The 57,671-nt window shown below is 42.8% G+C and carries 49 protein-coding genes; 12 read left to right on the forward strand and 37 right to left on the reverse strand.

Annotated elements, in window-relative coordinates; all coding sequences use genetic code 11:
- Positions 1–15: 15 nt before the first annotated feature.
- The 3 genes from IH597_13175 to IH597_13185 form a co-directional block, all read right to left on the reverse strand.
- Positions 16–351: a nucleotide pyrophosphohydrolase gene (locus IH597_13175; protein MBE0663405.1), complete on the reverse strand. Its 336-nt coding sequence runs from the start codon at positions 349–351 to the stop codon at positions 16–18.
- Positions 352–479: 128 nt separating this feature from the next.
- The gene (locus IH597_13180; protein MBE0663406.1) at positions 480–1,172 is read right to left on the reverse strand and encodes a response regulator transcription factor; all 693 of its coding nucleotides are present in this window, start codon (positions 1,170–1,172) and stop codon (positions 480–482) included.
- 385 nt (positions 1,173–1,557) lie between these two features.
- Positions 1,558–3,381 carry a long-chain fatty acid--CoA ligase gene (locus IH597_13185; protein ID MBE0663407.1) on the reverse strand — a complete coding sequence of 608 codons (1,824 nt, stop codon included), beginning with the start codon at positions 3,379–3,381 and terminating at the stop codon, positions 1,558–1,560.
- A 221-nt stretch (positions 3,382–3,602) separates the two neighbouring features.
- Between IH597_13185 and IH597_13190 the strand changes: the two genes are divergently transcribed.
- Positions 3,603–3,929: a multidrug efflux SMR transporter gene (locus tag IH597_13190; protein MBE0663408.1), complete on the forward strand. Its 327-nt coding sequence runs from the start codon at positions 3,603–3,605 to the stop codon at positions 3,927–3,929.
- A gap of 213 nt (positions 3,930–4,142) precedes the next feature.
- Here the strand turns inward: IH597_13190 and IH597_13195 are convergent, their stop codons facing one another.
- The 10 genes from IH597_13195 to IH597_13240 form a co-directional block, all read right to left on the reverse strand.
- Positions 4,143–6,176, reverse strand: coding sequence for a thioredoxin domain-containing protein (locus IH597_13195; protein MBE0663409.1), 2,034 nt, complete (start codon positions 6,174–6,176; stop codon positions 4,143–4,145).
- A 147-nt stretch (positions 6,177–6,323) separates the two neighbouring features.
- Complete coding sequence (locus IH597_13200; GenBank protein ID MBE0663410.1) at positions 6,324–7,601, reverse strand: T9SS type A sorting domain-containing protein; 1,278 nt, start codon at positions 7,599–7,601, stop codon at positions 6,324–6,326.
- 17 nt (positions 7,602–7,618) lie between these two features.
- On the reverse strand, positions 7,619–8,986 hold the full coding sequence (gene radA, locus IH597_13205; protein ID MBE0663411.1) for a DNA repair protein RadA: 1,368 nt from the start codon (positions 8,984–8,986) through the stop codon (positions 7,619–7,621).
- Between the two features lie 7 nt (positions 8,987–8,993).
- Positions 8,994–9,485, reverse strand: a complete 492-nt coding sequence (gene rfaE2, locus IH597_13210) for a D-glycero-beta-D-manno-heptose 1-phosphate adenylyltransferase (protein ID MBE0663412.1) — start codon at positions 9,483–9,485, stop codon at positions 8,994–8,996.
- Positions 9,457–10,491 (reverse strand): flippase-like domain-containing protein, encoded by a 1,035-nt coding sequence (locus IH597_13215; protein MBE0663413.1) that lies wholly within the window; start codon positions 10,489–10,491, stop codon positions 9,457–9,459. Before IH597_13215 ends, rfaE2 begins: the two co-directional genes overlap by 29 nt.
- Before the next feature lie 3 nt (positions 10,492–10,494).
- Complete coding sequence (locus IH597_13220; protein ID MBE0663414.1) at positions 10,495–10,842, reverse strand: aspartate 1-decarboxylase; 348 nt, start codon at positions 10,840–10,842, stop codon at positions 10,495–10,497.
- 15 nt (positions 10,843–10,857) lie between these two features.
- Entirely contained in the window at positions 10,858–11,700 is an 843-nt protein-coding gene (locus IH597_13225) for a pantoate--beta-alanine ligase (GenBank protein ID MBE0663415.1), read from the reverse strand.
- Positions 11,701–11,867: 167 nt separating this feature from the next.
- A complete protein-coding gene (locus IH597_13230; protein MBE0663416.1) occupies positions 11,868–12,221 on the reverse strand; it encodes a four helix bundle protein in 354 nt (117 codons plus the stop codon).
- A gap of 207 nt (positions 12,222–12,428) precedes the next feature.
- On the reverse strand, positions 12,429–13,088 hold the full coding sequence (locus IH597_13235) for a response regulator transcription factor (protein ID MBE0663417.1): 660 nt from the start codon (positions 13,086–13,088) through the stop codon (positions 12,429–12,431).
- 5 nt (positions 13,089–13,093) lie between these two features.
- Complete coding sequence (locus tag IH597_13240; protein MBE0663418.1) at positions 13,094–14,890, reverse strand: HAMP domain-containing protein; 1,797 nt, start codon at positions 14,888–14,890, stop codon at positions 13,094–13,096.
- Between the two features lie 93 nt (positions 14,891–14,983).
- Here IH597_13240 and IH597_13245 point away from each other — a divergent pair, with 93 nt between their 5' ends.
- Positions 14,984–15,757, forward strand: coding sequence for a hypothetical protein (locus IH597_13245; GenBank protein ID MBE0663419.1), 774 nt, complete (start codon positions 14,984–14,986; stop codon positions 15,755–15,757).
- A 220-nt stretch (positions 15,758–15,977) separates the two neighbouring features.
- Here IH597_13245 and IH597_13250 read toward each other — a convergent pair whose 3' ends face one another.
- Together IH597_13250 and IH597_13255 are read right to left on the reverse strand one after the other, a co-directional pair.
- A complete protein-coding gene (locus IH597_13250; protein MBE0663420.1) occupies positions 15,978–16,700 on the reverse strand; it encodes a hypothetical protein in 723 nt (240 codons plus the stop codon).
- A gap of 136 nt (positions 16,701–16,836) precedes the next feature.
- Positions 16,837–17,463, reverse strand: a complete 627-nt coding sequence (locus IH597_13255) for a hypothetical protein (GenBank protein MBE0663421.1) — start codon at positions 17,461–17,463, stop codon at positions 16,837–16,839.
- A 341-nt stretch (positions 17,464–17,804) separates the two neighbouring features.
- Between IH597_13255 and IH597_13260 the strand changes: the two genes are divergently transcribed.
- Positions 17,805–18,317 carry a flavodoxin gene (locus IH597_13260; protein MBE0663422.1) on the forward strand — a complete coding sequence of 171 codons (513 nt, stop codon included), beginning with the start codon at positions 17,805–17,807 and terminating at the stop codon, positions 18,315–18,317.
- Positions 18,318–18,323: 6 nt separating this feature from the next.
- Positions 18,324–20,087: a M20/M25/M40 family metallo-hydrolase gene (locus IH597_13265; GenBank protein MBE0663423.1), complete on the forward strand. Its 1,764-nt coding sequence runs from the start codon at positions 18,324–18,326 to the stop codon at positions 20,085–20,087.
- A gap of 30 nt (positions 20,088–20,117) precedes the next feature.
- Here IH597_13265 and IH597_13270 read toward each other — a convergent pair whose 3' ends face one another.
- The 5 genes from IH597_13270 to IH597_13290 form a co-directional block, all read right to left on the reverse strand.
- A complete protein-coding gene (locus IH597_13270; protein ID MBE0663424.1) occupies positions 20,118–20,681 on the reverse strand; it encodes a YdeI/OmpD-associated family protein in 564 nt (187 codons plus the stop codon).
- A 3-nt stretch (positions 20,682–20,684) separates the two neighbouring features.
- A complete protein-coding gene (locus tag IH597_13275) occupies positions 20,685–21,554 on the reverse strand; it encodes an SRPBCC domain-containing protein (protein ID MBE0663425.1) in 870 nt (289 codons plus the stop codon).
- A 57-nt stretch (positions 21,555–21,611) separates the two neighbouring features.
- Positions 21,612–22,469, reverse strand: coding sequence for a DUF2271 domain-containing protein (locus IH597_13280; GenBank protein ID MBE0663426.1), 858 nt, complete (start codon positions 22,467–22,469; stop codon positions 21,612–21,614).
- 270 nt (positions 22,470–22,739) lie between these two features.
- Positions 22,740–24,182 carry a TrkH family potassium uptake protein gene (locus IH597_13285; GenBank protein ID MBE0663427.1) on the reverse strand — a complete coding sequence of 481 codons (1,443 nt, stop codon included), beginning with the start codon at positions 24,180–24,182 and terminating at the stop codon, positions 22,740–22,742.
- Positions 24,183–24,204: 22 nt separating this feature from the next.
- Complete coding sequence (locus IH597_13290; GenBank protein MBE0663428.1) at positions 24,205–24,960, reverse strand: hypothetical protein; 756 nt, start codon at positions 24,958–24,960, stop codon at positions 24,205–24,207.
- Between the two features lie 615 nt (positions 24,961–25,575).
- Here IH597_13290 and IH597_13295 point away from each other — a divergent pair.
- Positions 25,576–27,054: a potassium/proton antiporter gene (locus tag IH597_13295; protein MBE0663429.1), complete on the forward strand. Its 1,479-nt coding sequence runs from the start codon at positions 25,576–25,578 to the stop codon at positions 27,052–27,054.
- 421 nt (positions 27,055–27,475) lie between these two features.
- Here the strand turns inward: IH597_13295 and IH597_13300 are convergent, their stop codons facing one another.
- Positions 27,476–27,979 carry a hypothetical protein gene (locus IH597_13300; GenBank protein MBE0663430.1) on the reverse strand — a complete coding sequence of 168 codons (504 nt, stop codon included), beginning with the start codon at positions 27,977–27,979 and terminating at the stop codon, positions 27,476–27,478.
- Positions 27,980–28,189: 210 nt separating this feature from the next.
- On the opposite strand from IH597_13300, the gene IH597_13305 reads away from it, so the two are divergent.
- The gene (locus tag IH597_13305) at positions 28,190–29,260 is read left to right on the forward strand and encodes a hypothetical protein (GenBank protein ID MBE0663431.1); all 1,071 of its coding nucleotides are present in this window, start codon (positions 28,190–28,192) and stop codon (positions 29,258–29,260) included.
- Positions 29,261–29,622: 362 nt separating this feature from the next.
- Here the strand turns inward: IH597_13305 and IH597_13310 are convergent, their stop codons facing one another.
- From IH597_13310 to IH597_13335, 6 genes are all read right to left on the reverse strand, one after another.
- Complete coding sequence (locus IH597_13310; protein MBE0663432.1) at positions 29,623–30,504, reverse strand: ChaN family lipoprotein; 882 nt, start codon at positions 30,502–30,504, stop codon at positions 29,623–29,625.
- A 145-nt stretch (positions 30,505–30,649) separates the two neighbouring features.
- On the reverse strand, positions 30,650–31,141 hold the full coding sequence (cdd, locus tag IH597_13315; GenBank protein ID MBE0663433.1) for a cytidine deaminase: 492 nt from the start codon (positions 31,139–31,141) through the stop codon (positions 30,650–30,652).
- A gap of 60 nt (positions 31,142–31,201) precedes the next feature.
- Positions 31,202–32,902 (reverse strand): S41 family peptidase, encoded by a 1,701-nt coding sequence (locus IH597_13320; protein MBE0663434.1) that lies wholly within the window; start codon positions 32,900–32,902, stop codon positions 31,202–31,204.
- Positions 32,903–32,932: 30 nt separating this feature from the next.
- Positions 32,933–33,154 carry a membrane protein insertion efficiency factor YidD gene (gene yidD, locus IH597_13325; GenBank protein ID MBE0663435.1) on the reverse strand — a complete coding sequence of 74 codons (222 nt, stop codon included), beginning with the start codon at positions 33,152–33,154 and terminating at the stop codon, positions 32,933–32,935.
- Complete coding sequence (gene rnpA, locus IH597_13330; protein MBE0663436.1) at positions 33,135–33,524, reverse strand: ribonuclease P protein component; 390 nt, start codon at positions 33,522–33,524, stop codon at positions 33,135–33,137. The genes yidD and rnpA overlap by 20 nt, the downstream gene beginning before the upstream one ends.
- A gap of 91 nt (positions 33,525–33,615) precedes the next feature.
- Positions 33,616–34,443 (reverse strand): DUF4271 domain-containing protein, encoded by an 828-nt coding sequence (locus tag IH597_13335; GenBank protein ID MBE0663437.1) that lies wholly within the window; start codon positions 34,441–34,443, stop codon positions 33,616–33,618.
- 213 nt (positions 34,444–34,656) lie between these two features.
- Here IH597_13335 and pta point away from each other — a divergent pair, with 213 nt between their 5' ends.
- The 3 genes from pta to IH597_13350 are packed head-to-tail and all read left to right on the forward strand — an operon-like array spanning position 34,657 to position 37,926.
- On the forward strand, positions 34,657–35,661 hold the full coding sequence (gene pta / locus IH597_13340; GenBank protein MBE0663438.1) for a phosphate acetyltransferase: 1,005 nt from the start codon (positions 34,657–34,659) through the stop codon (positions 35,659–35,661).
- A 35-nt stretch (positions 35,662–35,696) separates the two neighbouring features.
- Positions 35,697–36,668 carry a 3-hydroxyacyl-CoA dehydrogenase family protein gene (locus IH597_13345; protein MBE0663439.1) on the forward strand — a complete coding sequence of 324 codons (972 nt, stop codon included), beginning with the start codon at positions 35,697–35,699 and terminating at the stop codon, positions 36,666–36,668.
- A gap of 52 nt (positions 36,669–36,720) precedes the next feature.
- Positions 36,721–37,926 carry an acetate kinase gene (locus IH597_13350; protein MBE0663440.1) on the forward strand — a complete coding sequence of 402 codons (1,206 nt, stop codon included), beginning with the start codon at positions 36,721–36,723 and terminating at the stop codon, positions 37,924–37,926.
- Between the two features lie 766 nt (positions 37,927–38,692).
- Here IH597_13350 and IH597_13355 read toward each other — a convergent pair.
- From IH597_13355 to IH597_13380, 6 genes are all read right to left on the reverse strand, one after another.
- Complete coding sequence (locus IH597_13355) at positions 38,693–39,433, reverse strand: YebC/PmpR family DNA-binding transcriptional regulator (GenBank protein MBE0663441.1); 741 nt, start codon at positions 39,431–39,433, stop codon at positions 38,693–38,695.
- Between the two features lie 109 nt (positions 39,434–39,542).
- Complete coding sequence (locus IH597_13360) at positions 39,543–41,087, reverse strand: DUF2807 domain-containing protein (GenBank protein ID MBE0663442.1); 1,545 nt, start codon at positions 41,085–41,087, stop codon at positions 39,543–39,545.
- Positions 41,088–41,164: 77 nt separating this feature from the next.
- Complete coding sequence (locus tag IH597_13365) at positions 41,165–42,286, reverse strand: hypothetical protein (GenBank protein ID MBE0663443.1); 1,122 nt, start codon at positions 42,284–42,286, stop codon at positions 41,165–41,167.
- Positions 42,287–42,289: 3 nt separating this feature from the next.
- Positions 42,290–42,775: an RNA polymerase sigma factor gene (locus IH597_13370; GenBank protein ID MBE0663444.1), complete on the reverse strand. Its 486-nt coding sequence runs from the start codon at positions 42,773–42,775 to the stop codon at positions 42,290–42,292.
- 273 nt (positions 42,776–43,048) lie between these two features.
- Positions 43,049–44,836, reverse strand: a complete 1,788-nt coding sequence (gene lepA, locus IH597_13375; protein ID MBE0663445.1) for an elongation factor 4 — start codon at positions 44,834–44,836, stop codon at positions 43,049–43,051.
- A gap of 132 nt (positions 44,837–44,968) precedes the next feature.
- The gene (locus tag IH597_13380) at positions 44,969–49,087 is read right to left on the reverse strand and encodes a hypothetical protein (protein ID MBE0663446.1); all 4,119 of its coding nucleotides are present in this window, start codon (positions 49,085–49,087) and stop codon (positions 44,969–44,971) included.
- 383 nt (positions 49,088–49,470) lie between these two features.
- Between IH597_13380 and IH597_13385 the strand changes: the two genes are divergently transcribed.
- From IH597_13385 to gap, 3 genes are all read left to right on the forward strand, one after another.
- The gene (locus IH597_13385) at positions 49,471–49,806 is read left to right on the forward strand and encodes a helix-turn-helix domain-containing protein (protein ID MBE0663447.1); all 336 of its coding nucleotides are present in this window, start codon (positions 49,471–49,473) and stop codon (positions 49,804–49,806) included.
- The gene (locus tag IH597_13390) at positions 49,785–50,831 is read left to right on the forward strand and encodes a DDE-type integrase/transposase/recombinase (protein MBE0663448.1); all 1,047 of its coding nucleotides are present in this window, start codon (positions 49,785–49,787) and stop codon (positions 50,829–50,831) included. Before IH597_13385 ends, IH597_13390 begins: the two co-directional genes overlap by 22 nt.
- A 336-nt stretch (positions 50,832–51,167) precedes the next feature.
- Entirely contained in the window at positions 51,168–52,163 is a 996-nt protein-coding gene (gene gap, locus IH597_13395; protein ID MBE0663449.1) for a type I glyceraldehyde-3-phosphate dehydrogenase, read from the forward strand.
- 90 nt (positions 52,164–52,253) lie between these two features.
- Here gap and IH597_13400 read toward each other — a convergent pair whose 3' ends face one another.
- The 4 genes from IH597_13400 to IH597_13415 form a co-directional block, all read right to left on the reverse strand.
- Positions 52,254–53,996, reverse strand: a complete 1,743-nt coding sequence (locus tag IH597_13400) for a hypothetical protein (protein MBE0663450.1) — start codon at positions 53,994–53,996, stop codon at positions 52,254–52,256.
- Between the two features lie 317 nt (positions 53,997–54,313).
- Positions 54,314–54,541: a hypothetical protein gene (locus IH597_13405; protein ID MBE0663451.1), complete on the reverse strand. Its 228-nt coding sequence runs from the start codon at positions 54,539–54,541 to the stop codon at positions 54,314–54,316.
- 26 nt (positions 54,542–54,567) lie between these two features.
- Complete coding sequence (locus tag IH597_13410; GenBank protein MBE0663452.1) at positions 54,568–56,733, reverse strand: T9SS type A sorting domain-containing protein; 2,166 nt, start codon at positions 56,731–56,733, stop codon at positions 54,568–54,570.
- Between the two features lie 54 nt (positions 56,734–56,787).
- Complete coding sequence (locus IH597_13415; protein MBE0663453.1) at positions 56,788–57,477, reverse strand: hypothetical protein; 690 nt, start codon at positions 57,475–57,477, stop codon at positions 56,788–56,790.
- Positions 57,478–57,671 lie beyond the last annotated feature (194 nt).

A 57,671-nucleotide genomic window follows, 5' to 3' on the forward strand; every position in this document is an offset into this window, starting at 1 on the left:
CCCCACGCCCTCCGCTCAAACCTCCCTCAGCTTCTCATTATCCCTATGCCTGTTCTGATCACGAAGGTTCTTCTTTTCCAGGTTTTTCTGAAGCGCTTCTTCAAGGTTCACACCGGTTTGATTCGCAAGACAAATGAGCACAAAAAGAACATCGGCAAACTCATCGGCAAGGTCAATGTTTTCTTCGCCGGCTTTGAACGATTGCTCTCCGTATTTGCGGGCGATGATGCGGGCTACTTCACCCACTTCTTCCATAAGCAGGGCGGTGTTGGTGAGTTCATCAAAATAGCGCACACCGGAGGTTCTGATCCATTCATCCACCAGTTGCTGGGCAGCATTGAGGGTTAGCATGATTGGTAAGATTTAGATTAAATTTTATTCGCAGCAACGATTATGATGTTGTCTATTTGCCAGACTTTGAACATGTTCAATGCAAACTGCCGGCGTTTGAAACAATTATGACCCTGCTTGCAGCTGCTTTATTCCGCTACTTCAAGCCTGAATCCGGTTCCATGAACATTGGTAATTGAAACAGTGGGGTCATCTTTCAAATGTTTCCGCAAGCGGGCTATAAAAACATCCATGCTGCGGCCAACGAAGTAGTTTTCGTCGCCCCAGATTTCCTTAAGCGCTTTTTCGCGGCTAAGGAGCTGGTTTTTATTGCGGCAAAGCAGGCGCATGAGGCTCGATTCCTTAGGCGTTAGAGCCTGCGTACCACCGGGAGAAACAAGCTGCATATTGGCGGCATCAAACTGGTAAATTCCGATGTTGTAAAGTTCTGAATCCAGAATGATTCCACATCGTTTAAGTATGGCTTCAATCCGGAGCCCCAGTTCTTCGCTGTTGAATGGTTTGGTAACATAATCATCGCAGCCCGCCTTGAAACCTTTGATACGATCTTCATTAAGATTCCTGGCGGTAAGAAAGATTATCGGAACCGAAGAATTCTTCTTCCTTATTTGCTCTGCCAGTGTGAAGCCATCCATGCGTGGCATCATAACATCCAGTATGCACATTTCAAAAACACCTTGCTGGAAAAGGGTCCAACCTTCCTTACCATCCCTGGCGCAAACTGTTTCATAACCCAAAAGATTTAAATAATCGCATAAGAGTAAACTCAGGTTGGCGTCATCTTCAGCGATCAGAATTTTTACGGGTTTGTGGTTGTTCATAGTTGCTTGTTTGTTTTCTGACAGCAGCAAATGTAATTATTTTGAATAATCTATGCTAAATAATCACTATGTTAGTTGTTATTTTATTCCGAATGCACTGGGGATCATACAACATCAGTTTTTTTGCAAATATACATTGCGACTATCGATTGTAATTAAACAATGCAAGTCATAATACTAACCTGACTCTAATCCAAAGAGCTCCGGATGTTATTGTAATGTTCTTTAAGCGCTTATCGAACACCAGACTTGTTTAAACCCCTCTTCAGCACTATTAGTGAGAGGAAGTTTTTGAGAGCGACGACTAAGTGTTATAACGCAACACTATTTTTCGATTGTGAGTTATTCATTATAGCGGGGCCAACAAGAGTAATCTCATGCAGCATTAATCTTCCGATTTTACCTTGACCGGATCAGCTTTCAGCTGAGTAACAGATTTATATAGCGATCCAACAACTTCATTGTATTTCTCAATGATTTTCTTGCGGCGTAATTTGAGTGTGGATGTCAATTCTCCGGTATTGGGAGTCCACTCATCTGCAAGCAGTGCTATTTTTTTCACCTGCTCATTGCTGTTAAGCTTTTTATTAAGGTTTTTAACCTCATCCTCAAAATGCTTGACGATTTCCGGTTTTTTAATAAGTTCGGCCTGATGCTGGAAATGGATTTTTTGTTTTTTCGCCCATTCAACCAAAGCATTGTAATTTGGGATGATCAGCGCACTTGCATATTTCTGGTTCTCACCCACCACCATGATCTGCTGAATATAGAAGCTTTCTTTCATCTTGTTTTCAATCTGCTGTGGAGCGATATACTTACCATTTGAAAGCTTAAACATTTCTTTTTTCCGGTCGGTAATCTTAATAAATTTCCCATCAACCAATTCGCCGATATCGCCTGTATGAAACCAGCCATCGGCATCAATTACTTCACTGGTCTGAACCGGGTCCTTGTAATAGCCTTTCATCAGGTTGGGGCCTTTGGCGAGGATTTCACCATCCACATCAATCTTTATTGTAACACCTTCAAGAATGGGGCCCACAGTGCCAATCATTACCGCACCGGGTTTGGAATAATTAACACTCAGGATAGGCGATGTTTCGGTGAGGCCATAGCCTTCAAAAACGGGTAGTTTCGCAGCCCAGAAGATGCGTGCAAGCCTGGGTTGCAATGCAGCGCCGCCACAACCAATAAAGGTAAGGTTCGGACTCAGCGCGGCCCTCCATTTACTGAACACAAGTTTATCGGCAATTGCCATCTGTGTTTTATAGAGAATATTTTGCTTTCCGTGTGGTGTGAATTTACCTGCCAGTTTCAATGCCCATGCAAAGATTGCGCGTTTTACGGGGCTGAGTGTCTTTGCTTTGGTGATAATTTTTTCATACACGGATTCCAGCAAGCGCGGCACGGTAATGAACCCATCCACCTGTAAATCTTTTATATCGGCGGCTATGGTACTCACGCTTTCGGCATAATACACACTGATGCCAAGGTATTGATACTGGTAGCTGCACATATGTTCGAACACATGCGACAGCGGCAGGAAACTCAGCACTTTATGATTATGGTTCAGATGCTGAATGTTGGCCGAATAAATGGCATTGCTCATCAAATTCTTATGAGTGAGCATCACGCCTTTCGGGTTACCGGTGGTTCCTGATGTGTAAATAATTGTGAGCAGCGCGTCTTCTGAAATGCTTTCTTTTGTTGTTTGAACCAGCGTCTTAAAATTTTCGATGTTAGCTTCGCCTGTGGTGGTGATATGCGACCAATGTGTTGCACCCTCTACCTGGTTAAAAGTATAAATCTTTTCGACCAAAGGCAGTTCAGTTTTTGCATCACTCAGCTTTTTGAAAAGTGATTTGTCTGATACCAGCACAATTTTGGACTCGGAATGGTTCAGGATATAAACCAATTCTTCGGTAGTAAGTGTTGGATGAATAGGAACATGCACGGCTCCGATCTGTGCCATTCCCTGATCCATAAAATTCCATTCGGGACGGTTGTTTGTGATGGTGGCGATTTTATCGCCCTTCTTAATACCAAGTGCCAGTAAACCGTAACTGACCTTATTTGTGATCTGAAAGAACTCCTGAGCTGTATATTCTTTCCATTTCCCTGATTCCTTGCATCCTAATTTGAATTTGCCAATAGTATCCGGGTAAGTTATGAACCTGTCAAGCAGGTCAAAGATTCTCGTTTCAGTCATGGGGGGTGTGATTAAAATGGCTGCAAAGGTAGCATTTATTCCATCGCAGTAATCAATAAACGCATACGAGCTGCTTTTGTTTGACATAGAGGGTGTTAAAGATAATTCCAGGCTGAGGATTATGATGAATCTGAGGATTATTATCTCTTAAAATACATCGAGCGAACTCAAGCATTGTTACATTTGCCTGTTGTTATGCGAGCCAACTAATTTCTGAAACCATGAATTGGATTATCCTGATTATTGCCGGTCTTTTTGAAGTAGCTTTTGCTTTCTGCCTGGGGAAAGTAAAATTTAGTACCGGAACCCTTGCTTCCCTTTGGATGGCCGGATTTTTTATTTCCCTAGCCATCAGCATGTATTTGTTATACAAAGCAACCCAAACCCTGCCCATTGGCACAGCCTATGCAGTTTGGACCGGAATTGGCGCAGTAGGAACCGCTATTGTAGGGATTGTTATTTTTAAAGAGCCTGCTGAGTTCTGGCGCCTGTTTTTTATTTCAACGCTGATTATTTCAATTGTAGGACTGAGGGTCGTAGCGAACTGATCGAAGGCAAATTGCTTTTTTGAAGAGATAAGGGTAAATGAATTAGCCTTGAACCTACTCCTATAGGAAGAATATCATAATTATATTATGTGGCTAAAGCCAAGATTTAGGACTTCCCAATTGCCGTTGGCTTAAGCCAACGGCAATCAAATTCACCAGTTTGCTGGGCTTTAGCCCCATGTAACCATTTAAATAGGAGTGAAATCAACCTTTTTACTTTAAATATTTCATTGCTTCAGCCGGAGTTTTTACCGGGGGGTAACATTCATTTCCTGAACAAACATAAATGAGGGTTTCATCGCGCTTGAACCTGTTTCGAAGAATTGGCAGCTGGCTTTCATTGCGTTCGCCTGCTATAAGCATCTGCGGTGAAAATTCCTGCAATAGTTCTGTTAAGTGATCATTAGCATTATTACCTGTGATCGCAAAGGTGTAAAATGGTTTCTGCATCATGAGCAGCAACCTCGCCCAGTTGCTGAAGGCTGAAGGATGTTTCAGAATAGATTCGGCCATACCAAAAACAGCGCGCTGAGCGATATTCAAGTAGCGGTCATTTTCAAAAATCTGACCCAACAAATACAAGGATTCCATCATCATGGAATTGGAGGCTGGCATAACATTATCATGGATTTCCTGGCGCAACGCAAATGTCTTTTCGTTTCGAGTCCCGCTGAAATAGAAAAGGCCGTTCTCATCATTATAAAATTGAGTTATGGCAGATTCAGCAAGTTCTGCAGCTTTCAGCGCCCATTTTTCTTCAAAGCTGGAACTGTGAAGTGAAATCAGGGCAAGAATTGTTGCAGCGTAATCGTCCAGGAAAGCAGCAATTGATTTGCCTTTATCATCCACATGAAGCAAACCGCCTGACTCATCGCCAAGTCTATCCAGAATAAAAGATGCCAGCTGTTTTGCTGAATCTAAATATTCTGAGTTACCTCTGACCCGGTAAAGGTTCACATAAGCCTGAACCATCAAAGCATTCCAGGATGTGATAATTTTTGGGTCAATTGCAGGGGCAGGCCTTTTATTGCGGTATTCAAGCAAAATTGATCTGGCTGACTGCAACTTCTGATCAAACTTGGCTTTATCCAATTGATTCCCGGCCAAAAAACTATCCAGCTCAACCGTGGCAAGTAGAATATTCTTATTTCCTTCCCATTTTCCTTCCTTTCCTGCTTTCCAGTAATCTATGAGCATCTGGGCATCCACACCCAGGAGTTCATTCAGCTCATCCAAAGAGAAAGTGTAAAAAGATCCTTCGCCTTCAGGGCTGTCGGCATCAACTGAAGATGAAAAACCGGTTTCCGGGCTGCCCATTTCGCGCTCAAGAAATGCAATGGTTTCAATTGCTGTATCGCGAAGTTTTTCTTCTTTACTCAGCAGGTATGCCTCGCAATATAAAACAATGAGTTGCGCATTATCGTAAAGCATCTTTTCGAAATGAGGAACCTTCCAATACCTGTCGGTGCTGTAACGGGCAAATCCTCCGCCAACCTGGTCGTAAATTCCTCCGGCTGCCATTCGTTTCAGGGTAAGAATCACATGCTTTAAAGAGCTGTTATTCCTACTTACAACATTGTAATGCAACAAAAACCTGTAAATTGTAGGCATAGGGAATTTTGGCGCACCTGAGAATCCACCCAATTCCTTATCAAAGGAATCAGCGAGTTTCTTATAGAGAACAGCAGGGTCGAAGTTTACAGGCTTATTTTCCGAACCCGCTGCAATGACCAGATTCATTTGCCCGATCCCGCTGCTAATTTTTTCTGCCTGATCAAGCAGTGTATGTGGCTCGGTGGTGTAAATCGAAATTATCTGATCCAATACCTCAAGCCATTGGGATTTCTTAAAATAGGTCGCTCCCCAGAAAGGACGGCCATCGGGCAATGCAAAGCAATTCAGCGGCCAGCCACCGTGGCCATGCAATAGCTGAACTGCTTCCATATAAAGCTGATCCAGGTCTGGGCGTTCTTCACGGTCAATTTTGATATTAACAAAATTCCGGTTCATGAAATCTGCAACCTCTACGTCGCTGAACGATTCATGTTCCATTACATGGCACCAATGGCAGGATGAATATCCGATGCTGATCAGCAAAGGCTTGTTCTCGGCTTTTGCTTTTGAAAGCGCCTCCTCACCCCAGGGGTGCCAGTCAACAGGATTGCTGGCGTGCTGCCGGAGATAAAGACTCGATTCATGTATGAGTTTGTTGGCTTTCCCGGATGTATTCAAATTGTCTATTTCCATAACTAAGCAACAAAGTTGTGGAAGAGAAGTTTGCTGCCCTTGGGTGTTAAGGAAGGTAATTCAAATTCCGGGCTTCATGAATATTGACCTGAGAAATGAGTTTGTTAGCCACTGCTTTTAAGCATCGTGGTTTTTATAAGGTTCGCACTAAAACTTCACAATCTTAAACACTTTGCTGAATTGCATCATTTTGAACTCCACAAGATAAAACCCTTTTTGAAGTTGGCTGAGATTAACCTGGACTGGTTGGCCATTCTGCGAATCCGATTGCGAGTCAATGTGTCCGCCCAAAACGGAATAAACATTCACCTGGTAAGTTGTTCCGGGATCAAGGCCCTTTAAATGAATCGAAAGGATATCGTCAACAGGATTGTTATAAGAAAAGCTGATTCCAGGCAGGAATGGGATAAACGAAACCGCCGGGCTTTGATCAATGGCCAGGCTGAGTAGAACAGGAAGGTGATCAGAGTTGTGATACAAAGCTTCAATTACATCAAAGGGAGCTGAAGCATTGTATGGCGATCCGAGCAGTGAATTGTTAAAATGCAGGCCGTCCTGCCCCAGCGTCCGGTAAGAGCCTTCAACGAAACTTACTTTTTTATTGCCTTGCATAATGTCAGCAGAGGCAAGGATAAAGTCAAAACGGTCGTCCATTCCACCACCCGAATGACAACCACCTGATGTATGCGTGGATTGCGTATGATACAATGCGTAATCGGGATTATTATTCCATTCTCCAAGCTGGTCAACCGGATCATAAAAACGGAATTGATGGTTCGGACCATACAAAAGCGCTTGCATTGATTCTTCCTCAACCGACTGAACGTTGAAGTCGCCCATCATAAGGAAATTATGAGGCTGACTATTGTTTTGCAACCATGCCATAACATTGTTGATCTGATTTCGGCGGGTTTGCTGATCGCCGCCTGAACTTCCGGCTTTCAGATGGGCAGCAATGCAATGAATAAATGCAGTATCTCCTTCTGATAAATCCGGCGATTTGTAATAAAGTTTATAAAGATCAATATCGCGGGTAATTGTTTGCATTACAGTTTGTGAGTGAAGCGCCAGTTTGTTAGTGTTGTAATACATCATGTTCACGATGTTCTGATCCGCCAGGTTGTAACTCACAGCCCTGGCATATACGCGATCAGTAACTTTGTGCAATACAGAGTCAATAATCCGCTGATGAAAGTATGAGCTACGGCTCATTTCATTCACAACAAAAATATCGGGCAGGTCATGAGGTAATATGGTTCTTAAATTTGCATCTTTATTGTCAGGGTTGTTATTGTTAGCAGTGCAATTTGAGAAGTATTCGCCATAATAGAGCAGGTTGTAAACCATTACTCGTATGGTATCCTGCGCATTGAGTGTGATCGCAAAAAAAAGGAAACAAAGAAATACAAGGGTTTTTTTAAGCATTACAGGGTGGTTGAGGATTAAAAGAGTTTGTTGTGTAGTTCGCTTACCTTGGCCACAGGAACGATTTCCATTTTCAGCCGGGAAGTATCAATCCCTTTAAGACTGTAACGCGAAATAAACATTCTTTCAAATCCAAGTTTTTCAGCTTCAGCGATACGCTGGTCAATACGGTTCACGGTTCTGATCTCACCCGAAAGGCCGACCTCGCCCGCGAAGCAGGTTTTTTGGTTCACCGGAACATCATTCACCGATGAAAGCACCGATGCAATAACGGCAAGGTCTATGGCCGGGTCATCAATTCGAATCCCACCGGTAATATTCAGGAAAACATCTTTCGATCCGAGGTGGAAGCCCAGCCGTTTTTCAAGCACGGCCAGCAGCATGTTCAGCCTTCGGGCATCGAAGCCGGTTGTTGAGCGCTGAGGCGTTCCGTACACGGCCGTACTCACCAGCGCCTGAATCTCAATCAGCATAGGCCGCATACCTTCAATGGTAGAAGCAATTGCAATGCCGCTGACTTCCTCATCACGCTGCGAGAGTAAAATTTCTGAAGGGTTTTTTACTTCGCGCAGACCGGTATTGGTCATTTCATAAATTCCAAGTTCGGCGGTGGAACCAAAACGGTTTTTCATGGCGCGCAGGATGCGATAGCCGTAATGCCGGTCGCCTTCAAACTGCAATACAGTATCCACCATGTGCTCCAATACTTTTGGTCCTGCCAGCATACCATCTTTGGTAATATGGCCTATGAGAACCACTGGCGTATGGGTTTGCTTGGCGTACTTTTGCAGATAGGCTGCGCACTCGCGCACCTGCGAAATACTTCCTGCAGTGGAGCTGATCAGTTCGGTGGTAAGGGTCTGAATAGAATCAATGACAAGTAGTTGCGGTTCGAACTCAACCAGGTATTGTGCGATGGATTGCACCGAAGTTTCGTTATACACATAGCACTCTGTATTTTTAATTCCGATCCTTTGTGCCCGCATCATGATTTGCTCCTGGCTTTCTTCGCCGGAAACATAGAGGATTTTGAGTTTGCCCAAATTCAGCGCAATCTGCAGCATCAGCGTAGATTTGCCAATGCCAGGTTCGCCACCCACCAGAATGAGTGAGCCTGGAACCATTCCTCCTCCCAGCACGCGGTTGAATTCTTCATTATTTGTATCAATGCGTTCCTGGGCTTCGGGCTGGATTTCAAGAATAGGCTTTGGTTTCGAACCGCTTCTTGCATTTTCTTTTTGCGACCAGCCGGTTTGAGCCTCTTCGCGCTGTATCACTTCTTCAACATAAGTGTTCCACTCACCACAGGAATTGCAACGGCCAATCCATTTCGGGGATTGGGCTCCACAAGACTGGCAGAAAAATGCTGTTCGGGTTTTGGCCATCACCTGCTTATTTAGTTTTCAGTTTCTCAATCAACCCAGTTGTGCTGTAACCAGCCAACAAATCAACAGTGATGACTTCTCCGCCTTTGGCCAATACAATATCATAACCGACAATTTCTTCAATTTTGTAATCATTGCCTTTAACCAACACATCAGGCTGAATGTTCTGGATAAGTTCGTAAGGCGTTTCTTCATCAAATAAAACTACTGCGCTCACAAAGGCTAGTGATGCAAGCATCATCGCCCTTGCATGTTCGCTATTTACAGGCCTTCCTTCTCCTTTTAGTTTTCGAACTGAAGCATCGGTGTTCAGGCCGATGATCAGTATATCGCCTGCATCGGCGGCTTTCATCAGATAATCAATGTGACCGAGATGAAGGATATCGAAACACCCATTGGTAAAAACGATTTTCTTGTCCTTGAACCGCCACAATGCAAGATGCCGCTGAAGTTCTTCAGCACCGAGTATCTTATTCTGTATGACTTCTGATTTTAACATTGAGAGCTTGTGTTTTATGGACCATTACAACGAGCATTGAAATTCCGCCAAGCAGAACGACAAAAATAAGCTGACTTGCATGGGCAAGCACTGCGTAGGATGCAGCGGATTCTGATACAATGCCGAAAAGATCAGTAAGCGTACGTGTCACGATCCAATGATATGCACCAATTCCGGCAGGCACAGGGATTACCATGGCAAAACTGCCCATCATCAGCAATGTGGTTCCGTCTATAAGGCTTAGATGCTCAGTAGCCTGTATTGCTCTGAAAGGAAGGTAAGACATTAAAAAGTACATGAACCAAATGAGGATGGTATGGGCAATGAATTCTTTTTTACGTTTCAGCGTGCCAATAGTTTTAATGCCGGCAAGAAATCCAAGCAGCAAATCCTTCAGTTTCTTGTAAAAGGATAATTTCCTGATCATTGGCATGCTGAATCTAAGCAAAAAATAAAACAGCACTACGGCAAGTAAAACGCTAATGCCTAGCAATGTAACGAGCCGTAATCCGGAAGGCATTTGTTCACTCAGATGCGACCAGATCATCTTATCAAGAAATCCTCTCAGGAAACTGAATTGTGCAATGATGACGAAAAAGCCAATGATTGCGATACAAATCACATCGAATATTCGCTCGGAAATAACGGTTCCAAAAAGCCCGTTTAATGGAATGTTTTGTTTCCGGCTCAGCACCGTGCAGCGTGTAACTTCACCCAAACGCGGGAAAATGGTGTTCGCAAAATACCCCATGATGGTAGCATGAAATGTTGTACCCAGCGTGGTTTTGTAGCCCAGGGCATTGATCATGATATTCCAGCGGGCTGCGCGGCTAACATGGGCAATAAGTGCAGGTATCAGTGAGAGTATAATCCAGAAATACTTAGCCTGCCTGAATTCCAGACCAATTTTACTGAGGTCAAGCCCGCGAAGTGCAAGCCAAAGCAATGTAAGTCCAACCGACAGAAAGAGGATGTACTTGAGAGCCGCTACAATTTTTTTTTTCAAAGCTTAGGAAAGTTTGTTCTGGGCATTGGGAAAAATAATGGCAGGCATAACAGATGCAGCTTCGTTTGCGGGGATGATACCAAAGGCCACGATGATAACCAGGTCGCCGGGCTGAACCTTACGGGCGGCAGCTCCATTGAGGATTATTTGTCCTGCTCCGCGTTTCCCTTTGATCACGTAAGTTTCAAGGCGTTCGCCATTGTTAATGTTTAGCACCTGAACCTTTTCGAACTCAATGAGGTTTGCGGCATCCATCAGATCTTCATCAATAGTTACGCTTCCGACGTAATTCAGGTTGGCATCGGTTACGGTTGCCCGGTGGATTTTTGACTTTAAAACTTCAATCTGCATCATGGCGCAAAATTACTAAAAAAACAATATGTTGTCTATCAGCCTTACCCCGCCAATGTATGCAGCTATACAGCCTCTTACGGTTTGGCCTGTTTTCCATTCCTGAACCGGTAAAAGCGTTTCGGCGTCTACCAGGTTGAAGTACTCAGTTTGAAGGCCGCTTATGGAGTCGAGCTCTTGTATAACCCATTTCTCACATTCCTGCGGAAGTATCGCCGGAACCATTTCTTTAGCCCGGCTCATGGTTCGGAAAATAGCTGAGGCTTTTTGCCGGTCGTCAACACTTAATCTCTCATTGCGCGAACTCATTGCGAGTCCCGATGGTTCGCGAAGGGTAGGGCAAGGGACAATTTCAACAGGAATCTTAAGCATTTTAACGAGCGCTTTGATAATGGCCAGTTGCTGAAAATCTTTCTCGCCAAAATATGACCGATGAGGCTGAACAATATCAAATAATTTTTTCACCACCACGGCTACACCGTTAAAATGCCCAGGTCTGAATTGCCCTTCCATGACTTTGTCGAGATGGCCGAAGTCGTAAAGGATTTTGTTTTCTTCAGGGTACATTTCGCTGGCGGAGGGCATAAACACTAGGTCGCAGCCGGCTTCTTTGAACATTTTCAAGTCAACATCTTCTGTTCTTGGATATTTCTCAAGGTCATCGGGATTATTGAACTGGATGGGGTTCACAAAAATGCTGCAGACTTTAAAATCATTTTCTTTGCGCGAGCGTTCCTGCAAAGAAATATGTCCCTGATGCAGGGCTCCCATTGTAGGAACAAAGCCAATGGTTTTCCCGGCTTCGCGAACCTTTACAACTTCAGCCGTTGTTTCAGGGATGGATTTGGTGATGAGCATGATGGTTAAATGTTGAATCGGTTGTCATACAGTTGTTATACATTGTCATATAGTTGAAAAACGATTGTCACTTAGTAGTCATTCAATTGAAATACAATTGTCATACATTGACATGCAGGTGTAATTCGATTGCTGTTTCACTGTTGAAATACATCGTTTCAAGGTTGTCATTTCTTTCCAACTGAGGCGATGTAATTATTTAATTTGACGCTGATGTCTTTGATTTCATTGCTGAATGCACTGAAATCATCTACTGAAATCAAATCGCGGTTTATTGCTTTTGTGATCCATGTTTTTGTTTCAAAAAGGGAACCGCAGGAATAATAGAAGAAATTCTTTGATTCACGATAATGATATCGGCCAAAGCCCTCACTAAGGTTCGCAGCAATGGAATCAACAGATTTTACAAGTTGTTTGCCGATTGTATCCTTAGCAAACCAATCCCAATTAATTACAAGATTCCACACCTTTTCACCAAGCGCCATTGTTTGCTGGTATACTCTTAATTCTTCCAAATCCATGATGAATAATTATTTGTGAAAATCTATTTGCAAAAAAATCAACCATTAATTCCTGACCACTGTATTTCTATTGTTTTTCGATGTATGACAACTGTATTTCCACCGTATTTCAATTGAATGACTATTGTATTTCAATTGTATGACAACGTATGACAATTGCCTGACCCAGCAAAAGTCACAAAGCCAACTATTTCAAAGATCCATGTTTCAGATCTCAATGATCCCTTTCCGAATCGCAAACTTCACCAGATCAACAGTAGTCCGCAGCTTGAGTTTATGCATGATGTGGTTTTTGTGCGATTCAACGGTTCGGATGCTGATGAACAATTTGTCGCTTATTTCCTGGTTGGTAAAGCCCTCGGCAACCATTTTCAAAATCTCAGCTTCCCTCGGCGACAATACATTGGTTTCTTCTTCCCCGGGTTCTTCCTGGTTCTGAGCCTTACGAATGTAACTTTTAAGGATTGTATTTGAAATTGAATCGTTGAAGTAGATTTCTCCTGCAATCAGGCTGTTGATGGCATCAATAAGTTCTTTTCGGGTTGTGTTTTTAGGCAGGTAACCCCTGGCTCCCGCCTTGATGGCATTGAAAATGAAATCCTCACCGGTATGCATTGAAAGAATTAGCACTTTGATTTCCGGATACTGCTCGCTGAGGATTTTGGTTATTTCGATGCCAGACATTTTGGGCAGGGAAATATCGAGGATAACAAGGTCCGGGTTCAGATAGGGCAGCTTTTCCAAAAGTTCTCTGCCATCAGCAGCTTCACCGGCGAGAAAATACTCCTCATGGCCCACAAGTAGCGCCTTTATTCCGTCGCGTACGATCGGGTGGTCATCAACAAGAACAATTCGTGTTTTCGACATTTCTTTCAGTTCAGAGGTAAATGAATACTGATGGTAGTTCCTTTTTCGGAGGCTGTTTTTACATCCATAGTTCCCCGGAGGAGGTTCACACGTTCACGCATATTATATAGGCCGTTGCCCTTGCCTTTGCATTCTTTTTCCTGGTCAATTCCACGGCCATTGTCTTCAATCACCAGTTGCACCGATCCGGCTTCTTTCAGCAGACTTACCTTCACCTGGCTGGCTTTTGCATGCTTTACCACATTATTCAGCGCTTCCTGTGCGATCCGGTAAAGATAGGTTTTGGTTTTTCGGTTCATGGTCACGGGGATTCCATTGCTGTTGAACCGCACACTCATTTGGTTCTGAACCGAAATTTCTTCGCAATGGTTGCGAAGTGCATTTTCAAGTCCAAATTCATGCAGAGCCGCCGGCATCAGGTTGTTGCTGATGCGACGCACTTCGTCAATGATCATATTGAATGATTGCCGCAGATTGCTCAGCATTTCCTCAGCTTTAGGATCAGAATCAAAATCCAGGCTTTCGAGGCGAAGTTTGATTGCGATGAGCGATTGCCCAAGGCCATCGTGCAATTCCCGTGAAAGACGCTGCCTCTCAATTTCCTGCCCATCCAGCACAGAACGTATTCGCTGCTGTTTTTCATTCTTTAATGCATCGGAATTTTGTTGAAGCTGCCTTGCCATGCGGTTAAATGCAAGGGTGAGTTTTCCAATCTCATCGCTTGATTCTGGCATAACCCGTGTATTGAATTTTCCTGAACCAATTTCATCGGTGGCTTTCATCAGGTTGACGATGGGCCGGGTCAGCATCTTCGAAAACAAAGTGATAAGTATGAGTACAAAGATGCCTGTGCCGGCAGAAACCAGCAAAATATTATTTCTGATCCGGTAAACAGGAATGGTGGCTTCTTTCAGGTCAATTTCAGCACAGATTACCCATTCCAGATCAGGAATATTCAACTTGCTGAAGGAAGAGAGAACTTCCACGCCACGGTAATCGGTAATTACTTTGGTTCCATGATCGCCAGCCATAGCCAGTTGTGTGGCTTCGGTGTTAACAATCGTGTTCGGCGCTTGCTGATTTTGAAAACGAGAAGGAGTGCGCATAAGCAGATCAGAACCTACGAGGAAGGTTTCGCCGGTTTTTCCAAGTCCCTGCAAGCCCGATTTATCAAACATCAGTTTGTCAATGGCCGGATTTGCGATCTCCATCAGCAATGCAGCCTGAATTTCACCTTGGTTGAAAACCGGTGCTGAAATAATCAGCCGTCGTGTTTCAGTTAATGGTTGCTGCAAATCCCTGATCAACCCATTGCGGTTCTGACTGGTTTGAATGTAAATTTCTTCAAGAAATTGTATGTTTTCTATGAGATCATTTACCTGGTCTTGATTATATAGCTGCACATAAGTTCCGTCAGGCAAAACCAGTATCAGCTTCTGGCAGTATGCACCATCGTCGAGGTATTCCTGCAGGTTCAGATGTATTTGAGGAAATAGGTCTCCAGAGCTTTTGTGCATTTCATTTTCCGGAAAGGTTTTGGTTGTTTCTTGCAACAAGGTATTTGTCGTCTGCCGGAGGATATTGTTGGATGCGAACATAGTTGTTTCGCGCAGACGATCGTTGAAAAACTGCTCTACCTGTCGCTGCTTGATGGTTCGCACCGAAGTAAGCTGCTCAAATGTACGGGTCATGATGGAGCTTTTTGCAGTGTAAAATGAATAACTGCCTACGATAGCGATAGCGCCTGTGCAGGCCAACAGTATGACCAGAATCAGCTTTCCGGAAAAACTTAGCTTTGTCATGCAGAAGAAATGTGGGTCAAAAATAAGCTTTTTTACCCAGCGCTTGTTATATGGTTTGCTTGTTGATTCTGGAAAACCTATATGCTTGAACCTATGAAAACTATTGACGAAGTACTGCTGAAAATGGATGAGATTGTTGAAGATTGCAAAAAGCGTTCTTCAAGATTGGGATATTTTGCTGTTTTGTACCGGATGGTAACACGCCGGATCAAAAAAGGCATTGACCGCAAGGAATTTGAAGACAACGCCCGGATGGAATTACTTGACATTCTTTTTGCCAAACGTTTTTTAGATGCTTATGATTTATACAATAACAAGCAAATTCCGACACAGTGCTGGCATGTTGCTTTCAAGGCAGCGGAAGAATCACGACTGCTTGTAATGCATCATTTGCTTCTTGGCATCAATGCGCATATAAACCTTGATCTTGGCATTGCCGCTGTGGAAACCATGCAAGGCAAGCCGCTTGCCGGAATAGAGAATGATTTTAATAAGATCAACGCGATTCTTGCCGAAATGGTTGAAGGGGTGAAAACGAACATTTCCGGAATTTCACTCATTTTTGGTCTTGCCTTGTTGCTTGCAAACAAGAAAGATGAAATCCTTGTAAGTTTCAGCATAAACATTGCCCGGCAGGGCGCCTGGGATTTTGCAAGCCGCTACGCAATAGATACCGATCGGGAATCGGCTTTAAAACAGCGTGATGTAGCAATAGCCAAAATCGCGCAAAGACTGGGTTATCCCGGCTGGCGGATGCGGCGGATCATTGATATTGTAAGACTGGGGGAGTTTCAATCAGTGGCTGAAGTGATTGAGCTATTGGACGTATTGACGGCAAAAACCTCCAAATTGCAGCAGAAAGGCTAAGTTCTAAAAATCAATCTTGAGTTCAAATCGAAAAGTAAACTTATGCGGCTAAAGCCGGACAAACTGTTGAAATCAAAATTGCCGTTGGCTTAAGCCAACGGCAATTGGGAAGCCTAAATATCAAGGCTTTAGCCTCATTAAATTTTATACTTTAACTGACCCAAAACTTACCGCAGACTATTTCTGTTTTAGGAATAATTACTGGTAGATATACATTTGCTTAATTGCTTAAGGAATATTCAAATAAATTAATAGTAATATTATACTCTATGCTTGCTTTTATCCAACCATATTTTGTTTCAGTACCATTTCTTATTCTGTAACACAAATACTTTTCCCCTTCATCGTTCCAGAAACCTAATCTGTGGTGGAGGTAAAAATCAGAGTCATATGAAAACCCTTGAGAATAACCAGTAAAGTTTCCATTAGTTACCCAAACATGGTTTTCCTCAGAGATATCCAAAGTGTCTCCATAGTTGAACATTCTTACAAAATATACCTCCCGCATATAGTATAAGCTATCATTATCGCTAAAACTTTCAAACCCTGAAAAGGTATTCCATTTAACTTTGGGATGGTTTATTAAAGGATTTTGATTATTATAAGTCAAAAATAAAGAGTCCTGAATTACTTCAACCAGTATTTCGACGGAATCATTAAGTGATGCAATTGCACAATTGCTAGTGTTTGCCCATTTCTGTCCGTAAGAACTAAAATTAAGATCATGTACGCCGTTATTATTTACATCAACACTATCATAAACATAACCGCCATTTGCCCATGATGCTATTTGCATTTTTGGATTGAAGGTGACAATATCCATAAAACTTGCTTCTGAATTTCCGAATACAACATAATTTGTATTTGGGTGTATCTGGTCTTTTTTGCATGAAAAGAATAAAACCATGATAAGGAAAGAAAAGATGCTAAGAGTATGTCTCATTATTAAGTTTCTTAAGTATTATGACAATTCAAAAGCCATTTACCCTTATTTGGATCCCCAAAAAAAAGCAGGCCACCACAGCCTGCTTTCATAGTGCAACCAAACCATCAACGGTGTGCAACCGTTAAAAAACTAATCAATAAACGTATGAGAAAAATAAAAATCCAAGTACTGCTGCGCTTAGCAAAATCAGCATGGAGATTAAACCTGCCTTTAGTAAGTTTGTTAACCTGCTGTATACATGATCTGGAATGTTGTTCATTATTCTGAACTCCGAAGATGCCTTCACTTTATCATTGGCTCCGGTCAATATAACGTTGGCTTCATGAGGAAAATCATTCACCGTACACTCGGGTTTCAACGACAATGAATTGCTGATATTCGACATCCTGTATTCCTGAACAATCTCATGGGTATCGAAAGGGATGTCATTGGCATCTTTTTCGGGTGACAGGGTTGTGAATGATGATGAATTATCGTTCAGGTTCATTTGTTGAATAAGCCTGGTATCAAAAGGAATATCATTCACATTTGCATCGGGACTCAATTCAACTCCATCCATAGCTTTGTCAAAAAAGTAATCTATGGCAATTTCATGTGTGTCGAAAGGAATGTCATTTACGCTTTTTTCAGCGCCTGGAACCGGAAAGTTAAAAGTAGAATGATCCTTTGCATTTAATGTTGAGCTCATGACAAGAAGCACCATGAGTAGGATGCTGATTTTTGTCCTGATCAAAAGTTTGGTATGTGTGAAAGTTTTCATGGCTTAGAGAATTATTGGATTATTTGGGCTTTGTATGTTATTTCTAAAAGTGTGCCAAACTTATAACATTTTCTTAATGAAGAAGTTGTAGTTTAGTTTTGAATATTTGAGGCTTAAAAGTGTTCATTTCAGAAAAACGATTGTTCGGTTCCGAACGTTTTAGCACATCGTTAACATTTTGTTTATGGCTATATGACGCCAGTGGTCAATAATTGTTACATTTGAAGGCTGTTAGACTGTTAAATTTTTGTTAATTTGAGTCCGTTTAACAAAATTTAACCGTGAACATTGTGTTAATCTGCAGCGTTAACTAAATATTGAATTAAAAGATAAAATCAGATATGGCTAAGATAGGCTTGTTTTATGGCGGCAGCAACAAGGGCAGTACCCACAAGGTTGCTTTATTGATTAAAGATGCATTGGGCAAATCAAATGTAGATATTCGCAACATCGCGGATGTAGAACCCGAAGACATTGAAAAATATGATTTTCTGATCCTGGGCACTTCTGCCTGGGGCATTGGCGATATGCACCGCGACTGGGAAGCTTTTATTGATGAGCTCACAGAAATTAATTTTGAAGGCAAGAAGGTGGCCCTTTTCGGCCTTGGCGATCAGAAATTATATCCGGAGAGTTTCGCTGACGGCATGGGAACCATCTATTGCCGCCTGCCCGATAAAAAAATAGTGGTCGGATTATGGCCAACAAAAGGTTATGAGTTTTATTTTTCCTCAGCCGAAAAAGACGGCGAATTTGTTGGCCTCGCCATTGACGACGACACCCAACCCGAACTCACCGAAGAACGCATAAAGAAATGGACTGCGATCCTAAAAAAGGAATTTTCACTGAAATAAACCATTATGCACATTTTCAAAACTATCATCGCAGTTTGTTTAATTGCGAACCTTGGTCTCAAAGCCCAGCACAATCCTTTTCTTCCCGAGCATACGCTGCAACATATTATGTACCTCAGCAGTGATGAACTTGCCGGCAGATATGCAGGAACCGAAGGCGATGAACTTGCTGCGTCGTACATCCGCGACCGTTTTTCCGTTTACGGAATGGAACTAATGTTCAGCAATGGTTATCAGTCATTTGACGTGATTACAGGAGTTGAATTAAGAGAAGGCAATAGTTTCACAACAAAGAATTTTGAAGCCGTTATTGAACAAGACTATATCCCGCTATCCTTCTCAGCCAACGCAGAAGCAACAGGTCAGGTTGTCTTTGCTGGCTACGGTATCGTGATGCCAGGTGGCTGGAACGATTTTTCAAACATTGATGCAACTGGCAAATGGGTGCTGGCTATGATTGACGATCCCGAACCGGAAAATCCTCAAAGCGAATTTATAGCCTACGCATCCGATCGCATGAAAGCCATCAATGCCCGCGATCATGGCGCTGCCGGCTTATTGCTTGTCAAAGGCCCTTCAGTTGAAAAAGAGGACAAACTCATGCCGGCTTATTACGACAAAACCGCTTCCGACGCCGGAATACCAGTTATCAACATCACACGCAAACTTGCCAACCACCTGATCACCGGTAGGGGTTTTAACATCGAAGACCTCGAAAAGGAACTGCAATCTTCAAAACAACCTTTTTCATTTGATGCATACACCGATGTAACTGCCAATGTGAGCCTTGGCTACAAAACAGTAAGCACACAAAATGTGGTAGCGATGCTGCCGGGCAAACATCCGCAGCTTAAAAACGAATATATTGTGATCGGTGCGCATTACGATCACCTGGGCATGGGCGGAACCGGTTCCGGTTCAAGAATGCCAGACTCCATTGCAGTTCATTATGGTGCTGATGACAATGCTTCCGGAGTTGCTGCATTGCTGGAGGTTGCCTCTAGGTTCGCGGCTGATAATACGGATTTTATCCGCAGTGTGATATTTGTGGCTTTCGGGGCAGAGGAAATGGGATTGGTGGGTTCGAAGTATTTTGTTGAAAATGCCCCTGTTCCTGCGAACCAGATCAAAGCCATGATCAACCTTGACATGATTGGGCGGCTGAAAGATGAAAACGTGCTTACCGTTGGTGGAACCGGAACCGCAGCAGAATTTGATGAAATCCTTTCTAAACTGGAAGCTGGACTTCCCTTCACGCTCAACCGTCAGCCGGATGGTTACGGTCCTTCTGATCACGCGGCATTTTATGCTTCTTCAATACCGGTTTTATTTGTTACAACTGGTCCACACGAAGATTACCATACACCGCTTGATACCTGGGATCGCTTAAACACTTCGGGTTTGGTTGCAATCCAGGAATTTGTTTTTGATATTGCCAGCCACATTGCCAATATGGATGAAGCCCTGACTTTTACCGAAAGCGGTGCAATGGCCCGGCGCGGACATGGACGGGGTTACAAGATAACGCTTGGAATCATCCCTGACGTGGCATCATCAAAAAACGGATTGGGAGTTGATGGCGTTAGAAATGGTGGACCGGCAGCCCGTGCCGGCATCCTGAAAGGTGATGTGATCATTGGCATGAATGGCTCGCCGGTGGGCAATATTTATGAGTACATGGCCCGCCTCAATGCGCTCACAGCCGGCGAAACCGTGGTTGTAGAAGTTATGCGGGATGGAAAGAAGGAAGTGCTGCTGGTGCAGTTGTAGCGACTTTTAGCTCGAATACCAACACTTTGTTTATTTGTATTTATCATACAAACCAAGCCCACTCAAAATTATCGGTTTAATCTTGTTCAGGCGGGAAAGTTTGGTTTCTTCACGTTTGGCTGATTCAAGGAATTCAATATATTCCTTTTGCTTGTATGGGGTTAGATTCTCAAAAGCTGACTTCAGGTTATGATCCTGTTCAAAACTGGCATGCATGAGTTCCGGAATCTCTAACTGACCTGACTTTTCAGGTTTCCATACCCTTCCGGCTTTTTCATTTTCAATAGCTTCGTTAATGTATTCAAGGATTTTTTCTTCATCAATTTCGCTGGATGAAGTAAACCTCCATTGGCGCAGGGCTTTTGTTTTACCTTCCTGCGCATTGACCAGTGCCTTGTATTTATCGCTCAAAAACACCCCGTTATAGAACCACAAGGAAAAGAAATTCTTGAAACCCAGGTAACCCACAACGCGTTTTCCATTCCAGGTAAAAATCTCCATACCCCACTTAATCTCAGACGTAAGACTGGTTTTAATGATAATGGAACGTAAGATTTCCAGTTCGTCTTGCCAGGGTGATACAATTTTATGCACGGTTCAATCCTTTTCGCAAATTTCTTTAAGTCTTTGTAATGCAACAGGAAAAATCTCATTCATTGCAGTGAGGTGGGTCGCATCGGTATCAACCTCCACCCGCAGCAGCATTCCATTATCAGCACTAAGGAGCTGGTAAGATTCACAACTTCCCGTCCATTTCAATGTTTTTTCGTCGGGAGGCAGTTCCTCAAAACCGGCCATCTCACCAATATGTTGCAAAACAACATGTTCATTATCTTTTACAAAGGCAACATTGCTGTACATTCCGTGGCCTTCTGGAGTAAGGAAATGAATTCGGTTTCCGGTTTGAATCTCACCATCATAGTATGAACCGATGGTAAATGGCTCAGTCCACTGTTTGTAGGTTTCCTTGTCCCACAAAGTTTCCCAGATTTTTTCAGCATTCGCCTTTATAGTGGTTTTAAAAACCAGTTTTTCTATTCCATTCAGATAAAGCCTCAGCACATCATGCACAAAATGATCCCAGCCAAACTGAAAGTTCTCAGGTTTAAAATCGTCACCCGCTTCGGCAAAGGCTTCAAGACCGGAATGTGTCAGCGTAAGCCGTGTTTGATCGCCCATTTGCTCAAGCTGCCATTGCACAAGAGAAATTCCCGAAGAAAACTCCGGAAACTCCCAGGTATAAGCGATTAACTGCATTGGAATAATCTCCGTGAACCTGCATCTGTGCAGGAAGCGGTTCGAGTCTTCACTTTCATAAAACCTGAATTCCCGCTCTTTTTCAAATTGATAATGCTGCACCGGGAAAAACCATTTTCTCAGTTCGCTTTCTTCCGATAAGGCTCTCCAGACCACTTCAAGCGGATGGTTATAGACTTGTGTTGAGGTAATTATTGTGTTTATCATCATTAAGCTTTAGTTCTTAAAAGCGCATTACCTTGAAAAAGGAGCGATGTATCTGAAAAACTATCGAATCAAAATTACTTTCTGTTCAAACATTTTACTATCAAAAATAACCCTAACCAGATAAACCCCTGGAGCTACCTGTGTATAACCTGCCTCCCTGCTATCCCAGTAAAACGAATAGGATTGCTGCTCAATGTGCTCGTCAATGAGTTCCAATATCCTTTTACCCTCAAGATCATAAATGGTGACATTCAGGAATCCGCTTCCAGGTGCGTCAAAACTGAAATGAATACCTTCAGCTGAAGGATTGGGAAATGCTTTCCATTTCATTTTGTCTGACAAGCCTTCTTCAAGACCAACATTGGAAGGACTGTATTGTAAATTCATATCCTTAAAATACGCTTCATCTGGAAAATCAACGGAAAGCACCGAAGTTCCCTTTTCAAAACTAACATGGGTAAAGGGTCCTAAATCACCTCCATTCGCAGAATTTCTGCTGGTATATTCCACCCAGACTTCATAAACTCCGTCGGGCACCAGTTCGCCGGCCTGATTACGGCAATCCCAGCTAATTGTATGAAACTGATGGCTTGGCAGGGTAGCTCCGGTAATAGCACCTACGCTGTTATTACCCGAAGAAGCCATCCACTTTACAAGGTGCACTTTTCGCGATGCGGCCATAACTTTCCGGCTGATCACAAAATTTCCATTAGCATCTTTGATCCATACAGCAAAAACATTTTTTGGAGAGTAGGTTGCTCCATTGCTTACTGATAAAACTGTAAAAATAACAGAACCATCGGTTGCTGTAGTTATTCCCGAATGCTGTTCCGAGGAATTTTGGACTGTGTTTTGGGCATCGCTGCTATTAACCAAAATGATTAAGAGGATTGCCGGGATGATTAATTTAGCCATCATGATTGTTAGTTGAAATTTGTAGGAAATTGCTGATAAAATGCAAATGTAAGACAAATATAAACTCTTAGATATGTTTTTAATATTTATGAGCAGCTTAGCTGGGGGTTCGAGACTAACTCCCGTTGGGAAAGGATCGCATTTTTTGTGATGCAGTAATGCAGTGAGACTGTTTTTATGTTTCGTAGTTTGTTTGTTTTTTTGCCAAATGCTCATTGCCTATTGCCAACTTCTCCCCGAAGAGTCATTCTCTGAAACGGAGAAATATAGACTCTAAACACTGCTTTTTCTGATCATGAGTAAGGCGATAATATTGAAAATTTCAAGACGGCCAAGGATCATATTAATGCTTAGCATGAACTTTCCTATACCAGGAATTGTGGAATAATTTGCCAGCGAACTTACTTCGCCAAAGCCAGGGCCCACATTTCCGATTGTTGCAACAGATGCAGTAAAAGCAGTATAAAGGTCTACATCAAAAAATGTAAGAACCAGGGTTGTCATGAACAGTGTGAACAGGTAGAGTATAATAAAAACGAGAGTCAGGGCTTCAAGATTATCACTTATATTCCGGCTATTCAACTTAACGACAACCACAGCTTTGGGATGTTGCAACAATATGAGCTGCTTTTTTAGTGATTTGAAGAATAATAAAACCCTGTCGAATTTCAATCCTCCAGATGTTGAACCCACCATTGCGCATTGAATAGTAAAGTAAATAAGTATGATATGGGTGAATGCAGGCCAATGGGCACTATCGGCATTGGCGAAACCTGTTGTAGTGCCAAGCGATACCACCTGAAATGCGCCATAGCGTATGGAATTCCAGAAATCGTAAACGCCTGTAATGTATAACTTAGCTGATACCAATATGACACCCAGGAACAGGATAAAGACAAAATTCCTTACGGTGGCAGATGTGAAAATATTTTCTTTTTGAAAGGTAAAGGTCCTGTATAACAGGCCAAAATGAAGACCGGACAAGACCATGAAGAAAATGAGGATGTATTCAATGCCCAGATTGTCGAAATGAGCAATGCTAAGATTTTTGGTTGAAAATCCTCCTGTGGCTATGGTGGCGAATGAATGGTTGATGGCATCAAAAAGAGTCATACCAGATGCAAAAAGTGCCAGGGTTTCCGCAAGTGTAAGGCCAACATAAACAATAGCCAGAATCCGGATAATTTTACGGGCTTTATACCGGAAATTGTATTTCGAGAGTTCGCTCATTTCAGCGTTAAGCAAGGTGAGCCGTGAACTTGCTGCATGAGGTAAAATGAGCAGAACAAACATGATCACACCAACTCCCCCTATCCAATGCGTGGAAGAGCGCCAGAAAAGCAGCCCACCAGGCAGACGCTCTATATCATTAAGAATGGATGAACCCGTAGTTGTGAACCCGGAAACGCTTTCGAACCAGGCGTTGATGAGACTGAACTCACCGCCCCACATTACGTATGGTAGCATACCAATCAGGCAGGTAATCAACCAACTGGAAGCAACAATCACCAAGCCCTCCTGAAAAGTTATATCATCCTGGTCTTCGACGAAGATAAACGGAAATAATCCAAAAATTATGCAGATAAGTCCACTGAAAAGCAGCGGCAACGCTGATGTTTCAGTATTGAAGAATGAAATAGATGCTGCCAGAAGTAGAAACACTGCATTAAAGAGCAGTACATATCCGTTAAACTTTATAATAATCTCTGGGCGAATGAAATTGCTATTGCTCATCCTGTTATTTTGTAAGTCTTGCAATGAGATGATTCACTTCCACTTCAATTTTCTTTATCTCGTCATCCGATTTTAAATCAGAGCTTAGCTGCTTTTCACTTGGGTGAAACTTCCTGATTGCCTGCGCAAGGCTGCTCAGAGGAGAAACATAATACCTTGAGATAAAAAAGCTAAGGATCAATGAAAAAAATCCAGCACCAATAATTGCCACTATTCCCGGCATGATTGCCCTATACGATTTTTCCCTGAGCAGCGATGCTTCAGCGTACATTTTGTTTTGATTCAGCGTCATTAATTCATTTACGGCATGTTTCACATCAATAAAAGTAAAGTACACTTCAGAATGATAAAAATTAATGCGGCCTTCGTTTGCTTGAACCGATACTGCCAGTTCAACTTTGGATGAAAAGATGTTGGAAAGCCTGGAAATATTCTCAAGATACTCGCCTTCATTGGTTTCAGTAATATTATTTACAGCTATTTTAAACGCATCATTAAAGGTGCTGTCTGCCGAGCTGATGATTTCCCTTCCATCGTCGTTCTGATCGAGGAGGAAAAGCAGCACTCCGCTATCTTTCCGTTCCAATGCTTCAAGCATAGTCCGTGAAGCCTCTATTGTCTTATAATTATCTTCAATCAGTGAGTTAACCGAGCGGCTGAGTTTTATAAATTCAATTATTGAAATCGTTCCGGCGACAATAAGCAATGCCAGCAGTAGCATGAAACCCGCCAGGATTTTTAATTTAAGCTTGTTTCTCATTGTGGTTAAGGTATTTAGGATCACGCAATCATATCAAAGCATCGGACAAAAGTATGTATTTATATTTTGCACGAGATAAATATGGATCAATAAATTTACGAGGGATCAGAATGTAACATTAAATAACTTACAAGGCATTTTGCAGCCCAATTGTACCGGTATCATTCAGGTGGAGTTGCCACGGAACTTGTCCGCCGCCGTTGCGGATTCACGGATGAATTTGTTGCTATGGAATTTGTCTGGCCAAGCGGATGCATGGATAAATAGGTTTGCCACGAATGCACGAATGAAATATTGCCACGGATTCACGGATGAAAAGGTTGCCACGGAACTTGTCTGCCGCAGCGGATTCACAGATGATTTTATTGAATACACGGATTAATTCATAGTCAAGGATGCACGGATAAAAATTAAAACTATGTGATTTCTATATGACTATGTAAACAAGGGATGCAAGCCCGCTACTGCGGGCTTGCATCCCTTGCAGTTCCTAATCTTGGATCTCAAATTTGAAATCTTGAATAACCGAATTGATGCATGGTAATGGTGCGGTAAAACATGAAAATGCCTATTTTAGCGAAAGTTTATTGAAGCGCTTTTAGTTAGTAATATTCTATGGATTTATCACTTGGTACATATCTTCTGATCGGATCACTTCTGCTTCTTGTTAGCATCATTGCAGGCAAAACCTCTTACCGATTTGGGTTTCCTACCCTGATATTGTTTCTCCTTATCGGCATGCTGGCCGGTTCAGAAGGCCTTGGAGGTATTAATTTTGACGATCCGAAGCTGGCGCAGTATATCGGTGTTGTGTGCCTCTGTTTTATATTGTTTTCCGGCGGACTGGATACCGATTGGAAATATATAAGGCCGATCATATGGCACGGCGTTTCGCTGTCAACGCTGGGAGTGCTTTTCACTGCTGCCTTCCTGGGCGTGTTTGTCTGGTTGGTGACTGATTTCACTATCTACGAAGGCCTGCTGTTGGGCGCCATTGTTTCTTCGACTGATGCTGCTGCGGTTTTTTCCATTTTGAGGTCGAAAAGAATAGCGCTCAAAAGTAATTTGCGCCCAACACTTGAATTTGAAAGCGGTAGCAATGATCCGATGGCCTACTTTCTTACTATTGCCATGCTCAGCCTTGTAGTTAACCAGGATCAAAGCCTTGTCATGATCATACCTTTATTTTTGAAACAGATGTTGATTGGCGCAGGCCTGGGTTTTGTGTTCGCCAAAGCAAGTATTTTTTTGATTAACAGGATTAAACTTGTTTTTGAAGGCCTGTATCCGGTACTCGTAATTGCTCTGATGCTTTTAACATTTTCAGCTACCGATTTTCTACAGGGCAATGGCTTTCTTGCTGTTTATATTTGCGCCGTTTATATTGGGAATAAGGACTTTATTCATAAGAAAACCATACTCAAGATGTTTGATGCTATGGCATGGCTTATGCAAATCATTTTGTTTCTTACACTTGGGTTGCTGGTCTTTCCCTCACATGTGCTTCCTGTTGCTGGTATAGGTTTGATCATTTCAGTGTTTTTAATTCTTTTTGCACGACCACTGAGTGTTTATCTAAGCCTGCTTCCTTTCAGGATTAAGTTCAGAAAAAAGCTCTATATTTCGTGGGTTGGCCTGCGCGGCGCAGTGCCTATTGTTTTTGCCACTTATCCATTGATTGCAGGAATTGATAAGTCAGAAATGATTTTCAATATTGTATTTTTTGTTTCAGTTACTTCTGTTCTGATACAGGGCACAACACTCTCAACAGTTGCCAAATGGCTGCGGGTTGCTATTCCCGAAAGGGCAAAAGTCAAAACATCAGTTGAAACATTGCTTTTTGAGAACCATAAAACTGTGATGGATGAGATACTGATTCCCGAAAATGGTTGTGCCGTTGGGCGTCGGATTGTGGAGTTGCATTTTCCAAAATCAACCATCGTTACGATGATTCATCGCGAAAATGAGTTTATCATTCCCGATGGATCCACAATTATTGAAGCCAATGATATCCTGATGGTTTTATCTGATAATGCTCAAAACATTGATTTCGCCAGAAAGAATTTGTGTGAAATTGAAAGTGGTTTAGTGTGAACCAGGATTCAATCATAGATTGGCGTCTTCGACGCTTTTGGTTGCCACGGACGTGTCCGCCGTGGTGGATGCACGGATAATTAGGTTTGCCACGGATTCACGAATGATAAGGTTGCCACACAACTTGTCCGCCGCGGTGGATTTACGGATGATTTTATTGAATACACGCATTAATTCATAGACAAGAATGCACGGATAAAAATTAAAACTATGTGATTTCTATGTGACTATGTTTCTATGTGGTTCAAAAATTGAAACAAGGGCTGCCATTCCGCTACTGCGGGCTTGCATCCCTTGCAGTTCCTAATCTTGAATCTCAACTTTGTAATCTTGAATAAATTCCCCCGAATCGGGCTTGCATCCCTTCCGTTCCCTCAATCTTGAATCTTAAATATGAAATCTTGAATCTTGAATAATTGTGTCAGAATCCTAAGCCTAGATGAATGCCAACAGAAAAATGGCTGTCTTCGGTATCGAGGCCGTAACCTATCATGGGGCCAATATGCAAACCTCTTAAATTAAATTCAAACACAGCCTCGGTATGAAAGGCTGGTAAAATCTCAGTTTTACCTTCATGACTGGCAACAGCAAGTCCTGGCCCGGCAAGCAAGGACAAGAACCTCGCAGGCCTGTAATTAAAAAGCAGGTTTAAGCCATGATGCCAGTGCTTGTCAGCAATTACCTCATAACCCAATCCCATCCCCCATTGATTATGATGGCCAAATTGACGGACTATGTGCAGATGAAATCCGGGAGCCAATGTACTTTCAGCAAGAATTTTTGACCCGGCAATTCCCACACCAACATGATAATTATGAGAATCATGCTTATGACTATCAGAATGCGTATTCTTATCCTGAGACAATAAGGGTAATGAATAAAGAGAAAGCAGAGTAATGAACAAAATCAGATGAGCGGGTTTCATGTGGGTTTCAATAAATGGTGGCTTAACTGTTCCTATCAACTGTTTTTTGAGGAATTTGTTTAATAAATTACTTGTAATAAAAGCGTCGTTTCAGGATGATCTTTGAGCTTATATTCATTTTGAAAAGCTAAACAACCATTCACAATAAGGAATTTGTGCAACTTTGCATCCTGACTTATAATCCGAAGAATTCACACTAAAGTATTGAAAATGAAACGCTACTTATTTCTTCTGCTGCTTTCGGCGCTCTTCCTCCAATCCTGCAATCTTTTACCCGATGCTGTTGCTGATGCCATTACTGGAGCCACCAAAACAATGGCTACCGATGGCAACAGCCTTTTTCATCAAACCAAAGAAGTCAGCCTGAAAACAGGAACACTCACAGTTGAAGGCGAGGTGAAAACGCCCGGAGAGATTAATCTCGATAATCATTACAAACAGGAGGTTTTTATCAAGGAATCACTTTATGATGCAGAAAGTGGAATTAACTTTATCGGAGCTTACCGCTACCGGGGTTATTCATTGTTTGATCTGTTGCATCCGTTCAATCACGAAAAGAAAAATGCAGAGGTTTTTCGTCCGGCCATTGATCTGTATGTTGTGATTGAGAACGCTACCGGGGAAAGAGTTTCTTTTAGCTGGTCGGAGATTTTTCATACCAATAATCCGCATCAGATCATTATTGCTACCGAAGCAGCCCCGATTGTGCCTTACCGCAAAGAAGTGAATTACGAAACCGGCGACACCTGGAAGGTGGTTGCCGCCAACGATCTGTTTGCTTATCGTGTGCTGGTTGACCCGGTTAAAATCACGGTTTATTCTTTTGATAAAAAGGAGTATGTGATCAACCGTGATCTTGAACCTCTGTATAGCCAGGAAATCCAGGTGATGCAAGACGATCAGCAAATCGCAAGCATACCAATGATCGAAGATGAAGACGCTTACACACGATACTATTCCAGCTTTTACGGAATGGGCATGGGGTATCATGCAGCCAGATATTTCCAGGGGCCTTTGCTCAGCAAGTTGCTTGAAGGTTCAATTGATTTTTTTGACCCGGAATTGAACCGCCACGGTTTGGTTTGCTTTGCCGGGCTTGATGGCTACAGATCGGTTTACAGTTACAGCGAACTTTTCAACCGAACCGATCAGGTGATGCATATTCTTGCTGTGCCAGAAAACCCAATGGATGGTGGATTCTACCGTATTTTCCATCCTTCCGAATTTTATGCCGACCGCTCAGTGAAATCACTGGCTGAGATTTACTTTTTCAGTCATTGACAATAGCTTAGCAATACAATCGTCTAATGCTATTTCTCGCTATGTGCGGCTTTCATAAGCATTTTTATTGTGTTTTGTGAATAGTCTCGTTGTCCGATAAAATATTGGTGAACCAACTAAATACCTTTAATTGTGAAACCTCTACGAGGTATTTGTATTAATTGGGTTGCTTTATGCTACAATACTCTATCGCATACAGCGAATCTGCGTTGCAGCAAGATGAGTTCCGCTTAGCGGATAAAGTATTGTAGATATACAGTTTGCTATTTCTATTTTTTCCACGTAGTGGATACACAAAGGTTTTAGCCGGACAATAGGAGTTCAAAATCAAATCCGAAACCCGAAAACGTTAATCCGAAATCTTAATGCGTTTTCGTCATTGAACCGGGTGTAACAATCACGTAGTCTGCAATTCCTTGCTGGTCTTCAGGAAATTCATCAACACTATCTGATTCTATTGTGGCGATGGTGAGGATTTTCAAGTCCGGGTTTTGTTGCAGCAGGTACCACATAATGCCTTCATAATAATCGGAATGAAAGCTGCCGTGGAAATGCAGAAATACTTTGCCAGGTTCGTAATTGTTCAGGATAAAATGCGCCATGGTCGCATCTTTCAGCGCCTGGGCTTTCACGATGTTATTGTTGGCATGCTCACCCATTTGCCCGCCCATCATTTCTGCCATTTTTATGTATTGAGGCAGTTCAGGATCAAAAGCGATGGGTAGCGGTGCAATGAATGATCTGGCTTCATCGCTGAGTTCTTCAAGGGCTTCAAATCCACCAAAATTTACTGCAGCCGCGTAACGCCTCGGAACATTTGTAGCAATAAAATCCAGCTTGTTTTCACGGGCAAATTCAATCAATGGTTTGATGTCTGTTTTATAGTTGGGCCATAATTTGGCTTCCGCTTCAAAATTTCTTGTACGGATCGCATCGGAAACATACTCCTGCAGGATGAGTGCATTGTCAGCTTCAAACATTTCGGCGCCCAATACCAGGTTCTCACCATAAATTGAATGCAAGTCTTTGCTTACTTCCAGTTGCAGCCAATGACTGATTGGATTGTTGTGCTGCTCACCAAAAAGAATGATATCAGCGTCTTCGGCTTCCTTGATAAGTTTTGAATACTTCGCGTTTTTGCCTTTTGCATTATAAAGCTGGTAAGCCGGTTTTTCAGCAGCAAGTGTACTGCTCATTAAAATCAAACACAGAATTAAAATAGGGTAGGGGTAATAGTGTTTCATTGAATGTTGTGATTTACGATTTACGAATGATGAATTATGAATGACGATTTACGAATTTGGCCACGATATTGTTAGTGTTAATACTAAACTACAAATTTACTTCTATCGCTGCCTCTGCCTCTGTCTTTTCCTTAGCCTCAGCCTTCTAGCCTTTCTTCAAATGCTTCCCCTCAAACGCCAGTGGCAACAGATTTTCCATGCCTTCAACAAGAATGGTTTTCCCCGATTCCGTTGCCATGATTACGCGGAGGTTTGTTTTATGAAGTTGTTCGTATTCGGCCATAACCTGCCGGCACGAACCACAGGGAGTAGCAGGCTCCGGCAAATCAATGCCATCGGCCCTGGCAACAACGGCAATGGTATCAATGGCCTGATCCGGATATTGTGAAGCAGCATAAAACATCGCTACCCTTTCGGCGCAAAGCCCAGAAGGATAGGCGGCATTTTCCTGGTTGTTGCCACTCACCACAACATTGTTATGAAGCCGCAATGCAGCGCCTACTGTAAAACGGGAGTAAGGTGCGTAAGCCTTATTGGTGGCTTCAAATGCAAGCTTTACCAATTCCTGATCCTGTGCAGGGAGTTCGGCAGCATTACTGAACTCGGTAATGTTAATCTTAATGGTATTTTGTTTCATCGCTGATGGAATCAGTTACCCATTTTCCCAAATTGAATAGTCTTGCACAGTGTAAGGTTGTCAACCTTTTTCCTTCAAAGGAAGTGTTGAACCATTACCAGTTACATTCATGTATTGTTCCTGATCTTGCAGTACTTCAAGGGCTTTTTTCACAGCACGGTCTTTTGGCAAAGCGGAGATGACCCTTCCGCGCTGAAAGTAGTAGCGCGAAATTATTTCCGATCGCAGAATGTCCTTTATTTCAGGGCTGAAGGTTTCCAGATCATTGGCTTTGCTATTGCTTATTTCCTTCTCGATGGACTGGATCATTGCCAGCACGTTTTCATTATTGCTTTCTTCTTCTATCACAAGCTTCAACTCTTCAAGAACTTCTTCGCTATCAGTCTGATAATCTAATTTTCCCGCTGCAGCAAAGGATTTGAATTCTTCATATATCGCATCTGTAATCTCAAACTCCCCGGCTGGGGCTATTGTATTGTTGTCCAGATAAAACTGGTTCGCAAAATCAAAGATCATGTAATTAGTAATCAGTTCTCTTGAAATATTGCTGAGTGTACGGGGTTCAACCAACACATCGGGTTCAATACCGGCAGATTCATATACCGTGCGGCCATTGCGGGTTGTAAATGCTGTTTTCAGCGAATCGGGGATTACAATATGATCGCCATTTTCATCTTTATGAAAGTAATCAATGGCCTGAATGCAACGGCCGCTGGGAATGTAATACTTGGCTACTGTAACTTTCAGACTGGTATTGTAAGTTAGTGGGATCACATTTTGAACCAGTCCCTTTCCGAGCGTGCGTTGCCCGATTACCACCGCCCGGTCGAGGTCTTGCAAGGCTCCGGCTACGATTTCAGAAGCGGATGCGGAGTTATTGTCAACAAGCACGGCGATAGGAATATCCAAATCGTCTGGTTGTGAAGTGGTTTTGTGAACCCTGTTCGATTCCTGGAGCTTGCCACGTGTGCTTACAACTGTTTCGCCCGAGGGTACAAACATCCCGACGATATCAACTGCCTCCGACAACAATCCACCTCCATTGCCCCTCAGGTCAATGATCAATCCATTGAGTTCTGTTTGGCTTTGTAAGTCCTGGAAGGCTTTTTTCACATCAGCGGAAGCGCTTTGTGTGAACCCTGAGAGGTTGATATATGCAATGTTGTTTTCGAGAAATCCGAAATAGGGGATATCGTCAATTTTAACATTTTCGCGGGTTAAAGAAACAAGGACAGGTTCTTTTACGCCTTTTCGCTCGATAAGTAATTCCAGGTCGGTTCCGGGTTGGCCTTTCAAAATAGAACTTACATCCGACACCGATTTGCCCTTTGCACTCTGTCCATTGATTTCAAGGATTTTGTCGCCTGCAATCAAACCGGCTTTTTGCGCCGGGGCTCCCTCGTATGGTTCACTTACAACTACATAATCTTTTCTCTGCTGGATCAAAGCACCTATGCCACCATATTGACCGGTGGTCATAAAAAGATAATCTTCACGCTGTGATTCAGGGATGTAGTTGGTGTATGGATCCAATGATTCAAGCATTGATACGATGGCTGTTTCAAAGAGTTCGCCATGCTGGAGGTCGTCAACGTAGTTGCTGTTGAGTGTACGGTAAAGCGTAGCCATGATATCGAGGTTCTTGGCAACTTCAAAATCACTTCTGGCCTGACCCAACAGGCTTGTTTGAAGTAATAAAGCTATTAGAACCAGGTAAGCGGTTCTGGTTCCGGATTTTACTTTTCTTAATATTATGTCCATGATACTGATTGTATTTTAATTTTTCGTTTTTCAGGGAACCGGATCGTAACCGCTCCCGCCCCAGGGATTGCATGATGCCAGACGTTTCAGGGTAAGCCATCCTCCTTTGAAAGGCCCGTGTTTCTTTATGGCTTCCGCTCCGTAGACCGAGCATGATGGCGTATAACGGCATGAAGACATCAGGAGAGGTGAAATAGCGTATTGATAAAAACGGATCAACAAAATAAAAAACTTACCCAACAGTCTTGACATTTTCCTGGATTAAACGCTGTAAAGTTATAATTATTTTTGGCTCAAGCACTGATGAAGCCATTACCTCCCTTCCGGTATATATCAACGCAAACAGGCAGTTCCTGTTCATTTGAACCAATTGCTGATAGAAATCGGACTTGTTTTTCCTGTATATCTCCCTGATCCGACGGCGGAGAAGGTTTCGGGTCACCGCATGCTTAAAAGTTTTCTTTGGAATGCTGATAAGGATTTGTGCCGGAGGCGAATCCACCGTTTCTGTTGCCATCCAAACAACCTTAAAGGGTGACACATAGAAAGAACGCCCTTGTGTGAAAAGGGATTGTATCAGCGTCTGACTTCGCAGGCGTTCGCTTCGGGTAAACTTAGGCATTGTAGAATCTCAACTGTAGGTATCCTAAAAAAATATTATCGGCTGCAAAGGTAGTGGACTAAAGTGTAATTCAGCCTGGTTGCGAAGCCGGTCATATGCCTGCATTGAAAAATTTGGCCAGTATAAGCAATGGCGCAACTTCCAGCATGATAACGTATAAAAACAAAAAGAAAAGCGGGAAGCTGGAAATAGATAAACCTACAAGAATTCCCCTGAAAACCTTATAGATGGTGATCACTAACGTTGCAATAAGCGAAATTTCGAGGACTAATGTGGAGCCGGTATAAACAACCACCGGCAGAATAAGCAAAAAGAAAATTCCTGCAGAAAGATTGAATAGTAAATTATTTAGCAAGTAGTTGCCAGTAGCATCGTAGGTTTTAAAGATATGGGCCAATGCCCGGCTAGCCATTGCTTTTACCAACCAATAAACAGCGTTGGAAGCCAGAATAGCAACATAAAGCCACTCATTATGGACAAGGCCTGTTGGCAGCAGGTTGAGATGACTGAGAACAATATAAATGAACAATGATGACAGCAGCAGGTATATGGTTCCCAGCGCGAGCGTAACCTGTTCGTTGAATGGATTGCCTTCGCGATAAAGGTGGGCAACTGCACGTGGAACAAAACATGCCTTGAGCAATTGGCCCATGCGCCTCGAATAATTATGCTTTGCAAATGTAAATACCAGGAAGCAGGCAACAAGTATTACCGTGATCCAGTCATATTCATATTCATTCCGTTTCGTGCCCTTGTCGGGTCTTGCCGGATTAATATCAAAATGTGTACTCACCGGCAATGGCCCTGGGATCGCAACTATAAAATCCACTTGAAAAGATGCCGTATCCTGGTAAGCAGGCTCATAGATCTCTTTTGGTATTATCTGATATGGATATTGGAAAATTGAGTCCTGCGCCATTATTGCTTTGTAGCTTTCTGGTTAACAATACTTTTGGTGTGGTAAAAATGCGCTACAAAAGTAACATAAGATTCATGACTGCCTAATCCTGCCAGGGGATAAATTCTTCACAAAAGCAAGGCTTTGATATAGTTCACATCTTAATAAACCCTAAATTTGCACACTATTTATATTTTACCCTATCATCAACTACACTAAACAAAAGCCGCTCGTATGGGATTAATGGAAAGCATCCGGAACAAAGCCAGGCAAGCCGGAAAAACGATAGTGCTCCCCGAAGGAACTGAAGAACGAACACTGAAAGCCGCTGATTTTATTCTTAAAGAGCAGATTGCTAAGATAATTTTGCTTGGCGATCCTGAAAAGATTTTTGAACTGGCCAGTGAATGGGGACTGGAAAACATTGCCAAAGCAATGATCATCAATCCCAAAAATAATCCTCGAAAACAGGAATTTGCTGATATGCTTTTCGAAATCCGGAAAAGCAAAGGCCTAACCTTAGAACAAGCTTTACAACTGGTTGAAGATCCGCTCTATCTCGCTACTTTATTGATCAAGAAAGGTGAAGCTGACGGCGAAGTAGCCGGTGCCGGCAATGCTACCGGAGATGTTTTGCGACCAGCCTTCCAGATTGTGAAAACACTTCCTGGCATCAGCGTTGTTTCTGGTGCATTCATAATGATTTTCAAGGAGCATAAGCACGTTCCTGATGGCTTACTGGTTTTTGCCGATTGTGCTGTTCATCCCGATCCAACGGACGCTGAACTCGCACAGATTGCTGTAAGCACGGCACAAACTGCAAGAAATATTGCCGGTATCGAACCACGGGTGGCCATGCTGAGTTTTTCAACCAAAGGTTCGGCAAAACATCCGTTTTGCGATAAAGTGATCAGCGCCACTAAAATTGCCCGCGAGATGGATCCCACACTTGAAATTGACGGTGAAATGCAATCCGATACGGCAATTGTTGAATCTGTTGGTATGCATAAAGCGCCGGGAAGTCATGTTGCCGGCAAAGCAAATGTGTTGATTTTCCCTGATCTGCAATCCGGAAACATTGCCTATAAACTTGTCCAGCGCCTGGCCGGTGCGGAAGCCATTGGCCCGGTATTGCAAGGGCTTGCAGCCCCTATCAACGACCTTAGCCGTGGCTGTTCGGTGAGCGATATTGTGAACCTAATTGCCATCACAGCCAACCAGGCAGCCGGCGTAAAATGATTGTTATTTTTTCAACCTAAAAATATTTTTATAAAATGAGCGACAGATTAGAAGATTTCAGTTTGAGCAGAACTGTCAATTCAAAGAAAACTTTACAAAAAGTTGGTATTGTCGGCTGTGGCGCTATGGGCCAGGAAATTGCCATTCTTGTGAGCCAGTCAGGCATCGAAGTAGCCTTCGTGGATGTTAGCCAGGAAAGGCTGGAAGAGGTGTTTAACCGCCTGAACCGTTTGCTGGATGCACGTATCAACAAATGGGGCCTTACCAATACCGAAAAGAAACTTATTCTTTCCCGCATCAAGGGATCGGTGGATTATAAAAGCATCAGCGATTGTGATATAGTACTTGAGACTGTGAACACCAAAAAGAAAGGAACCAGTCTTGACCTGCGACAGCAGATATTCAAAAATATTGAAGAAGCTGTTCCCATTGAAACCGTGATCGCTTCAAATACTGCCACATTGATGATCAGCGAAATTGCCTCCGTGCTTAAGAATCCCGAAAGGGCAATTGGCCTGCACTTTTTTGGTTCGGTAAACAAGGTTAAGATTATTGAAACGGTTCGCAGCGTTTATACCAATGATAAAACCGTTGAGCTGATCAGCAAGTTTGGTATGATGATCGGGAAAAAGCTGGTTCATGTAAATGAGTCGTCAGGAAATGTAAGCACAAGGATGTTGGTTCCAATCATCAACGAGGCCTGCGAAATATTGATGGAAGGTGTTGCCACCGTAAGCGATATTGATGAAATCATGCGGGAAACTTCCGGATTACAGAATGGCCCTTTTGAAATGTGCGACATAATTGGCCTGGACAAAGTATTGAAATGGATGGAAAACCTTTACCTCGAATTTGGAGAGCAGAAGTACAAGCCATCGCCAATTATAAAACGCCTGGTCAGGGCAAACATGGTTGGACGCCGCACCGGCGAAGGGTTCTACAAATATATTGATGATAAAAAAACGAGTAAAAAAGGTCCGATCCATAAACTGGGCCGGGAACAATAAAATTGATTTAAGCCTTTGAACCGGCTTATTAACAAGATAATCTCTTAGAACTATGAAAATTATTGTATTGAATTGCGGAAGCTCCTCTATTAAATATCAACTGTTCGAAATGCCCTCGCAGGAAGTGCTTGCCAAAGGCCTGGTTGACAAGATCGGGCTTAAAGGCTCATTGATCAAACACCAGCGCAACGATGGTGTTGAAACCAAACTTGAAGGAGAAATACTGGATCACCAAACAGGCATTGAGTATCTGCTTGGCGTGCTTGTAAGCGAAAAATTCGGCTCAATCAAAAGTATAAATGAAATCAATGCTGTAGGCCACCGCGTGGTACACGCCGGCGAAATGTTCGGCGACAGCGTTGCCATCACTCCGGAGGTTGTAGCAGCCCTCGAAGAATGCATTGACCTCGCACCCTTGCACAATCCGCCAAACCTTGAAGGTATTTATTCCATTACCCGCCTTTTGCCTGATATTCAGCAGGTTGGCGTGTTTGACACCGCATTTCACCAAACCATGCCCAATTATGTTTACCTCTATGGTATTCCATATTCACTCTACGATAAGTATAAAATCCGCCGCTACGGCTTTCATGGCACGAGCCACCGTTATGTTTCACAGCGGGCCTGCGAAATGCTAAAGGTTGATTTTAAGACCCAAAAAATAATTACCTGCCATCTCGGCAACGGTGCTTCTATTGCAGCTATTAAGGATGGCAAATCGCTTGATACCAGCATGGGTATGACCCCGTTGGAAGGCTTGATCATGGGAACCCGCTGCGGCGATCTGGATGTTGGAGCGGTGCTTCATATTGCCAACAAAGAAGAAATTGACATGGCCACTGTGAACACCCTGCTTAACAAGCACAGTGGAATTCTGGGCATTTCGGGCATCTCGTCAGATATGCGCGATGTTGAAAAAGCTGCCGAAGAAGGAAATCACCGGGCAAGTGTTGCGTTGCAAATGTATCAATACCGCATTAAGAAATACGTTGGGGCTTATGCTGCTGCTATGGGCGGCGTTGACATTATTATCTTTACCGGTGGCGTTGGCGAAAACGATTATATTTCCCGCTCAGTGGTGATGAAGGATTTGGAATTCATGGGTGTGAAGTTCAATGAAGAGCTGAACCATAAGTTGAAGAGCAAGGAAGTAATCCTTTCAACTCCCGACTCAAAAGTGAAAGTGCTGGTGGTTCCAACCAATGAAGAACTTGTAATTGCCAGCGATACCTATGAGATTGTAACGAAAAAGGATTAACTGGAAGTTGGTTGAACCTAAACGCAAAGCCAAAGCCGGAAACCAAATACGCTAAAAACTGAAACTGCCTGTTCGAACCCAATGGGATCCGGACAGGCAGTTTTGTTATGCAAACAGTTTGCGGCAATGCCATATACCATGGTGTGAGCAGTGATATTTATGTCAAATATATTATTTTGTATCAAATTTATCGTCTTCTTCGTACTTATATTCATCCGTATCGTTTGACTCCAAAAGGATTGTGTTCCCCAAAACAGGTTCTCTCTCATAATCACCAACAAGTTCCCTTTTTTGTTGCCAAATCACACGATAGAAATAAATCAGGGCGTATATCAGGTGGAAGAAGAATAAGAATATCCCAGAGTTACTGTATCTATCGTACTTAAAGAAAAAGTAAAGGGTATAAATGAACAAGAAAATCCAAAGTGTCGCAAGAATGAAAATAATTCCCAGTAATAAAAAATGCGGCTCTGTCTCAAAACCTACATGGAATAAGAAAAATGTCCTGAAGAATAGTATTATTTGTAGAGTAATTAATACAATGCTCGCCCAGAAACAAACAATCAAGAAGTTAAGTAATTGTTTGGATATCATTTTATTTGTCAATCGTGTCAGGTTGTTAATGTGGATAATTGGACGCAAATACACTTTATGTTATACATAATCAACTGTATGGGTTTGTGTTATCATAGCCTACAACTCCGAAATTGCAATACCTCAGCCTCCACCTTCGCTCGTCTAAGCCTCAGCCTTAGCCTTTCCCCCCCTACATCTCCTCCATCAACTCTTCGCTGATTTCGAGGTTGTGATATACGTCCTGCACATCATCATCGTCTTCGAACAGATCAATGAGCTTCATCACTTTACGTGCCGAGTCAATATCAAGTTTTGTGGTTTCTTTGGGTACGCGTTGCAATGAAGCGCTTTCAGGTTCTATTCCGAGTTCTTCAAGCTTTTTCATCATTGACCCAAAATCTTCCATCGCTGTGGTGATGGTGAAGAATTCTTCCTCCAGTTCAATATCTTCAGCGCCTGCTTCAATCAAAGCCATTTCAAATTCATCCTGGTTGATATCGCCCATAGCAACTGTGAACACGCCTTTGCGGTCGAACAGAAAGCTGAGCGAACCATTGGTTCCCAGGCTTCCGCCAAATTTGTTGAAGTATGATCTTACGTTTGCAACGGTACGTTGTACATTATCGGTAGTACATTCCACGTAAACGGCAATACCGTTGGGTGCGTAGCCTTCATAAGTGGTTTCGGTAAAGTGTGCCGCATCCTTATCAGCAGCTTTATTGATTGCCCTGGCCACATTGTCTTTGGGCATGTTCGCTCCTTTGGCATTTGCTATGGCCAGCCTTAGCCGCGGGTTGTTTTCGGGGTCAGGGCCACTTTCTTTAACAGAAATATTAATATCCTTGATGATCTTTGAAAAGATCTTTGAGCGCTTTGCATCTATCGCTCCCTTCTTCCTCTTAATGGTTGACCATTTACTGTGTCCTGACATATTACGATGGTATTAAAAATTGAGCGGTAAAATTACAAAATTCCTTTTCTCCCGAAAATAAAAAAGGCCGCCTGTATCAGGCAGCCCGGGAGATAAAATTGCTTCGTTCTTAAAACGATAGCAAGGTGATACCGGCGGAAAAGGGATATAATTCAGGCCCTTTGTTTTCGCGGAATAAAGTCAGCAATGAATAATTTCCGTAAAGGCTCAGTTTTCCCCAGCCAATTCTTACGGTTGCGTCGGCTTTAAATGGGTTCAGATGAAAATCGTCGCGTTCTTTTTCTTTCTGTTTTTTATTGGTTTCATACACGTTTTTAGAGTGCGAACCTACCCTGAGTCCTCCAACAACGCCAGCCCCGATGTGGAAACTGTTCAGGTTGCTTTTGGGGTTTGTCTGGAATTCAAGGATCAGCGGGATATTCAGATATCTGACATTCAGTTTGCTCTTGGTGTAATCCTTGTCTGGATTTTCAATCTCAGCAATAACATCAGCCGTATGATCGAGCTTCACCTTGTCATCAAACCTGTAATTGTTCCATTCAAAACCAAGTCCGGTAACCAGGCCTAGTTTATTGCCGATCAGGTTAAAATTTTGCTCAAACAGGTTGAGGTGTACATTGATGGATTTCTCATAGCGCAGGTCGAGAAAAGCATACTCCTGGGGTACTTCCAGCTTGTTGTCAGGGGTCATGTATCCGTTTATTCCGAGGTTAAATCCTGCCCAGTGACCGTTGAATCGCTCTTTTTTCTTTGTCTTCTGAATCTGAACCTTTCCTGATTCATCTACTTCAAGTTGACCTGAGCCAACCTTTACCCTGGTATTTTCACCATCATACACTTCAATTTCAACGTTTCCTACCTTAATGCGAACCGAATCGCTGCCATCAGAGGAAATTACGTCAATGTAACCAAGTGAATCCGCATGAATGTCTTCATCTATTTCAATACTGAACTGCCCCTCTTTTCCAACGCTCACCATTGATGCGCCGTCGTAATATTCCAACCGTCCTGCCCCGCTTACATCTGAGTCAATTTTATCAGTTGCGGTGATTTTTGCTTTGCCGGCGCCACTTACACGGGCCCTGGTAGTTTCAGTAAGCAAACTGACAGCCTGAAGGCTTGCTGCGCCACTAACTTCAGTGATGTGTGTGTCGGCGGTGCCTGCGAGGGTTACTTTCGAAGCGCCTGAGATATTTGTTATAAGTTGTTCAACATCCAAAGCAAGATTGGCTTTGGCCGCTCCGGATACATCCAATACAAACTCAGTGGTTTCGATAGGGTCAGAACCTTCAAGTGAAGCCGCTCCACCTACAGATACTGATACCAGTTCAGTGTAATAAATATGTACATCTAGTTTAGTGGGGTTGGTCATCCCTTTCGAACCGATATACAGTTTGCCTTCCTTTACACGCAATGAGATCTGATCGTGCAGATTGGCATCTGTTTCTATAATAACCATAGGGTCATCTGCTTCGGTGAGGGTAACTTTAAATGCAGCGCCTACATCAATGGCTGAAAAATCATCAACAATGTATTCGATTGTTGTTACATCTTTGTTTCCCTTTACGTTTCGTTGTGCACTTACAGTGAACGAAAGCATTAACGCTGCCAGCAGTAAGCACGTTGTTACAGTTTGTTTTGATAGTGTTTTCATGGTCTCTGAATTTTTAGTGATCGTAATGCAGGTATGACGGGAAGTAGCAGGTTTTTGTTACAGGAGTATGAAATACGCTATCTGTTTCTACGTAAGTTCCTGTTTATCTGCATGGATTGGCTTTCGAACGCAAAAGAAACAACCTTGCCTTCATCGTTCTCTTTCTTTCTGAACTCTAAATCTGCGCCTGTAATACGAGCAAAACCGTTGATGCCAACATCAGCAACCTGCCAAAGGTTAATCTGTGAAGGCAGAATCTGGATTTGTTCTTCGCCTGGTTGAAATATTTCCTTCACCAATGATGTTCCCTGGGCAAGCAACTTTTCTGCACTGGGTTCTTCATCCAGCAATTCGCCGTAGCGAATATTTTGCGCCATGGCGATATCATTGTAATAACGCGAAAAATATTTACGCTGATCTGATGAAAGCTTGGGCAGGCGAGATTCTCCAATCCTGGCAGGGCCGGGAAGTGATGCCAGGTAATTCATATTTATGAACTCTCTGGTTTTTTGAATCTTTGTTTCAGTTTCTTTTCTGTCAGAACCGCGCGAAGGCCTTGTGGCTTGTTCCAGCCCATTCTCATCAATCATTTCAGTTGTAGTTGTTGCATCCTGAGGTTGCGGATTTGATTCCGCAGTAACAACTTCTTCAACTCTTGCAATTTCTTCTAATTCTGTTTTTCCGGGTTCAAAAAGGAAGGATAAACCAAACAATATTGCCAGTGAGGCAGCAACAGCAATGCCATAATACCATTGCCGTGTGAGCAAAGGAATCACCAGCGATTTCTTTAAAGCTTCTTTATTTCTGAAAACTACAGTGGGTTCGGGTTGCAGACGGCATTGTAAAAAGAGGTCATATTCCTTTTGCAGCATAGGGTTCGCAACAAGAAAATCAGCAACGTCTTTGTTTTCCAATTTTGTTAAATCGCCTTCAATATCAGCCACGAAATACTCTTCGTAGTTTTGTTCGTTTATCTTGCCAACAGCCGCTAAAACAGGTTTCCGGAGCATTTCTTTAGCGTTGAAACTAAGATGCATATCAGGCTCCAACGGTACAATTTCCAGCCCTTCAATTTCCTCCTTCAATTGCGGATGCGCATCAAGAAAAAGCATCAATTCAGCAGTTTGAGCTGCATTGAGCTTTCCCTCAATATGATCGAGAAAAAATACTTCGTAATTATTTTTATTGATGGCTGTCATGGTTCATATTACATTTTGCAAACTGCCGATATAACTCTTTAAAAACACCCTAGCCCGGTAAATATACACTTTCACCTGCGACTCATTAAGTCCTGTAACTTCACCAATTTCTGCATAGTTGTATCCTTCATAATCCCTCAGCATAATCACCGATTTCTGTATTTCGGGAAGCTTTTCCACGGCCTGGTTCAACACTTCTTTCAAGTCTATGCTTGGCGACTCAACAATCATTTCATTGGTATGATAATTTTCCAGCCGGGTTTGTCTTTTTTCTTTCCTGATGGTGTCAATCATTGTATGGTACGCTGTTGTAAAAAGATATGATTTGGCTTTTTCGTTGCTCACATCTTTGTGCTTTTCCCACAATCGGGTAAATGATTCCTGTACCACGTCGCGTGCCTGTTCCTCATCGCCAATATTCTTGACTATGAAGCGGTACACCCCATCGGCATGATTGTCCACACACAGATTGTATTCTGCTGCCGTCATCGAAACAAATTTATCTTCCCAAAAACAAATGTACGACGGAAATGTGAAAGGAAAGTTACATGAGGGAGGAAGTTTGTGATGCGGTTTTGTTGTGATGCAGTGATACAGTGATGCAGTAATGCGGTGGTGGAGTGTTGGAGTAATGGAGTGATGGAGTAATGCAGTGGTGGAGTCGTGGAATGTTGTGTCACAATTTGTGAAGAGCTCGTCCCCCTTGGAGAAGGGGGTTAGGGGGATTGATTGGCTCCAATCGTCAATCGTAAATACCTTTTCTCAATCCAGCTTCAGAACTGCTAAAAAGGCTGTTTGCGGTACTTCAACATTTCCTACCTGCCGCATGCGTTTTTTGCCTTTTTTCTGTTTTTCAAGCAGTTTTCGCTTACGGGTGATATCGCCTCCGTAGCATTTGGCTGTAACATCTTTGCGCAAGGCTTTGACCGTTTCCCGGGAAATTATCTTGGCGCCGATGGCGCCTTGTATGGCAATATCGAATTGCTGGCGCGGAATCAATTCCTTCAGCTTTTCGCACATACGACGTCCAAAATTATAGGCATTGTCACGATGGATGAGGGTTGAAAGGGCATCAACCATTTCACCGTTTAAAAGTATGTCCAGTCTCACCAGGTCAGCCCTGCGATAGCCAGAGATATGGTAATCAAAGGAAGCATAGCCTTTGGAGATGCTTTTCAGTTTATCATAGAAATCAAATACAATTTCTGCCAGGGGAAGTTCGAATGTTACTTCTACCCGGTCGCTCGTGAGGTAAACCTGGTTTTTCAGGGTTCCGCGCTTGTCAATACAAAGCTTCATAATGGCCCCGATGAACTCCGATTTTGAAATCACCTGGGCAGTAATGTAAGGTTCTTCAATGTAGTCAATAAAGTTAACCGCGGGCAAACCACTCGGGTTGTGAACCTCAATTAAATCTTTCTTAGTGCCGTAAACCTTGTACGAAACGTTGGGAACCGTTGTGATCACATCCATATCAAACTCACGGTCGAGGCGTTCCTGGATGATTTCCATGTGCAGCAATCCAAGAAACCCACACCGGAAGCCAAATCCAAGCGCAAGGGATGATTCAGGTTCGAAACTCAGTGAAGCATCGTTCAACTGCAGCTTTCCAATGGAATTGCGCAATTCCTCATAATCATCAGCATCCACCGGGTAGATACCCGCAAATACCATAGGTTTTACAAGCTTGAAGCCCTCAATTGGTTGATCGCAAGCGTTTTCAACATGCGTAATCGTATCGCCCACTTTCACCTCAGCGGAACTCTTGATGCCTGAAATGATATAACCCACATCGCCTGTATAAAGTACTTTTCGTGGCTGGCGATCCAAACGCAGTATTCCTATCTCATCGGCCTGGTAATCGTGGCCGGTCGAAAAGAATTTGACATGGTCCAAATGCTTCAAGGTTCCGTTCATGATACGGAAATAGGCGATGATCCCACGATACTGGTTAAATATTGAGTCAAAGATCAAAGCTTGCAGAGGTGCATCGGGATCGCCTTTTGGATGGGGAACACGGGCAATGATAGCTTCAAGGATTTCTTCGATGCCAAGGCCTGTTTTGCCGCTGGCACGTATGATATCTTCCTTGTCGCAGCCAATTAGGTCAATGATCTGGTCTTCCACTTCATCGGGCATGGCGCTATCCATATCCATTTTATTCATTACCGGGATAATAGTCAGATCATGTTCAATAGCCTGATACAAAACTGAGATGGTTTGTGCCTGTATGCCCTGGCTGGCATCAACGATGAGCAGGGCGCCTTCGCAAGCAGCGATTGAACGGGAAACTTCATAGGAAAAGTCAACATGGCCGGGAGTATCAATCAGGTTCAAAACATATTTCTGTCCATCTTGTTCGTAATCCATTTGTATAGCATGGCTCTTGATGGTGATCCCACGCTCACGCTCAAGATCCATATTGTCGAGGGTTTGTTCAAGCAGCTCTTTGCCCGAAACGGTTCCTGTTATTTGCAATAAACGGTCGGCAAGGGTGCTCTTGCCGTGATCAATATGGGCAATAATGCAAAAATTACGAATATGCTTCATTCAGGTAATTCAAAATTCAATATTCCAGATTCAATATTCAAAAGGCACAAATCGTAAATCGGCAATCGCAAATCCGAAATCAATTTGTGGGTGCAAAAGTAATCAAAATCCCGTCAGGTAGTATCTTACACTTTACAATGTGGCTTTGATCTCGGTGGTCTCAACCAGGTAATGTCCCAGGAAAATATTTCCCAGGTGCCCGTCAATAGCAATTTTGTCACCGGGTTTCAGAATGATTCCATTGATCGTGCATTCTTTCTTTACATCGTTAACAACCAGATCAGTACAATTTACCACACAGGTTTTTCCGAGCCTGACTGCGGTTACTGCAGCATGTGAAGTAGCGCCGCCTTTAGCCGTCAGCAGGCCATTGCATTCAAATATCATCCCGATATCGTCGGGCACAGTATCAGGCCGGAGTAAGATAATCCGCTCACCGGGATTTGCCTTAATGAGCCGGTTCATATCATCCATATCTATTGCCACAATCCCGTTCATTGCTCCACCCCCAATGCCAATTCCACGGCCAAGAAGTTTCATTTGATCCGGGGAACTGCTGAATACATCAATTCTCGTTGGCTGGTGTAAATCCTGGTCACGGGTTTGAAGGATAAACAGGTCTTCGGCTGCTTCCGATTCAAAGGTAAATTCAATTTCCTGCGGACTATACCCCAGGTTCTCAGTCATCTCGGTAGCAATTTGATGAATTTTTCTGTAAATCTCAGGATGTGTGATCTGTAAGGAACTTCCTTCAATTCCGAGTTGCTTACGCTGGGTTTCGCCAACGGGCAGCGGGGTCACCAATCCACCGACAATGTCTTCACCCTGGCTGCAGAGTGTGAAATCGCCATACAAATGAACGCCGGGCCGCTCCCGCAAAGGGTTCTGTGTGAACACAACCCCGGTGCCAGAGTTATAGTTCAGATTTCCGAGTATCATTTTTTGTACGATAACGGCTGTGCCCCATTCATCAGCAATCTGCATATGCTCGCGGTAAACTTTGGCTCGCTCTGAACTCCACGAATCAAATACACAATTTATGGTATAGTTTAACTGCTTGTATAGATCTTGCTCGAAATGCACCTTGTGATCCTGAATTGCCTGAAGGTATGACTTCGCAATCTGTTTCATGTGATCCGGCGAAAAGTACATTTTCAGGTCAATGCTGTAGCGTTGCTTGTAATCGCGCATAATGCTGTCAAAAACATCGCGGTGAACACCATGAGCCATTCCCCAGCTTTGAAGAAAACGGCGGTAGCAGTCCCAGGATGTCCAGGCAAAATTGCTTTGCTTACTCAGCCCTTCAACCAAATGATCGTTCATACCGACATTCAGGAAAGTATCCATAGCCCCGGGCATAGATATAGCAGTCCCTGAGCGAACAGAAAGTAATAATGGATTTTTGGGATCCCCGAATTGCTTTCCGGTAATCCGCTCAAGCCTGCGCAGGTAAAGCATGATGAGTGAATCAATCTCCTTACGTATTTCGCTATGGTTCGAAATCGCAAAACGGCGACGGAAAACTTCTGTAGTAAGTATGAAACCTGGCGGTACCGGAAATCCTGCCAGGTATAGCTTTTTCAGGAAAAAGGCTTTTGACCCAAGAAAAATCTGGTTATCAACGTGCAGTGTTTCTTCATAAATGGGGCTGATTACGAGGTCGGAGTTGTACGACATAACATCGTTGATCAGCTCTGCCGGATTTTTATCAACCATGTTCCTCAGGGAATTTAATATGCGCGAAACCAGGTTGTCGAGGGGTTGCACTAAAAAAGCGGCGCTGATGATGTCGCGGAAAAACTCTTCGGATTTGCGGTTGATAAGTTGCGATCTTTCTTTTTCAGTTCCTTTGATATCGCGGGCGTAAAGTTGCGGAATAACCACTTTTATCGGATACTCATAGGATCGCAGGAAATATTTATCAATAGTTACCTTAACGTTATCGGCAATGAACTGGAAAATATTAATGTATTGATGAAGCGAAAAACTGCGTGAGGTGAGCGAGTAACGGAACATGCTCAGGTTGGAGTTGAAACCCTGGTTATAAATGCCGTCAAGTTCCAGCCCTTCCTTAAAATATTCCAACACATTGTAAAGACGGTTCAGCGTTTTGGCCGAAACATAATCGAGGTTTATCCTTGCAATGATCTTCTCCATCAGCCGGGTGGCAATTTTTTCGAGCCTGAAAGTAAGCCCCAGGGCTTCAAATTTGGGTTCGCGGTAAGTTCCGTACATGGACGGGATTCCTATGGCGATATGCCGCTTGTGGTAGATGTTTTCCCAGCTCTGACTTGGTTCAGGGTTAAAAATTATCTTTTTCAGGCGCTCCATAAACTGGTAAATCAGTTTTAGGGCAACATCAAAATCATCTTTGTGCATCGCTTTTTCGAACCGGCTAATTTCGGTGGGCTCGATAAATGCATAGCGGCGGAGAATGGTTAAGATATCAACAGTTTCAAATGAATATTTCTCCTTCAGCAACGCATACAACGCATGGATGCAGGTGAGCCGGTGCAGATCATTTTCGTTTTCGGACGGTAATTTTTTGAGCAAACGTTCGAAGCGGTCGTTGTTGAGATCCAGTAATTGATCGAAGGTAATTCCGGAGATTTCAAGCAATTGGTTCACGAGACTGTGCACGACTGTGAAATACTCGCTCTCCAGGTCAATGGATTCAAAAACATCTTCGGGGACGAAAGGCTGCAGCGCATCTTTGTTGCCATCGTGCCAGAACTTAAAGATGCGGCGCGTTAGCTCAATGAGGGTGTTATTGCTTTCGGTATGCACTTGTTTCCGCAAGAAATGCACCAGGCGGTCCTGCCGTCCGTTCACTTCGTCCATGTTGGTGGTCACATTCCTGATCTCACCTTCAGCGCCTATTTCATGAAAGTAGACCGGAAAAATGCGGGTTAATTGCTTTACCTTTTTGTAATAGGGTGCAATGTTCGAGTTCAGGATTTTAGTGATTTCCCGCTGAAACAGGTCCGTGTCGCTAATGAAAATGCCTCCCAGCCTGAGGTTCACAATCAGGGCCGAAAGCAGTTTCTCCATTCCTGTCTGCGAATATTCTATCAGTTCCAGCCACACCCTTATGTTTTTGATGTGGTTCGCATTGACGTTGATTTGCCAGTCCTTGTTTACAAATACGATTCCCGGCGTTTCGAACCCAAAATCAATGAGTTTCTTCTCAAAATAGTTTACAAACTGTTTGTCTTCTGTTTCATCCTTGTCAACAATTTTTCTGCCCAGGGTTAAAATACAATCCAGTACCGCCGACATGTGCTCGGTGCGCAACTCTTCGCATAAAGCAAAAATACGGTCGGTAAAAGCAAATAATTCATCATTTCCAAGTTCATCAATGGCGCTGCGGAGCACCTTGTTTATGCTCCAGATCAGGCGGTCTTTCATGCTCAACATGCCCGGAAGATGAAGTAAATAGAAGGTGTAGAAAAACTTGTCAATGAAGCTCGGCAGTTCTTTTGAAAGCGAAGCAAGTCGCCCGGCAATATCATCGAAGGTTGGGATTTCGTCAGTTAATGCATCCCAATCATTTGCTGCATTTATTTTTTCATTAACCATTTCGAACCACGGCTTACCGGCTTGTTTGAAGATGTTTCTGAAATCGTTGCTGAGAAATTCCTTTCGTTCTTCATACCATTGCTCAATGGCCGTGCTTTGTTCCCAGTATTCGAGATTATGGAGTAAAACCATTTTAACCAGGTTCACGATTTTGCCAGTAAACTCAGGCGCTTCAACCACTTTACCAAGATATTTGAAAAAGAACTTTGAGCTTTTTATGTAAGCAGTGGTGTTTGATCCAAGATTGTTCTCAAGCACTTCAAGACATTGATGAATAACAGGGTAAAGTTCCGTTTTTTTCTCCTTAATGATCTGACTCATAAGTTCAAGCAATGTTTTAACAATCTGCTCGCTGAGGTCTTCTTTTTTACATGTTTCCAAAAGAATATTATACAACATAACCGGTTCGGACAAAGCCTTAACAGCCTCCGGTAAGCCGGCATAGAACCAGAAATCGGAAATCAGGATTTCTCGCAGCTGTTCAACCACAAATAACCTGTTGCTGAATGGATGAAGGTATTCAATGATACATTCCTGCGCCCGTTTATTGATCCCATAGTAATCCTTCGACAAATCAATGAAGGATTGTAGGTTGGCGGGGATCACAATATCCTTATATCTTGTTTCGGCCAGGTTGGCTTCCAGTGCTTTTGAGTAAAACTTTTCAGTCATTTCAGAAACTTTATTTTTCTTCAAAGATAGCTATTCGACCCGAAAGCGGACCCGACTGTCTGACAATGCCTCACCTCGCTGTTCGCAAACTTTTTCGCACCACCCCATCACTCCCCGCCCGTACCGAAGCGGCATGTTCGGGCGGGCAACACTTCAAACTGTATCACAAGCATCAGGGCTTCAATCCCCTCGTACCTCGGGGCTTGGATCCCTTTCATCACAGAATCTGCAAGTCAATCCCCCTAACCCCCTTTTCAAAGAGGGGGACTCGATCTTTGCAAATTGTGACACAACATTCAACTACTCCATTACTCCAACTTAATTTCAAATGTTTCAGCCCCCTATGAGCTTGGACACATATTGTTCAATTAAATCTTAATTTTATGGCTGAAATAAAAGACAAATTTGCTTTGAAACGCAGGACAAAAGAAGAGAAGGAGAAGCTTTTACAAGAGATACAAAAGCTTGGGGTTGTAGCTGGTTGCCGCAGATATTCCATTGATCCTTCAACCTATTACACCTGGCTTGAAAGGTATCAAGCACACGGCATCAATGGTTTGGAAGACAGGCGTTCACAAAATCATGATGCTATTGTGCGTAAACTTGAGAAAGAGAACAGAATGCTAAAGGAGCTCATGGCCGAGAAAGATCTGGAGATTAAAATGCAGGCCGAACTTCTAAAAAAAAAGATGGAACAATGGAAGATCGCAAAGAAGTAGTCTGCAAAATGGTAGGTTTGGGCATGCGCACAAGCAAAGCGTTGGCAATGGCCGAAATACCCAGAAGCTCGTATTACTATCGTTCAAAAGGAGTGCGAAAAGGGAAAGAACCCAGTACTCATACTTTGAAAAATGGTGAGCTTGTCAGCAATGAGCAACTTGTAAATGAAATGAATGACATCTTGGGTGTAGATTTTATAGACTATGGTTATGCCAGAACTACCAGGGCACTGGCAGAAAAGGGCTATCATGTGAATAAGAAAAAGATCTACAGACTGATGAAAATCAATCATTTATTGTTAAAGAGAAGAAAAGCAGTGATCAAGAAAAACTACGTGAGTGATTTTGTTTCACTCTGCACTGCGCCGTTTCAGGTGATGGAAATTGATATCAAATATGTGTTTATCCATGGTTTACGCAAAAACGCTTATCTCATCACCATATTCGACGTATTTTCACGCGCAGCCCTTGTTTGGAGTATCGATCTCGATATGAAAGCCTCCCGGGTGATTAATCTGGTTGACCAACTCTTGCAAAAATGGCTTATACCTTGGAACATTGACCCAAAACACACCAAAGTCAGCATAAGAACTGACAACGGTTCACAATTTATTGCCGCTCTTTTCCGCCAGCACCTCAAAGAGGCAGATATCACCAACGAGTATATCCAGCCTGCAACGCCTCAACAAAATGGGCATATCGAATCATTTCATGCTACACTCACAAAACTCGTCTGCAACAAATACTGCTTCGATGATTTGAACCATGCTATAAACGTATTCCATAAATTCTTTGATGTATATAATAACATAAGAATCATGGAACCAATACTCTACAAAACACCTTCCACTTTCATAAATCTCTGGAAAGAAGGTCGTATTGATGCTAAAATTGAAAAGAAAAAGGTAATTTATTTCTTCAGAGAAGAGACCACAAGTCATAAACCCGTGGCCTCCTCATCTGAATACTCTTGGGGTAAAAACAAAATTATGTCTTATTCTACTAACTTTGTAAGTACCGTTTAATTTAGTCCAGTTTATAGGGGGTCAGACCAATAGGGGGTCAGACCACAAAATCCAAAGCCCAAAGCCCAAAATCCAAAGCCCAAAGTCTAAAATTTCAATTTCGTTCCAGCTGTCTTTTTTAGATTTTCGAATCTCAAATCTTGAATTTTGAATTAATAAATTCATTACTCCATTACTCCACCAATTGACCAATTGACCAATTAACTAGTAAGCTAATTAACCATACACCACTGCATCACCGCATCACAAAAAAATCCTGAACGTTCATCCATATGCCACCTTGCCACAATTTTACTAAATTTGCACCCTCATTTAAAAGAAAAGACTATGACAAAGATTAAAATTGGCATTAACGGCTTTGGCCGAATAGGACGCAATGTTTTGAAGCTGGCGTATGAGAGATCAAACATGGAAGTTGTCGGTATTAACGACCTGACCAGCACCAAGGTATTGGCTCATCTACTCAAGTACGACTCTACCCAGGGCAAATTCAATGGCACCGTTGAATTTGACGATAGCAATATCATCATCAATGGTAAAAAAGTCCCTGTTTTTGCTGAAAAAAATCCGATCAACATTCCCTGGAGCACTACACCAGATGTTGTAATTGAAGGCACCGGCGTTTTCCGTTCAAAAGAAGGCAGCAAGGGCGGCTATGGTGATCACCTTAAGAATGGCGCTAAAAAAGTGATCCTTTGTGTTCCTTCAAAAGACAAGATTGATGCTACCATCGTGTTGGGTGTAAATGACAGCGATTTAAAAGATAGCGATGAGTGCATTTCAAATGCATCATGTACTACCAATTGCCTTGCTCCTATTGCCAAGGTGCTCAACGATAAATTTGGTATTGAAAATGGTTTTATGACCACAATCCATGCCTACACCAACGATCAGGTTATCCTTGATGGCCCGCATACAGACCTGCGTCGTGCCCGTTCGGCTGCTTTATCGCAAATACCAACAACCACCGGCGCTGCTAAAGCTATCGGGCTGGTAATACCAGAACTTGACGGCAAGTTGGATGGGCTGGCCGTACGCATTCCGACCCCAACCGGTTCGCTGGTTGACCTGGTTGTTAACCTGAAAGTTGAAACCACCAAGGAAGCCATCAACGCTGCTATGAAAGAAGCCGCTGAAGGCCCAATGAAAGGCATACTCGAATATACCGAAGACGAAATTGTTTCTATTGATATTGTGCACAATCCGCACTCTTCCATTTTTGATGCTTCAAGCACCATGGTAAATGGGAAGACAATAAAAGTACTTTCATGGTACGATAACGAATGGGGTTATTCTGCCCGCGTTGTTGACATGATTGAAAAATTATTTTAAGACCCGATAAAAATCCTGGCAAGCAGTTTCAGCATTTTAATGACTGAAGCTACTTGCCAGGATTGCTTTTTCTGCACAAAATCTTCGATGCTATCTGAATCGCAGGATTTTATTGGTTGTGATGTAAATCTCGCCGTTCGCAGTCTGCAACTGACTTTGCATAAGAATTAACCCGGTTTTTTCTTCTCCTTTCAATCCAAGAGAGATCATTTCTTTCCCTGCCCGCTTGAATGCGAATTCTTCCAGTTGTATCATTTTGCCTGTTAAATCGTATAACCTGATGTTCAAAATTCCTGAACTTGGTAAATTATAAGTCAGCTTCAGGTTCTGACCTTCCAACTGATAGGTGATGAGGTTAAAATTTTTGCTTTCAGGTTTTTTAAAGTCGTTCACTGATGTTAACGTGTCAACGTTAAGCAATGCCGCGTTGCTGTATATATCGCAATGCAAGCTCGAAACAAGGCATTTGTACTGGAATTCGTCATAGGCTAACGGCACGGAAGTTAATGTGAGTGCAGGTGTTTCCACGCCTGAATATAAACCCTGGTTTTGGAGTATATCCCACGACGTTCCATTATCCTGGCTTTCGTACCACTGATACTGCTCTGCACCGCTGGCTACCACTGTGAAATTTGCATCCGATCCTGAATAAATTGTAAGATTTGAAGGGTGGGAATTGATGGCGGGAACCGCAAAAGTGCTGATTTGCCCGTTGATTGTAGAAAGTATGTACTGGATTTGATCTGCACTCAAAACAAACGACTGTGCCATAAATATAAGAGGAGTTGTTCCCTGGTTGAAATCAAAAACGAGCTCGAACAGTAAACCATCAGGAATGCTTACACCAAGGGCAGCAGACCAGGATATCTGCAAATGCGGAACCGGCACGGTTTGAACCGATGCAGTAGCGCCTTCGATCACAGGGTTCACGTTGGCAAGGCCTGTAAAACTTGCAACTGAAGGGTTATAGGAAATGAATATCCCGAACTCAATAACATCTTCCAGTGCGAAACCCTGAACAGGAACTGCAACTGTTTCGTCAGGACATGAACCAACACTTGGGAGCGCAAGCATAGCCGTGAGCTCAGGCAAAACTGTGAGCATTGCTGAATCTGACATGGCTACACAGGTATCGCTATCAGCGAGAAAACAACGATACCAATAACCGTCGAGTTCAACGGGAGCCTGTACAACGGTAAGCTCCGATCCGTTTACATTCTGGTAGCCTGCACCATTTTGGAGGTCATACCATCCCGCTCCATCAAATTCCTGCCACTGATAAGTGCTTGCACCAGTGGCTACAACTGAGAATGTAGCGTTGTTGCCTGCCGTAACAACTGTATTTTCAGGATTGGCTGTAATATGTGGGCCCATAATTGCCGAACCATCCTGGGTTGTGAATGGGATTGGCAACAGGTTCACACTCGTAAGATCGCAGTTAGGGTTAAATGTCAGATCAGAACTGCCGCCTTTGTAAATAAAGTAGAGTTCCAGAAGTGTTCCATTGCTTATATTTCCGGCAGTAGTACTACTCCAGACAATGTTGACCTGTGTGGTCGGAACCGTTACCGGGTTGCTGATCAGACCCATAAATTGTGGATCCAAATTGCCATGGCCATCATACTCCAACACAGCAGTATCATACCCAACATATAGGGTGATGGCTCCTACATTCAGGAAATCTTCAACATGCAGGGTGATCGTTATATCAGAACCGGGACATGATGTAACACTATCCAGAGAGAGAACAGCAGTTTGTGCAACTGCCAGACTTGCCAGGAAAAGGCTGAAAACCAATGCTACTGTCTTGATTGAATGCGTAATTTGTTTCATGATATTCAATTTTTTTCGGTCAATTATTTTAAAACCGGCGAAATACCTATTTGGTTTAATTTACACTTCACAAAGGTAGCGAAAATGCATTCCGGAGTCAATTTCATTTTTAACGCCTCAGATATACGATTTTGCTTTCAAGGGGTTGTTTGATCATAAAAATCCCAATATGTATTTTATAAAAACAAAAAAGCGGCATTCCTCATCAGGGATATGCCGCCTAAGTTTTCAGATCCAATATTAAATGCGTATCTGCCTGTAGGTTTCGAAGAAATAATTGCCAGGTATTGGTTCAGAATGCATAGCACACAGCCTATCTATTCAGCCAGTTTTTTGCGTGCATCATACACTTTTTTGCCTCCGTAGCCGGCAGCCATTAGCAAGAGGAATCCTGCTCCGGCACCAATTGGTGCACCTCCGCCTGGTGGTTGGTTACCGGGATCTCCATGACCCGGGGGCGGGGGAGGAGAGCTTTGCGCGTTTAATGCAAGCTGAAACATCAGCAAGAATGCAGGAAGCAATAAAACTTTGAATAGTATTTTCATCTCTGTAAAATTATATGTTGAATATTTTAATTGATTACCACTTTTCTTGTGGCAGTTTCGCCTGCCGAAATCATTCTGACAATGTATGAACCGCTGGGAACCGATAATGGAATATTGTTTAAACCTTGTCTGGATTCCTGGCTCAGAATCAACTGGCCCTGTGTATTGTATAACTCCACCACTGCCATTTCAGCCGGGCTAAGCACGTAAAGCAAATTGCCGTAAGTATAAGCCTGGAGGAGGTTGGTTACAGGGATTTCTTTATTTCCGACCGTTGTAAAGCTCAGCAGGAAGCGGTTAGCATCATCCTCGCTGGCGGAAGTGAAGGTATATACGGGTTGTTCGCTCAGATTTTGTGTGTGGTTCAATTTCAGGTCGGTGAGGTTGACAATAACATCACTGATGGTTTCCTGCATTTCAATAATGAAATCAGTATGGGCATTTTTATGGAACCCGAAAGGAATGCTCATGCCACCGCTCATTTCTGGAAGTGTGTTCGTTGAGAATCTTTTCTCATCAGCAACAGAGTAAAACATAGGAGCGTAGCCCGACATAAAATAGGCATCAAACGAAATATCGAAACCCTGAGTCGCTTCGGGGTTGAACTTTACAACACTGCGCTGTGCAGTTAAGCCTTGTGCATCGCCGGCAACAAGAAGTATGCGTTCATCATCTGATTTATACCAGGGTGTAGTATTATGTACCCTGTTAATTGCCAGCATACTCACTATACCACTTTCCTGAGTTGCAAAAACAAAGACTCCGTTGGCAGAGGGAATCGGATCACTTGGTTCAATATCAACATAGCCTTGACCAGATTCGCTCCATATTTTAGCTACTCCAGCTACGTCTCCCCAGGCCTCACCTCCCCATAGAAGTGCGCTGGCAAATGGATTGCCTACCAGGTTCCAGCCGTAATGATTGTCATTATCGGGAGTACCCGAACTGGTTATAGGAATATTGGCCACGTTCTCAGCATTAACGGGGCCAGTAAAGGTCTTGGTTCCCGCTTCCTGATAGGCTACCAGGTATCCTTCTCCGGAAAGAAAGGAGAAGATATTATTTGCTCCAACTTTCTGATTGAGCCAGAGTTGCACTGGTTCATCCCAGCCATAGAAATCATAATTGTTGTTGCTTAATCCATCCGGGGTCCAGTCGCCGCCAATGACCTGGCCTGAAACCGGTGCTGAAATCAAGTGCCAGCCATCACCATTAACACCCCAGTCGGCAGCGGCGATGTATCGTTCAATGGTTGCTATTATGCCGGTAGTATTGTGAATGAGTGATGCGGTGCCTGTGGCATCTGATTGCAAAGTAAGAGCATCTAATGCTGGATTGTCCTTGAATAATTGACCGTTCACAGTTAGTTGAGCACTTGGGTTGATAGTAAGTGATCTATTTGTCTCGATCCATAAATTATTTAAAGCATAATTCCCATTAGCAATTCCATCTGCTTTTAATAACACATTATTACCTGTATTAGGAGTAGCTGAATTGTGCCAATTTCCGGCAGTACCCCAGTTACCTGCCGTTGTCAATACGCTCCTTGATAAGGGGCGGCTATTCAAGTCAGAGAAATCAATAAAATGGCTATTTTGATTGGTGATTTCATAGGAACCTCCAAAGTTCCAATCTTCGATATCCTCATCGAATTCGCACTCGTTGTAAAAAACTTTGGTTTGAAGAGTAAGATCAAAACTCCATGTCAGATTTGGTTCAACTTCAGGAAAAGTTTCAGTGGATGGTAATCGAAGAAATCTAACCCTTGCAACCCTTGTTCCTGTAGGTAAAATTTCAGCATCCACGCTACCCGCGATATTGGCTGGATTAATCATTCTGATTCCCTCGAATCCACCTTGTAAATAATATTCAAAGTCACTATTACCAGGTGCCTTACCTCCACCCAATTGACTGGAACCGGAAACGACAGCAACTGTTGGATCGGTTGGAGATGTACCCTTAATTAAAGGGTTGATGATGATAAAGGCCTGCATTTGTGAATAGAAAAAATTGTTGGGTCCAGTACGATACAACATGAGGTCAAACTGAAATTCCCGTGAATTAATTTGTTCAAAATTTTCAAGTCTTGCCTCATAAGTAGGTGCAGGTTGCCAGTTTTGAGCAGTAGCTGTCAGCATAGTGGTTATAAAGCCCAAGGTTAATAAACATCTTTTTAGTATGATTTTTTTCATATGCGTTGGTATTGATTGAATGGTAATAATATTGTCTTTGTAACGCTCTGGTAATTAATTTGGAACAATTTTTGAAACTGCAACTCTTAGGTTATTATAAGCAATAGAATTATCGCTCCCATCAACAACACCATTGCCGTCAATGTCAGTGGAAATATATCCAATTGCTGCGATCCTAAGTTGATTGTAAATTAATGCCGCATCTGATCCATCAACTACCCCATCCTGGTTCACATCCCCTGCATAAATGCCAAAAACTCCAGACTCTAACTGTACCTGGTTGCTACCATATGCCTGGCTTGCGGTAGTAGTGAAGTCGTATGAATTTGTATTGGACAAATCAACTGCAACGGCAGAAACTGTTTCCAAATGATTACGGGTTCGGATAGTAAGGTAATATACTCCCTCGTTAGGAAGATTCACAACTGCAGTTCCATTTTCAAGCAGGTTTATACCAGCAACTTCATAGGTTGATCCAATCTGACCATATTGGCCCGGTGTGTGCAACTCAAGGGTAAAACGCTCTGCAATAGGAGAATCCCAGCGGGGAGCAATAAGTCCTCCATCTTTTACTTCATGCACTTGCCTCATTGTTTCATTGCCAATGTAGAAGCCTTGAAGAAACAATTTGATTGTAAATGAGTTTACTCCTCCCGGAGGCGGTGGAGGGTACTGTGCCAGGATATTTCCTGATAAGAGCATACAAACAAGTAGTAAACCGGTGTAATTTAAAATTTTGTTCATAAAGTCCGCCTTTCTTAGTTTTAATCTTTTTATTAATGCACGTAATTACTCCATTAATAAAGGATTGAGCACATAGTTTGCAAAAATATGGAAATATAAACACCGAAAGCAAGTGATTTGTTAAAAGCCTGTTAATTTATAATTTTGTTTAGGGTGCTATTTTACTGCGTTTCCCGATACTGTTGGTTGTTATA

Source organism: Bacteroidales bacterium, assembly GCA_014860575.1.
Taxonomy (GTDB): domain Bacteria; phylum Bacteroidota; class Bacteroidia; order Bacteroidales; family JAAYJT01; genus JAAYJT01.

Coding starts and splice junctions, on each gene's coding strand:
- IH597_13175 (MBE0663405.1), bottom strand. CDS start 351: ATGCTAACCCTCAATGCTGCCCAGCAACTGGTGGATGAATGGATCAGA.
- IH597_13180 (MBE0663406.1), bottom strand. CDS start 1,172: ATGAACAACCACAAACCCGTAAAAATTCTGATCGCTGAAGATGACGCC.
- IH597_13185 (MBE0663407.1), bottom strand. CDS start 3,381: ATGACTGAAACGAGAATCTTTGACCTGCTTGACAGGTTCATAACTTAC.
- IH597_13190 (MBE0663408.1), top strand. CDS start 3,603: ATGAATTGGATTATCCTGATTATTGCCGGTCTTTTTGAAGTAGCTTTT.
- IH597_13195 (MBE0663409.1), bottom strand. CDS start 6,176: ATGGAAATAGACAATTTGAATACATCCGGGAAAGCCAACAAACTCATA.
- IH597_13200 (MBE0663410.1), bottom strand. CDS start 7,601: ATGCTTAAAAAAACCCTTGTATTTCTTTGTTTCCTTTTTTTTGCGATC.
- radA (MBE0663411.1), bottom strand. CDS start 8,986: ATGGCCAAAACCCGAACAGCATTTTTCTGCCAGTCTTGTGGAGCCCAA.
- rfaE2 (MBE0663412.1), bottom strand. CDS start 9,485: ATGTTAAAATCAGAAGTCATACAGAATAAGATACTCGGTGCTGAAGAA.
- IH597_13220 (MBE0663414.1), bottom strand. CDS start 10,842: ATGCAGATTGAAGTTTTAAAGTCAAAAATCCACCGGGCAACCGTAACC.
- IH597_13225 (MBE0663415.1), bottom strand. CDS start 11,700: ATGCTCATCACCAAATCCATCCCTGAAACAACGGCTGAAGTTGTAAAG.
- IH597_13230 (MBE0663416.1), bottom strand. CDS start 12,221: ATGGATTTGGAAGAATTAAGAGTATACCAGCAAACAATGGCGCTTGGT.
- IH597_13235 (MBE0663417.1), bottom strand. CDS start 13,088: ATGTCGAAAACACGAATTGTTCTTGTTGATGACCACCCGATCGTACGC.
- IH597_13240 (MBE0663418.1), bottom strand. CDS start 14,890: ATGACAAAGCTAAGTTTTTCCGGAAAGCTGATTCTGGTCATACTGTTG.
- IH597_13245 (MBE0663419.1), top strand. CDS start 14,984: ATGAAAACTATTGACGAAGTACTGCTGAAAATGGATGAGATTGTTGAA.
- IH597_13250 (MBE0663420.1), bottom strand. CDS start 16,700: ATGAGACATACTCTTAGCATCTTTTCTTTCCTTATCATGGTTTTATTC.
- IH597_13255 (MBE0663421.1), bottom strand. CDS start 17,463: ATGAAAACTTTCACACATACCAAACTTTTGATCAGGACAAAAATCAGC.
- IH597_13260 (MBE0663422.1), top strand. CDS start 17,805: ATGGCTAAGATAGGCTTGTTTTATGGCGGCAGCAACAAGGGCAGTACC.
- IH597_13265 (MBE0663423.1), top strand. CDS start 18,324: ATGCACATTTTCAAAACTATCATCGCAGTTTGTTTAATTGCGAACCTT.
- IH597_13275 (MBE0663425.1), bottom strand. CDS start 21,554: ATGATGATAAACACAATAATTACCTCAACACAAGTCTATAACCATCCG.
- IH597_13280 (MBE0663426.1), bottom strand. CDS start 22,469: ATGATGGCTAAATTAATCATCCCGGCAATCCTCTTAATCATTTTGGTT.
- IH597_13290 (MBE0663428.1), bottom strand. CDS start 24,960: ATGAGAAACAAGCTTAAATTAAAAATCCTGGCGGGTTTCATGCTACTG.
- IH597_13295 (MBE0663429.1), top strand. CDS start 25,576: ATGGATTTATCACTTGGTACATATCTTCTGATCGGATCACTTCTGCTT.
- IH597_13300 (MBE0663430.1), bottom strand. CDS start 27,979: ATGAAACCCGCTCATCTGATTTTGTTCATTACTCTGCTTTCTCTTTAT.
- IH597_13305 (MBE0663431.1), top strand. CDS start 28,190: ATGAAACGCTACTTATTTCTTCTGCTGCTTTCGGCGCTCTTCCTCCAA.
- IH597_13310 (MBE0663432.1), bottom strand. CDS start 30,504: ATGAAACACTATTACCCCTACCCTATTTTAATTCTGTGTTTGATTTTA.
- cdd (MBE0663433.1), bottom strand. CDS start 31,141: ATGAAACAAAATACCATTAAGATTAACATTACCGAGTTCAGTAATGCT.
- IH597_13320 (MBE0663434.1), bottom strand. CDS start 32,902: ATGGACATAATATTAAGAAAAGTAAAATCCGGAACCAGAACCGCTTAC.
- yidD (MBE0663435.1), bottom strand. CDS start 33,154: ATGTCAAGACTGTTGGGTAAGTTTTTTATTTTGTTGATCCGTTTTTAT.
- rnpA (MBE0663436.1), bottom strand. CDS start 33,524: ATGCCTAAGTTTACCCGAAGCGAACGCCTGCGAAGTCAGACGCTGATA.
- IH597_13335 (MBE0663437.1), bottom strand. CDS start 34,443: ATGGCGCAGGACTCAATTTTCCAATATCCATATCAGATAATACCAAAA.
- pta (MBE0663438.1), top strand. CDS start 34,657: ATGGGATTAATGGAAAGCATCCGGAACAAAGCCAGGCAAGCCGGAAAA.
- IH597_13345 (MBE0663439.1), top strand. CDS start 35,697: ATGAGCGACAGATTAGAAGATTTCAGTTTGAGCAGAACTGTCAATTCA.
- IH597_13350 (MBE0663440.1), top strand. CDS start 36,721: ATGAAAATTATTGTATTGAATTGCGGAAGCTCCTCTATTAAATATCAA.
- IH597_13355 (MBE0663441.1), bottom strand. CDS start 39,433: ATGTCAGGACACAGTAAATGGTCAACCATTAAGAGGAAGAAGGGAGCG.
- IH597_13360 (MBE0663442.1), bottom strand. CDS start 41,087: ATGAAAACACTATCAAAACAAACTGTAACAACGTGCTTACTGCTGGCA.
- IH597_13365 (MBE0663443.1), bottom strand. CDS start 42,286: ATGACAGCCATCAATAAAAATAATTACGAAGTATTTTTTCTCGATCAT.
- IH597_13370 (MBE0663444.1), bottom strand. CDS start 42,775: ATGACGGCAGCAGAATACAATCTGTGTGTGGACAATCATGCCGATGGG.
- lepA (MBE0663445.1), bottom strand. CDS start 44,836: ATGAAGCATATTCGTAATTTTTGCATTATTGCCCATATTGATCACGGC.
- IH597_13380 (MBE0663446.1), bottom strand. CDS start 49,087: ATGACTGAAAAGTTTTACTCAAAAGCACTGGAAGCCAACCTGGCCGAA.
- IH597_13385 (MBE0663447.1), top strand. CDS start 49,471: ATGGCTGAAATAAAAGACAAATTTGCTTTGAAACGCAGGACAAAAGAA.
- IH597_13390 (MBE0663448.1), top strand. CDS start 49,785: ATGGAAGATCGCAAAGAAGTAGTCTGCAAAATGGTAGGTTTGGGCATG.
- IH597_13400 (MBE0663450.1), bottom strand. CDS start 53,996: ATGAAACAAATTACGCATTCAATCAAGACAGTAGCATTGGTTTTCAGC.
- IH597_13405 (MBE0663451.1), bottom strand. CDS start 54,541: ATGAAAATACTATTCAAAGTTTTATTGCTTCCTGCATTCTTGCTGATG.
- IH597_13410 (MBE0663452.1), bottom strand. CDS start 56,733: ATGAAAAAAATCATACTAAAAAGATGTTTATTAACCTTGGGCTTTATA.
- IH597_13415 (MBE0663453.1), bottom strand. CDS start 57,477: ATGAACAAAATTTTAAATTACACCGGTTTACTACTTGTTTGTATGCTC.